Below are 57,671 nucleotides of genomic sequence, written 5' to 3' on the forward strand. Positions count from 1 at the left end.
ACATATAGGAGTCTTTTTCTTTTCATGAACAACGTTTAAAAGGGCAAGAGCATATATAAAAGCTGGTGCTGCAATACGCATTGATGAGTGATTTATAGTCATAAACCAAAATCCTAGAGCCGCATAAAACAAATAATTACGTCTATTTTTAGAGCGATACACTAAAGGGTAAATAATAAGAATCGCTAGAATAATTAATCCTAAAACACCATGCTCTGAGAGCAATCTACCCACCTCATTATGTGAGGCTGCGCCAATTCCTGTTTCCTCTGCTCTTAGTTCTTTTGACTTACCTGCACCGACTCCTGTAATCGGGTTATCATAAAATGCACTTAATTCTGTTTCAAATAATTCTGCTCTCCCAGTAGTTATATCGCTTTTGAGTCGTCCAGCAGCGTCTCTATTGGTATAGCGTTTATTGATGAGTCCGTTGGTCTGAAAAGAACTATAAGCACTAGCAGCCACCAGAACGCCTCCTAATAGTATTAGGTAAGTCATCATTCTTCTACGGGCAACTCCCTTTGAACCTGCAAAATATATTACTAAGAAGGCAGCACTGCACACAAGTCCGGCAATAACACCTCCCCTTGAGAAGGTTATTATCCCTTTATAAAGCAAGAAACCTGTTAATGCAAGATGTATAAATAGAAATATTTTATCCTTACTATAAATAACAAGCTGGACAAGTGTTAGAAACATACCAAGTCCTAACACTGTAGAAACTTGATTAGGACCAAAACCACCTGTAGCGGCGTAGTTTGCTCCTGTACCACTTAACGACTCTCTTAAGTCTGGAGTTCCTAAAGTGATGTAGATGGACATCCCCACAATAGGCAATAATATCCATCTAGTCAAGTTAGAAAGTTGTTGATAGGTTAATTTTCTATCTATGCAATACAAAGCTGAAAGCCCTAAACAAACTGGACCACTAAGATTAAAGAAGATTGCGTTTCTAACATTAGCGCCTAAATTAAGGTTCATTGCACCTACCAATATACTGGGAAGTAATAAAAAAATATACAACCAGTAAATTCCGGACTTACGACTAGTACCACTTAAGAATAGCCCTATTAACATAAAAGCTATTACCGAATATTTACCTGCTTCATACACAGGTATAGCTTGGCTCATTCTAAAAAACACCTCAGCACCGACCATATAGGCTGCTCCCATAAGAGCCTCGTTATTCTTATTTCCAGTTCTAAATATTTGTACTAAAAAATAGAGAATACTACCCGCAAAATAGACTAGAGCAAGCGACCTTACGAGATACACCAATACTCCCATGATGACATGAATCATCATAAAAGTCAAGTACGTAGATTGTTTGGATATATTCACCGCTCTAAGATATCAATCCTTTATAAATTGGTAAGATTTCATTCATAAATGCCTTCTCACTATAATTAACCTCCAGACTTCTTTTAAAATTCTCTCCAATGTCTTTTAAATCCTTTGGTTTCATTGTAAATACTCGCTGTAATACCTGAAACATTTCTGCATTTACATCATCTATAATAAAACCATTGAGACCTACAATCTTAGCGCATTGTCCTACATTAGTGGTTATGACTGGAAGTGCTGCATTACCATACTCTAATAGTGATAATGGTAAACCCTCAGATTTTGACACCAATACTCCAACTGTAGATTGACTAAGAATGTTTGAGATATCTGATCTTGAACCATAACAAAAAACAATCTCTTCTAATTTTTCCGTTTTTATAAAATCGTCAATAAGTTTTGAATAATTATCATGAAAATCTTTTCCTACAAAATGTAAAGTCCAACCTGGATATTTCAGCAAGCTTTCTTTGAAAACTTTCATTAAGTTTATATGATTTTTGATAGGTCTAAGGTTTGCTAATAAAAGTATCCTCTTACCATTTTCACCTTTAAGCGTAGTTAAGTGACTAACACTAGAGGTAGAGAGCAAAGAAAAATTATTTATAAAAAAATTTTTCTTTGCATATAAATTATCCTCGGCCCATATCAATAGCTTTTGATTTACAGCAATACTAACATCTATAAATCTTGAAAAAATCTTTATTTTCGAGAGTGCAACACCTCTTATCTCTGTGCTTAATCCAAAATGATTATGCCACAAAATTTTTATTTTAGGATATTTGATTTTTGACAAAATTGCTAACTGAATAGAAGTAGAATGCGCGTGTATTATATCTATATTAGTATCCTTTAGATATTTGAAAAATAAATTTAAAGCTCTATAATCTAACCTATTTTTTTTATTTAAAATAAAACATTGGACATTTTTATTAATCATCTTCTCTAGAGCCCCACCTCTCACGGTACTACACAAATATGATTCTATTCCAGCCATTGCATTTGCGTTTGCGATGTTTACAGCCATGCGCTCTGCTCCTCCGGCATCTAAAGAATCTATAAGTTGGAGGACTCTCATTGTAATAGCTTTTTGACTTCTTGAGCAAAGGTATCCATTGTGTATTGTCTAGACCACTCCGCAGCATCTTTACTCATTTGTGCAAGAGCTTCTTTGTTAGTTAGCTGATTTCTTAAATATTCAATATCGATATCTTCTGGATTATTTACGAGTATTCCTCGCTCACCATTTGCAATCATCCATGGTACGCATGATACACTCGACACAATAGGCACTACTCCCCAAAACATTGCCTCTGCGACAACCTTAGGCCAACCTTCACTTTTGGATAGTAATATAAGAAGATCTGCATTTTTGTAGGCTTCTTTTACTACATGTCCAGGTTGGTTTCCTCGTATGACGATTTGATCTAAAAGCCCATTTTCTTTTCGATACCACTTGATGTCTTCTACCGCTGGTCCATCGCCATACATCTCAAGCGTAATATCTAATCCAGAGCTACGTAAAGATTTGATAAGAGCTACAGTTTCAAAAGGTCTTTTATTTACTCCCATAGTACCCACATACATGGCTTTCAGAGGGTGCTTAAAATCTCTTTTTATGATGGGCTCCTTTTCATTATTGTAATAACTTGCCGTAAAAAAGGATTTAATATTTTTAGCTTGGCTCTTCCATTCGCCGTAAACCAGCACTTGCATATTCTTAGTCAATGCGGTATTAGAAAGTATCCACTTCTGCATTTTATAAGCTAGTGGCTGCTTCGATGCAGGATCCCAATTCCCAGCATACTTAACCGTTTTACGCTTTCGCGGAAGCGTTACTTGTATCATACTAGCTAATAAAGCAAGATTACCTGGACATCTTAGATGAATATGATCTGCCTTGCGCATAGAATTCCACAACACTATGGCTTGGTATGGAATGGTAAGAAACGAGATTACTGCCGATAACGCAGAATGAAACTCGAGTCTTCGTAATGATTGAACTTTAAAATCTTGTCTTTGAAAAGCTTGAGTTAAAAGTTTTCGTCCATATTTAGTAGGACATACAAAAGAAACATCACGGGCATGTTGCATCCATATATCCATTTCCTTCACATAAGGTGCGTACGCTTCCCTTTTGTCAGAATTACTTAAGATAGGTGCGTCAGATATGATAAGTAATTTCATAAAATATAATCAGCAGAATCGTTATCACTTACTTTTATAGCCGGCACACCTACTACCGTAGTTCCCGCAACAACGTTTTTAACTACAAGACTATTTGCTCCTATCACCGCTTTATCTCCTACCATTATTTTCCCTGCTATGGTTGAATTTGCACCTATATAAACGTGATCACCTATTACTGGAATACCACGATGATCGCCGCGACCACTTACACCTATGGTTACTCCTTGAGAGATGTTGCAATTCTTACCTATGATAGCCTTTGCGTTGATAATGATCCCAGAATGATGACCTATGTAAAATCCTTCTCCTATGGTTGCGCTATATGGAATGGTTATCCCTGTTAAGATTTCTATGGCTTTTAATTTGAGAACTCCTATAGCCAATAGTGGCCATTTTAATACTTTTGGCAGTCTAGATGTATAAATCCAATTGAAAAAACGATACTGTAACAATGCCCATAACCCTTGTTGTGTAAGCAACATTACTAAAGCCGGCTTCCCGCTATAGTCAGTATATCTTTTGATGTCTTTTGAAAACTTCATTAATTAGGTTTATTAAAAGGTAAACTCAATATACCTACGGTTCTTCCCATCGCTTCTGTAAATGCTTCTTTACGTTCACTCGTAGTAAAGATATTGAGAAGTCTAATACCAGTAAGCAATACGGTGATTTGATACCATTTGAGTTTGTTCCTAAATGATGGTTTGGGATGTTTTACTCGCCATACATACCAGCCATTGCGCACGACCATCTTACCGTAAGTGTATTTATTAGGTCTTCCAGCTGCATCGTGATGGTGTTCTAATTGTGCTGCTGTATTCACATACAGATCTCCTACATGAGATAATCGCAATGTAAAATCTGCATCCTCGTAGAGACCATAACCTTCAAAATATTCAGAGAACTTATGTTCTTTTAAAACAGCAAGAGGAAAACTAGAAACACCTCCCATTAACTGTTCTACTTTATAAATCTTACCAGAAGGTGGCAAAAAACTTATAGATCTACCATGACCAAATTCAGGATAAATAGCTGGTTGTGTTGTTTGTGCCAGCCCTAATTTTCTTCTTAGTTTGTAGCGACTGCTCTCCTTTCTCCTATAACCATCGTAATAATAATGGTTTAAATCCTCAACTTTTCCCTGTTCTGTCTTCTCCCAAGAAACTTCGTTTGTGATATAACCACCTACACCTATTGCCGCAGGAAAGTGACTGTATGTAGCTAATAATTGCTCAAAGTAATCAGGATTAAGAATCGTGTCATCATCAAGAAATGCAACTATATCTATCTCATCATTGACTCTCGCTATTCCATAATTACGTTGCTTCGTAAGCCCGCGGTGTTCTTGTGGCACTTTATGATAGTGTATAATGTTGTTTCCGCTTTCGCGAAAGCGTGATCCTGTATCATCATCTATAGAACCATCAATGATTAAAATTTCATCAGGCACCTGGGTTTGCAACATCACAGACTCCAATAATCTTGTTAAGGGATCTGGTCGCATGTAGGTGCAAATGATAAGACTAAGTTTATACTGTTGCATCCTGAGCTAATTTTTGTGACCAGTAGAGACTTTTACTCCATGCCTTTTTAAAATATTTATAATAAGCAATAGGATTTTTTATTGAGTAGTCTTTATAAAACTTGATAAACAAAGTGACTTTGTATCCTATCAACTGTTTTGGAGTATAATTCTTAGTACGATGATACATGATTTGTGGGGATGGCTTAGGTAAGACAGCATCTTCTTGCCATGGAAAAACATGTAGTTTTCTAAATCCTCCTACAGGAGCCTTTAAATGCAATAATTGAATTTGAGGCGCATATATCACGTCATATCCGGCATTACGTATTTGCATCCCATAATCTACATCTTCACCGTAACCATGCTCAAGTGCCATATCAAATTTACATTTATTAATAATATCTCTATGAACAATAGAACATCCAGAACCGAAAGCTTCCCATTGCTTAAAATAGGTGTCATTTTCAATTTCTCCTTGCTGTAGATAGGCTAGATTTATAACTTTTGAATTAGTTGATTGAATTGCTTCTGAAACACGTTCTAGCACATCATTGTTAAAGCGATTATCATCATCAAATAATAAAACCCAATCTGAACTAGTCTTTGCTATAGCATTATTTCGAGCATTACAAGCACCTGTACGGTGAATAAAGTAATGATCTATTTCAAATGGCCACGATTGAATTAATAGGTAATCTAATTCCGTAACTGTATTAGGATTTTCATTTTGCTCAACAATTATTACTTTTTTCGCTAATAATGTTTGCTTAGCTAAATCTTCAAGAACATCTTTTAAATAACCAGCCCTTCCTATAGTAGGGATAATGACGTCGTATTCAAAATTTGACTTAGTCTGTACTTTTTTAAAGGTTTGCAATTCATGTATATCAATTTTCAACAAAGATTTTTTAATAAAAATTGTTCTCATTAATGAAATTACAGGAAAGCGTTTCTCATACCATAAATGACAGAGAAGTAAAATGAATACCCATCTAGTTCTATAATGTTGTTTTACAAACTTATAAAGTTCGTACGTTTCAAATTCTTCATTTTGAATGGTTGTAGGAATTTGATAGTTCAAGACACCTCGAGTTTGCGATAGTTTACCTAACGAATTTAACCAGTATAAATAATTCTTTTGACTAGAATGACTAAGAACACTTTCATTGATAAAGTTGGCATGCATACAAACTATCGCTGTTCCTTTTAACCAAGTGGGATATGTAACCTTTTTATTAATATTCAAAAAAGGACTATCCTCTACGTATCCTATGTCTGGATGTGAATTATTGTAATTAGAGAAAAAGTATGCACTATGGTTTAATACAGGTAGCGCGGCTTTAAATGCATCAACATCTGCTGTTTTCTCATAAACCAATAAGTAATTATCAGGGTTTTCTCGAGCACATTTATAAATAGCCTCAATTATTGGCAGTCCATTATAATTGCCAGTAATCGCAATACCTTTATGATGTACAAGGGAAATCATAAAGAACAAATATTTTTATAGTACGCTATATTTTGCTCCACAATAACTTCGGTAGAGAAATATTCCTTTACTCTTTTTCTTGCATTTTGTCCTAATAGAGATCTCAAGCTAGAATCATCAAGAAATTCTTTCATAAAATATGTCATATTTTTATGATCTAATGGATGTACCATAAAGCCTGTCTCTCCGTGAACCATCATTTCTTGCGCCCAACCTATACTTGATGTAACTAGCGCTTTTTCCATACTCATCGCTTCTAGCCAAGTCATAGGAAAGGCTTCAGCATAACTTGGTAGACATATTACGGTAGCATCATTTACATATTGCCTCACCTGATCATAGGGTACCTGACTAACAAAATGTACATTTTTTTGAAAAACTGTATCTATTTCCTTTTTAATGAGTGTAGATGTCAATTTTCCGGTAAGACTATCCTTTACATCTTTACCAAGGTAAATAAGTTCCACATTTGGAATCTGAGCAGCCAGTTCGTTAAATGCTTTAGCCAGAACTAGTACTCCTTTTTTTCTTATAATAGATCCAAAGTTTAAAATGTATCTATTATTTACAATTGATTCAAATGGTGCAAATCGATCTAAATCTATAATATTATGAATTACTCTTATTTCAGAGCTTAGTTCAAAAAGCTCTTTAGTTTTTTTCGACGTGTATTCACTTACGCTAATTATAAATTTAGCATTTTTTAGTGCCCACTTTTCAAACAAAAAATTTTTCTTTTTTTGAGGTCTATTTTCTAAGTGACAAAAATAAGTGTCACTCCCATGCAATCTAATTACTAATGGTTTTCTTAATTTCATAAAAGCCGTTACACCAGTCCAGTCCGGTGCTTCTATGATATCTATTTGCTCACTATGTTCATTAATGTATTCTTGCAAGTATTTTCTATAGAAATAAAAGCCGCCTAGTTTGTATTTTTTTTGATAGATCAGATGAAAATTAATCTTATTCTCTTGAAATCTCAAGTATTTTTCCTGACCATAAATAAATAAGGTGACTTGATGACCTTTCTCCACGAGTGCTGTAGCTAGATTTTTTATGCTCGTTCCTATTCCTGCGCTATTATTTACTTCCGGATGCGGATACTCTGGTGTTAAATAGGCTATATGCATTAATCAAGAATTTGATGTATACCTTCCCAAATACGCTCACTAGCTTTCTCAGGTTGTTCTGGTTTATTTACAATTCCAAACCACTTTTTAGTGACAGGCACTGGATTAAGACTACCATTAAGTAAGCCTTTAATTCCATCATAAATCTCTTCTTTATTCATTGCCCATGTGACACTTGTATCATAATCTGGCATAGATCGAAAGTGAACATACTTATAATTTTGCCCTATGTCACGTATTCCCTTTTTAAGTTGTGGCTGCTCATAGTTAGGGTAAATAGTAGGCTTATCGTGAGCCACAAAGTCAAACACCATGCTCGAGCATATGTTTACCACAAGCTCGCAGTGGTGACAGGTATTTACTAATAAAGCAAAATCTTCTTTGGTAGGCATCACTTGATTCCATTGTGAGCCCATAGGTTTCCACAAAGGATCTATAGATGTTATGACATCACTATAGTTAGCCAAAACCTCATCATACCTACCAGAAAAGTCAATAGGCACTTTTCTATATACAATGGCTATATCTTCACCTTCTTCTCTCAATTTACGTACAGCAATTGCTGTGTCTTCTAGATAATATTGATCCAATGGTGACGTGGTTTGATCATCCCCAGAAAAACAAATATATCGTGTCTCCTCGCTAAGGTTATGCTCTAGACAAAATTGCTTTCGCGAAAGCAAAATACTACTATCATAATGAGGCTCAAACTGCGGAGTTCCTGTAACAAATATCTGCTCTTCTCTCGTTTTTGGATAATACTGTAAGAGCTGCTCCTTCATCAACTCAGACCATACAAAATAGTAATCTGTCTCTACCGTAGTCATTCCCTTAGGCAGGTTATCCCAACTGTATATCCAGCACGCGGTTTTAATTCCTAAATCTTTTGCAGCCAGTATAGGAGCAATGGCCTGTGTAGCGCGCTGTGTGGTGCAAAAAACAATATCTGGACGGTGTTCTTCTAGTTGTGCTTTAAGCTCTTTGTAGCGAACAGTAGATCGTTCGGCGGTTTGCATTTGATTCATTATTCGTTGCCATCCCTTTGGTGTGGCACTAAACGTTTCATGATACTTAACAAAAGCACTTTTTAAGGCTTTCTTCAAACTATTCCACTGCAATGGAAAACGATAGGTACGATAGACATTATCCTTTTCACGCTTTCGCGAAAGCGCAAGTTCTATCCTTTTTCTTGCGTGACTAAGTGTAGGCGTTTTAGGGTGAATTCTTGTGTTTTCAATAACCACTTCTTTATAACCCAGTTCCTTTTCTAAAGAAAATATGGTGTTATTCCAGTAAGTGATATCAAATCCTTGTGCCTCTCCTACTTCTTTAAACTTAGTAAAAGCAAAGTTGCGCAGGCCTACACCGTCAGGGAAAAGAATGAAAACTTTATTTTTTTTAATCATATTTCATATACAGCGACTTACTGTAATAAGGTTTTTTTTGGTTGTATTGTTTTTTCTCTCTAACCAAAGGAGAAATCACATTATCAAGCTCACGTAAAAAGCTCAAAATACATTATTTACTCTTCTCTGCTTACTCTGATGAGATTTCTCGTCGCTTCGCTCTGTCGAAATGACGACTTCTGCTCTTCTCTTCTTACTCTGATGAGATTTTATTTTGCTCTAACCTTTTGTCATTTCGACGAAAGGAGAAATCACATTATCAAGCTCACGTAAAAAGCTCAGATACATTGCTTACTCCTCTCTGCTCACTCTGATGAGATTTCTCGTCGCTGCGCTCTGTCGAAATGACAAGTTCTGTTATACTTACCCTATAAAATTTCATTTTGCTCTAGCCTTTGTCATTTCGACGAAAGGAGAAATCACATTATCTAGCTCACGTAAGAAGCTCAAATACACTGCTTACTCTTCTCTGCTTACTCTGATGAGATTTCTCATCGCTTCACTCTGTCGAAATGACGACTTCTGCTCTTCTCTTCTTACTCTGATGAGATTTTATTTTGCTCTAACCTTTTGTCATTTCGACGAAAGGAGAAATCACATTATCAAGCTCACGTAAAAAGCTCAGATACACTGCTTACTCTTCTCTGCTTACTCTGATGAGATTTCTCGTCGCTTCACTCTGTCGAAATGACGGGTTCTGCTCTTCTCCACTCACGATGATGAGATTTCTCGTCGCTTCACTCTGTCGAAATGACTGCATCTACTTTTAGTAAGCAATCGCATATTAAACGAGCGCTTTCCTTTAATATCTTCTAAGCTTTTCTATACTTTAACTTATCTCGCTGTACTTGCTCAATAGGCAAGATATCTGTTGCTTTATAAGCGAGTGCTTGATACACCGCCTTTAAATCTCTAGAGAGCTTCCTCATTCCTGCTGGTTCCAGTGATGCACTGTGATCTGTACCTTTCCAAGTACGGTCTAGTGTATAGTGGCGTTCTACAATGTTTGCACCTAAGGTATAAGCAGCAACATCTACTGCAATACCTAGATGGTGACCAGAAAACCCTATGTGCTTTACACGATCGCCATACTTCTCTATGAGCGTTTTAATATCCAGCAAACAAACATCTGGAAATGGTACTGGATATCCAGATGTACAGTTATATAGAACCAGATCTTTCCCTCTTTTATGCTTTTCAAAAAACTGTACTAGCTCCTCGATCTCATCTCTAGTAGTCATACCAGTAGAGCAGTGAATCTCTCCTTTGTAATTCTCACATAACCATCCTAGCATTTCGTAATGGTTATTACAAGCACTTGGTATTTTTATAAATTCTGGATGAAGGCCTGCAATTTCCTTTGCACTCGTTGTATCCCAAACAGAAGTTGCATAGGTTATCCCTAGGTCCTCACAATACTTTTTAAGCTCTGCGTGCTGATTCACATCAAACTCAAGAAACTCTCTATGCGCTCCATAAGAGTCTCCATAAGAATTTACAGGATTAGGATGTGGTGCTTCATATTGTTCTTTAGTAAGAAGTTCTATATTATGTCGCTTCTGGAATTTTACAGCATCTACATTACAGAAGATTGCCGCTACTTTAATCATTTCCTTTGCGATTTCCATATCGCCTTTATGGTTTCCGCCTATTTCTGCTATCGTATAAGGCGCTTTGTAATTACTCATATCGGTTATTGTATTTTATAATAAAGTCACAGGCCTCGCGTATCGCTCCTTCTGCACTATTGTTTTGTAATATGATATCTGCATGGTTCTTAATAGGCATCGTCGCATTTGAAGGTGTAAGTGACCATCCTGCTGCACAAATGTTTGCAAGATCATTCACATCATCACCTATATATGCTATTTCAGAAAAATCAATCCCACGATCTGTAGCAATTCTAGAAAGCAGACTATACTTGTCCTTCACTCCTAGAAACACGTCTTTAATTTTTAATTTCTTCATTCGGCTGGCAACTATTTGGGAATCTTCAGACGTCATTACCATTACCTCAACATTATATTGTCTCAAAATCTCAAGTCCCATACCATCGCGCATATCAAACTTTTTCATCAGTTCGCCGTCTGCACCATAATAGATACAACCGTCTGTAAAAACGCCATCTACATCTAGGATAAGATATGAGATACGAGCGCTACCTTTTTTTGTCTTGAGTCTAGCCGCTAGCAATTCCTCCACGATTTTCCAGTCGGTCAGCGTGTCTATCTCTGTAAGACTATCCTCAGGCATGTGTACCGTAGCTATTTTACCGCTAATTCTATTTCCGCTTTTGCGAAAAGCGTCACGCGTGGTCACATAGCAAGCTCCATTCTCAATAAGTAACCCATCAAAATCTTGCCTACGAGGTCTGCTAAACACATCATAATTTTGAGGTGTGCCATCTGCATTCCAAGTAAATCGGTGTGTATTTACCACCGTAAGAGCCGAATCATTATCAGTACCTGACGCCACGGCATCTAAACAAGCATTAATATCTGCTGAAGTTGTAAAAGGTGATGTTGCTTGAAGTAAACAGAGCACATCAAAATCTTCTTTTAAATCAGCTACAAACTCCTGCATCCCCATTTCTGTAGATGCGGTATCAGTAGCACTCTCTTCACTACGTTTTACGGCTTTTACTTTATCTGTCCAGTGATATTCTTTTTCTACAAAAGCGATGATATCCTCATCATCTGTAAAGATATAAGTGGTAGCTAGCTGTGAAGCGATAGCTTCACCCAGCACCCAGCAAAATAGCGGGCGACCTAGGAGTTTCTTTTTATTTTTACCTGGAATGCCTTTTGAGCCTTTGCGCAGGGGTATAAAACCGATGCTTTTCATTGTAGTTGGGTTGTAGTCAAATTTAAGGATAAGAGCCGACAACTTGTTAAAATAATTAACGATTAATTACATTATAAGCTTTAACAACTTGCTTAGTAATTAAGTGACGACTAAGTGTAGGCAAAATATTCAACGTATTATATGCCATGCCACTTTTTAAGAGCTCTTGGTTATTAATCGCTTTCGAAATTAATTCTTGAATATGATGGACATCTTCACAATCTTCTATGAGAAAGCCATTCAATCCATCCTCTATAATTTCGGCGGTAGCGCCACCAGGATTAGATTGTATAGGAAATGCTCCTGCACAAATTGCTTCTAATAATGTATTAGGCATTCCATCACTGTTTGAATTACCAATATAGATAGCACTTTTACAGAATAACTCTATCAACTGCTTATGACTTATAAGTCCTTGAACAGTGATATTAGGAATCTTGCTTTCTTGAAATTTAACTACCTCAGTATTTTCAACGCCAAAAACTACTACTTCAAAATCTTTTAAATGGGCTGAAATTTGCTCAAGTGCCTTTAAAACAGGAATGGCTCTACCAGATCTATTTTGATTTCCTTTTACAGCAATAATCTTTCGAGTTTGAAAAGGTATTTTATATTTTTCAAATAGCTCTAAATCAAATCCTCCTCCTCCTGGAAAAACGCCTAAATGTTCTCCTGTAAAACCTAACTTATTAGCAATATTTTGATCGCGAGCACAGTCTGCAAACATATAATTTACACGAGGCAACACGGCTTGAATGCTTTTTAGGTACTCTGGTTTGTTTTTATAATAATATAAGTCACTTCCCCAAGATGAGTATATCCATGGGATTTTGTTATTAAGCATGACAGAAAGTATAGGTGATGCACTTATATACAATGCAAAACTATGAACAACATCTGGCTCAATTTCTCTCAGTGCTTTCGCAAAAGCATCCTCAGTAGAATGATCATATCTTCGAACTAGAATCTTATATAATTGAGGGAATTTATTTTTTATAAACGTACGCCCTCTTTTCTTAAAAAACCCTTTTTTCCATCCTGTGACTTGCGTCATCCAGCTCATGGATGGTGCATAACCTTGATCTAGTATATCAAACCAGTATACATCATGACCACTATCTCGCAACTGGTCTGACCAGCGACGAAAGTGTATAGAGTTCATGGAAACTAGCAGGATTTTCATTTTTTTCAATTATTTAAATCAAATAAGTGTTTCGGACTCTTTATTTCAGAGTCTGTAATACTATTATAATGTTTTGAATTATTTAAAAAATTCAAATAGAAAGCTTTAAAATCATTGTCATATTTATCCTTAAATACCACTTTTTTGAGATCAACATAGTCCTTGTAAAATTCTAAACCAATTTGATCTATAATTATACTTGGTACTCCTAATTGATATGCTTCAATAAGACATCCGGAAAAGTTAGTTATATGAATCTTTGATTCATATAAACTTTCTAACATCGATTTATTGTGAGCCATTTCTAGATGATAATTATTAACAGATATTTGTTCTTTCGTTAAAAAGGCCTCAATTTCTTCTATTTTAAATACAGATCTAGGATGAATTCTTATTTTCCATTCTATTGATGTTGAGCGCATCAAATCTAAGATTGATTCTGTAAAAAAATACTTGATATTGTGTGCATTTACTACTTGCAAAGAATACATAATATACTTTTTTGTCTTCTTGACTTTATTGGAAAGTGTATACTGTAGCCAAGTATTCCCTAGCGGTATTGCTCTATAGCCGCTATGCCATTTATTAATAGTATTACTAGACTTATCATCCCAGCACCAGTAATGGGTAGGCATTGTATTATAGCCATTTTCAGGTAATGAGGACCATGCTGCATATGCCATATGAACTTTAGTCTGTGGTCCATGTTGATAATCAGCTACCGGAATATTCAACTCCTTTGCTGCTAGAATAGCTGCTGCGGTATCTTCATAACCGTAATAGCTAGCAATTACGACACCTTTAACTTTGGCCTTGTTAAAATAGTTTATAAAAAAAATCTTTTTACTGCTTACCTTAATTACCCAATTTATCCAGTAATTAAGGTCCATTTTTAACTCTTTTGAATTCCAAGGCATACGAGATATTTCTTCATAAAACTCTTCAAACTCTAAAACATTAATTTGTGCTGTGGTGTTTTCTGATTTTCTGAACTTGCCCTTTACAGTTTTACATAATGAATATGATTGTAAAAGCTCAGGTAATGAGTAACTAATAGAGGTATTATTAATAGGCTGCACCAATTTATCTATCTCGAAATGCATAAATCTCAATTCCGTTTTATACGTGTCTATAATCGGATCAAAAAAGCGATTATACCATTTTCTTTCAAAGGAAACCCTATGCATCTTAAGTCCCATAAATAGATAATCTACATCTTTAAGAGTAGCTTTAAATTTGTAATATTTTAAAAGAGAACTAATTTGAATTAAACGTAATATAGATTTATTGAAAGGCTTTTTTTTATGAGTTGATTCTGCTTTCGAAACATTACTATTATTTTCTTCTTCTAAATGATTTAAAAGATGAAAGTAAAGCTTAAACCTTATGTTAGGCCATATATCTATACCATTGATATTCCATTTGGAGACTGGATATTTATTTTCAAAATTTAGTATAATAGACTTAATTGATTGATGTTTAATCATTTTAAGTTTATTTTTAAAAGAATAATTTGATCTTCAATTTTATAGCTATAGCTGGAGTTTCTTGAATTATTGATAATCCATTCTAAAACTAGATTATTTACATTTTCTAGTGGTAGAGTTTTAGGTAAATTATTTCTAATTAATTTTTTAATTATTTTCTTAAATGAAAATGTTGAATTACAATCTATCCTTAAAAGGTAATTACCTGATAATTCTGAGAATTGATATAGCAACGCTTTAAGTTCATTCTCAAGAGACAATACTGTAATAACTTTTAAATCAGATTTATTTAATTCAGCTGGAATTTTCCCCATCTCAAATTTCCTATTGCTCCTTATTCTATTTAATTTAATAGTTCGATTTAAATAAGAAGCATTGGTACGCTCTTGTAATGTATGATAAGGATATTTACTCTTGATACTACGATAAGCTTTTGGATGCCACTGGTGTTTGAAAAAAATATCGCTTTTGTGGAAGCGGACTTTATAACCTGCATTTTTCAAACGAACATGAACATCGGTATCCTCACTTCCCCAACCATGATAATACTCATCAAAACCATTGATGAATTTTAAATGTGCAGTAGGAAAAATAGAAATTCCTGTCGCTTCATTGTTTGTTTGGAATTTAACTTTATAATCTTCAAAAGTTTTATCCTGCTTACTTTCTTCTTGGGTTATCACACCTACTGTAAAATAAACTGACTCATTTAGTGAAAGCGGTTCTACTTCCTTTTTTACAAATTCAGGATGCCATAACATATCCATGTCAGAAACCATTAAATGAGTGGTCTTACAAGATTGGAGTACAATATTGATGCATCTCGACTTATTCCATAGTTGACCTTGTGTAGGACATTTAATAAGCTCTACTTGATCAAATGTTTTCAGTAACTGTTCCAGCTCTACTTGATAGGACAGTTCACTGCCGTAATCTACTACTACTAGATGCGTAGACTCATTAAGTTGTGGGATAATAGAATTCACGCTGCGTCGAACCGTTTTAAGGTCACGATTGCGATTAGGTATTACTATGGTAAGGCTATTAGACATATATTAAATACTTCTTATTATATCTGAATCTAATTACATAACATTGTGTCATATAGCTTAAGAAGTTTAATTCATTAATTAAATTTTTCTGGCTTATTAATGATAAAAGAAATAACATATATGTATCTCTTAACCGCATAAAATAAATCTACAAACATATTTTTTATAGCTCGGTAAAAATTCATTATTAGACCTTTAGAGGCAGACAGGAATGCTATATCCTCGTGCCATAATTGATAATTACCTATCACGTCGTTTTTAAACCTAAAGAACAATTGCGCCTTTGACCTTTTAATTTGATAGTTAAAGATAGAAGGAACAAAATCGATTTCATATCCTTTTTCAAGGACTCTTTTAGACCATTCCTTATCCTCAAAAGTGGCCACATCTGCTTTAAAAGGATGTTCTCTCCAGACCTTTTTATTAAAAGCAGATCCTGAAAATATTAAGCCTGACTTGTTAGGATCATCCTTTGCTTTTACTTGATTGATATAATTTTTGTAGTCATTTGAGTTGTGCAGGCATCGCAGTCCAGCGAGGTTATCATTTTCATCAAATTTCTTTTGAATCAACTGAAAAAAGTCGTGACTGACTGGGTAAGAATGTGCGCTAAAAATCACGACAATATCATGAGTTGCTTTTTGTGCAGCAAAATTAGCACTGCCACCATAACTAAATTTCTCAATGGTTTCAAAGCGTGCGTTATATTTGTTAGTGATTTCTTCACTTCTGTCTGTAGACAGGTTGTCTATAACTACAATCTCTGCTATATCATCATTGTAACGCTCTCTAAGGTTTTTAAGTAAAAACTCTAGTGCTACTTCTTGATTCTTATTACGTATGACTATAGATATCATATATTTAAAATTTTAAAACAGATCCAACCGGTTTATAGACAAACCCTTTGATGCAAAAATGAACTTTCTTAAGGTAGGAAAAGACATTATTTTCTTGAAAAGATAATTTTTTAAAAAGTTTAGAAATACTTTTTCTTTAAGAGGTTCACATACGTGAGATATTTTAGTTTTAGTAACACTTTTAAGGTTTTTAAAAGCATCTGTCATCCATTCTTCTTTAAAATTCCCCATATGAAATGCAAAATTATCCTCTGTGGATAATCTATAACCATCAAAATACAATGCAGGCTTATCTAGGTAATTACCTTCACTATCACCACCTAATTGAAATTTAGAATTTGCGTCTGGTATTTTTTTGAAAATACTTCTATTATACGTAACAACACTATGATTACACCCCACGACAGCTCTAACATTTGAGTTTGACGAAATGGTCAATATCACATCTTTCCAGTGATTATCTAGTCTAGGCCAGCCTATACTTTTTGCAAATAAGGTTAAGGCTTCTGGATTTTTCACCTTAGTGAATCGCATATTTTTTGAAAATAGGTAATCAAATAAAATATTTGAGGTATGGTGATTTTGAGTTCTAAATACAGGCATAGGACTTACGGCAGCTGCTTTGGGGAATTCCTTAAATACTTTGAGCACTTGGTTTTCCCAATCATTACTAAATAAAATATCAGCGTCGGAAACTGTTACGTATGGCTCAGTACAAGTTCTTAGAACTTTAAGAATACTGTTTAATTTACCTATACTGTCTCTTTCGATAATAAGTTCATTGATCTCTTTTAAGTGGTATAATTCTAGCAACCTTGTATTTACTATATCACAAGAACCATTGCTAATAACAGATATTTTAATATTAGAATTGGAAGTTATTCTTAAGGATTTGAGACACAGAAGGAAAACTTCATAGGCATCTTTATAATAATCCATTTCATGAGGCACATAAAGTGGTATTATAACTCTATGCATACAAGAACCTAAATCGATTAATTTCTCCTTTGACACGTTTTTACCTGCTCTCACTCTAATTTGAAATTAAAAATAAATTTCCAAGATTACCTTTTATAATAGATTTACCCAATAGTCTATAATTAACGGATTTTAAATATGTAACTATATCTGATTCAATATCCATCTCAATGGATACATCTGACTCAATGACGATAATCTTTGGTCTATATAAATCCCAGTCATTTGATTTTAAAACATCTAAGTCAAACCCTTCAACGTCTATATCAAAAAAATCTAGGCGATCTGAAGGAGAGATATGCTTGTCTAAGATTTCCTTCAGACTTAAAACGGGAACTTTTAACGTATTAACTATTTTAGCTTCTAGTCTGTTTTTTTGAATAAAATCAGAACTAAAGGTATTCATTGAGCTTTCTTGAAACATATAGTATTCAAGACTTTTTGAAGAACTTCCTACACCTGCGTTAATAAAAATATCTTTAGGCCGCATTGAATCATACAGCCTTATTAATTCTGGATTAGGGTCGATACAAATGCCTTTCCAATTTCTTAAATAAAAGTAATAAGTATTAGAAGCTAGTTTAGGATGCCAGGAACCGATATCCACATACACCCCTGGCGTACTTTTATTGATAAGCTTGATAAGCTGAATATCATCACCAGACCTAGCAAAACTTATATTCAACTTTTTCCCTATGATGTCATTCAGCTTCCCTTTTACTTTATTTTTAAAATCACCAGTCATGAATTATCTTTTAAATAAACTTTTTAAGGAATGATATATTTTAAAAATAAAGGTTCCTTTTACTTTTTGCACAAACTTCACTTGATTCACATAATCATCATAAAGTAAAATAAAATTAGGAAAATATTTATCATATAAATTTATATGCTTTTTGTAGACATAATCATATAGAGATTCATAAAATTGATTGTCTTGACGAAAGCGGTTTGATAATGAATCACTTTTATGTTTTCTATAATAATAGAGTACTTCATTAATTTCACAATGTGCACCACCATCCTTTAAGGCTCTTATCCAAAATTCCCAATCTTCAAAAGACTTCAAATTCTCATCATAACCTCCAACTCTTTCAAAAGTTGATTTTTTGAAAATAGAACAAGCTATAAAGCAGTTATTAATTAGCAACCTTTCAAAAGAGTATTTAGGTAGTTGCAATACATTATTTTTTGCTCCAAAATGCTGAACTCCTGTTGTTAAGACCTCTACATTTTGATTATTTTTTAAAACATCCATTGCCTTTTCTAGGAACTCCAAATGTAACCTATCATCAGAATCAAATGGTAAAATATAATCACAATTACTTAGTTCTATACCTTTATTCCTAGCGCTAGACAAACCACCATTTTCCTTAAAGACATAAGAGAATCTCGTATCTTTTCTAACCCATTTATTTGCAATAGCCTCAGTATCATCTGTGCTTCCATCATTAACAATGATACATTCCCAATATTTGAACGTTTGATTTAAGACTGACTCTAAAGCTTCATCTAAAAAGTTCGCTTGATTATAACAAGGAACAACAACCGTTATTTTTGGGCTTAACTTAGACATATTACGAGTTCAACTTATTTTTAAAATACTTTAATGGACTCAATATAAAATTCCCTAATACATACTCTTTACTGTTTTTTAATTTTACAATATTTTTCATTGATTCTTGATTCTTGAAAATCAATTGTGCATATACTCTATCGATGTACTCTAGGTAAACGTCTTTATGTTTATCATAGATTTTCATTTTCAATTCCTTATTATAAAGAGCTACAGCGATTTGATCACGAGACTTATCTTTAATTCTGTATTTAAAGAGTAACTCAGGAATTACATGCATTTCCCAGTCATTTTTCAAAATAGAAATCCAGAAATCCCAATCTTCATAACCTTTATCAAAACTTACATCATACCCATTTACTGCTTCCCAACAAGATTTTCTAAAAAGTGCCGATGCTACCCCATTATTTTGAACTAAGAAATTATGAACTTGGCCACCAAGCGGCTTTATCACAGCAGTAAGAGCACCATTTGTTCTAAAACCTTCATAATAACTACACACAACGCCTATTTTTTCTTGAGTAGAAATCACCTGATAAGCCTTTTCTATAAAAGTCTGTTCAAAATAATCGTCAGCATCTAGAGTAAGGATAAGGCTTGTTGTAGCTTCTTTTATAGCCCGGTTTCTTGCACCACAAACGCCTGTGTTTTCTTGATATATTATTTGAACGAGAGGCGATTGAATTTTTTTCAAAATCTGCAATGTATCTTCATCAGACCCATCATCAATGATTATAATTTTTTCCGGTAATAGACTTTGATGCAGTACAGAATTCACAGCGTCATTAATGTATATCCCATCATTATAACATGGAATGATTACGGTAATATCAACTGGAGCTGGTTCTTTCAAACTATAAGAGATTCTATTTTTCTTAGGAACGAATATACTTGATTAGTTGATAACCTTTACCTGTATCTTTACTCAATCGCATCGCTAGCGGATACAGGTATCCTTTCATACCAAAATACTTTACAAGTAATCTAGTAGCACCACTCATGTATTCTGGTGTTTTTTTAATTAAGGTTAATTTCTGATTAAGTTTCACATGACTGGATAACAGCCACTTCATTACATCATCGGGAGCAATATCTTCAATATATACTGCCGTGACATAATATAACTCTGCATTCATTTGATCAAATCTTACTAAGTCCTTTCTTGCTTTTACCACAAAACCATCATCATGAATTCTTCTATGAGAAAGAATTTGATTTATAAGAAAGCCATTTTGAGTTAATAACATGAGTTTGATATTATACTGGTATTCACTTGCTTGGTCTCTTATGCTTCCCCTAAATTCCAAGTGGTCTGCAAATTCACGTTTTACTAATAGATCATTGGTAATCCATCCGGTGGTAAATTGAGCAAAATTCATGGCCGATAAAACAGCCGTTTCTCTATCAATTTCATAGGGTCTATCCAGCAAACCGGTCGTGTCAAAATTTATACAGTCACCTACGACAAAGTCATACTTGCCTTCTAGCAAGACTTTCATGCTTATTTCCAGATGCTCTGGTAACATCACGTCATCACTGTCAAAAAACTTTACGTAATCGCCATTTGATAGTGTATATCCATAGTTTCTAGAATGATTTGCACCTTTAAGAACCGTATCAGGTCTTAGCACATAGGTGAATCGATCATCATTTTTTACAAATGCTGTTACGAGCTCGTCCGTATGATCTGTAGAGCCGTCATCTATGATGATACATTCAAAATCAGAATAGGTTTGATTTTTTATGGAAATAAGTGTTTCAATGATATATGCTGCTCGATTATAGGTAGCAATAATTATAGAAATCATAGAGGCTGTTTAATTGGACTTAAATATATTCTTAATTTTTTCTACGTTCGTAATTATCGCATGACTCCATTTAAAAGAAGTACTGTTTTTAATGCGCTTATTTTCTTTTACGAGTCTGTTATTTTCCTTGATGAACTCCTTAAAAAAATATTCCTGGTGCAGTTCATAATCCTCACGGTATTTGTGAAATAGTTGCATTCTTAATTTGATATTCTTTTCAGTAGCTACATCATTTCTAGATTGCTCGCTATCCACATAATTGAACAAGACTTCTCTCACGATTCCATACTGATAACCATTTTTTAATACTCTTATGTTTAGATCCCAGTCTTCATAGCCATCTTTCATAGAGGCGTCATACAGTCCTGCTTCTATTAAAGCTGCTTTTTTAAATAACAGACAGGCTAGTGCGCCATTGTTCAATAGGCATGATTTAAACGATATTTCATTAGGAATATAAGGCATGATTTTCTTACCATGCACCACACGTACATAACCGCACATTACAGCACCATAATTATTATCTTCTTCAAACTTTTTAAGTGCTTTTTCTACAAAGGTCGGTTCAAAAAAATCATCACTGTCTAGCGTGAGTATGTAAATTCCTAATGCTTTTTTAATTCCATTATTTCTAGCCACGCAAACTCCTTGATTCTTCTGATCTATTACGATTATCTGCTCGTAATCTTTATGCAGTTGGGTAATTACTTCTAAGGAATTATCAGTAGACCCATCATTTATGACTATAATCTCGTCTACAGAAACGCTTTGTTTCAGCACACTCTCTATAGCTCTTGCTACAGTAGATTGCGCATTAAAACATGGAATAATAGCAGATACAAGCATGAGGCAAAATTAAACTTTTAATGTTTAGTAATGTTAGTGATGGTTATTGTTTTGCTTTCGCGAAAGCAGAATACTACTATCCTTTTTCATCCTATCCATTATTTGATTTAAGACCTTTTCTTTTTTAAAATCCACGCCATAAAAGCGATAATTTTATTTAAGATTTTAAGCAAATACTGATTTGTGGTTACCAACTGTAACTGCGGATTCACTTGTCCAAATATGCGATCGTTTTCCTGACTTGTTAAAAGCAACGCATCAAAACTCGAGTTATAAAGTCCGTAATGTTCTAGGAGCACTTTTTTAATTTCAGCTTTATGTTTTGCTTTATTGTTTGCTGTGGTAGAGATGCCGCCTTCATAAAAGTTAGAGACGACTAGATCTATCTTTTTATAGGTTGCCTGTCCTACACAAATCACCTTTAAGAAGAACGCCCAGTCCGACACGATATGTAAGTCTGTTCGATAGTTGCCGTGCTTTTCAAACAATTCTTTCTTAATAAATGTAGCTGGATGACCTAAAGAAGTCTGTTTAAAAAAGGTGAAATCTAATGATTTAGGATAGGTGTGTTTAAAACTAGGCTGGTTTGTAGGTACCATATAAAGATCTCCATAAATAAGGTCGTGCTCACTTCTAAGGTGAGGCAACACTTTTTCTATGACCTCAGGATTAAATAAAGTATCTCCACTATTTAAAAACAATAAGTAATCTCCAGTAGCATTTTTAATTCCTTTGTTCATAGCATCATAAACGCCATGATCTGGCTCACTTGAATTATAACTAAAATGATGTGTGTACTTTGCTATAATTTCTTTACTACCATCTGTGCTATTACCATCAATAATGATGTACTCATAATCGCTTGCCGTTTGCTCTAGAACACTTTTTATAGTGCGCTCCAGTCCAATGACGTCGTTATAATTGATAGTAATTATGGAGAGTTTCATATTGTATTGTTTAATACACTATTAATTTAAAATATAACGATTGAGTTCTTTAGAAAAAATAATTTGGGTAGCAGGTTCATTTTCAATATGCTTTATTCTTTTTTTAATAAAATGAAAAGGCAACTCTTTTTTTTCTAATGAATTCATCAACCAATAGAGTAGTTTTAATATCAGAATATTCTTTTTTTGCTGCCATGTTTTGGTATAATTTGAAATAATGTCATCACATTCCTTAAGATATGCATTCATGTGAAGATCTGACAACTGTCCTTCTCTTTTGCGCCAAGCACCAATAGCTTTATGAGTTGTAAAAATCGTTTCATGCTGAAAAAAACGAAACCATAGCTCAAAGTCTCCTGCATATTTCAATGAGGTATTAATTCTACTTCCAGACTTTTCCCATAATGGTCTTCTCCAAAATGTAGACTCTTGCTGGATAAATTGGTAATCTCGATTTAAGTACTTTACAAAACTAAATTTTTTAGGCTCATTTTGACTTATTACCTTTCCATTAAGGTTTATAAAACTGTTTAATCCATGAATCCAATTTACCTGAGGTAAATCTGTAAATAATTCGCTCATATTTTTAAGAGCATTTGGAAGCAACATATCATCACTATTGATCCAAGTCATAATTTGTCCTGTAGATAATTGAAAGCCTTTATTTAAAGCATCATACATACCACTATCTGGCTCGCTTATCAAATGGGTAATATGAGCATCATATTTTTTAACAATATCCAAAGTTCCATCTATGCTACCACCATCTACAATAATATATTCAAGATTGAGGTAATCCTGATTAATTACAGAAAGGATGGTTTGCTCTATAAACTCCACTGAATTATAGCATGGAGTGATGATGGAAATTTTAGCATAGCCACGCGTACTCATCTTTCTATAATTTTAATAAGTACTTGCTTTAAAAACTAACTCCATAAAGTCCTTTGCAAAAGTTTTAACAACCGCACTATAATCGAGTATTTCTTTACTTTTAAAACCACGCTTATCCTGAATAATTATTTCGGCTAACTCATCGGCTTGTTCTGGGTTAAAAAAGGTTACATTATTTTTTACTTGTTCACGATGCACATCTATATCTGAAAGAATCAAAGAATTTCCTTGTGCCTTAGTATCCTCTACAACAGTACTCCAACCTTCAAACAAAGATGGCTGGATAATGGCTATGGCATTTCTTAATATTAAAAGTTGATCTTCTCTGGGTATAAATCCTAAGAAACATACATTATTTTCCAGTTTATATGAGGCTACCAGATTTTTAAGCTTTTCTACATGACCAGATGTTCTATTATCAAATTCTTTTCCTGAGAAAACAATTAATAGTTCAGGTCTTTTTTCGATAGCTATCTTAAGCGCCTCAATAATAACAATATGGTTTTTATGAGTCCAAAATTGATTAGGCGAAAAAAAATAGGGTCTATCCAACTTATATCTATACTGGATATTTTTAAAAGACAATTGTTCTATTGAAGGATGTGTAACTGCAAATTTGAGAACAAAAGTATGACAAGTTGCCTTGGGAAATAAGTTTTTAAAATCTTTTTGCGCATCCTCACTGCTGAATACGACATAGTCTGCATTTCTAGCTACATTTTGATGGCTTTTGTACCTGTTTTTTATTTCTTCACTTGAAAACAAATCTGGCAGATGGATTTCTTGAAAATCTGGAATCCAAGCAATATGTTTTATTTTATGAAAAAAATTGATATTTAAAGGACTAGGGTATAATACATCAACTGTAGCATTTTTCAAATTTGATGTATTGAAAATATTACGCTTGAATATTTTTTTTGAGACTCGATTACTAAAAGTTTGAAAACGATTTAATCGCAAATTAAAATTTTCAAACTTCAGGTAAGAATACTTAGTAATATGTTTTAATTCTTCAAATCGCTCCTGATTATCTGTGAAAATTGTAATCTCTGGCTTATCTTTTTCTTCTAAAGTTTGAAGTGCATGTATTAAATTTAAAATATAATAAGTACCACCTATCCAATTTTCGTCATAGGAATATATTAAGCCTACTTTTACTCTTTGAGCCATTCTGTGTATTTATGTAAGCCTTGAGATAAGGAAACTTGAGGTTGAAAACCCAAATCGGCTATTTTATTAATTTGAGCAACCCAGTTGATAGGGTCACCTATTCTATTTGTTCCTTTGAACTTTATCTTTCCTGTATAGTTTAATTCTTTATAAAAAGTAGTTACCACATCTTCAATAGAAGTTTCTATTCCTGTTCCTAGATTAAGTGATTCTCCATTAAAAGAATGTCCAGTAGCAATTAATTTCAAAGCATGGACTAAATCAGTAACATATATAAAATCTCTCGTTTCATTTCCTGTACCGAATAACTCTACTTCATCTTTATCTATTGATTTTTTATATAAATCCCAAAATAATTGCTTTTTTAAACCAGGACCGTAAGCAGAGAAAACACGAACTGAGCAAGTATTTAAATCATATAACTTATGAAATTCTCTACAAATATTTTCAGCCATATCTTTATGATAACCATATGGCGAAACTGGATTTAAATTTTGAGATTCTACCACTGGCAGCGATAAAGGATTGCCGTAAACCGCAGCACTACTTAAATTGATAAATTTACATGAAGGATTTAGCTGCCTTATAGCATCTAAAATTTTAAAGACGTTTAACACATTGAGATTAAAATCTCTTAAAGGTTGTTTTACAGAGTCCGGAACGCTAGCTGCACCAGAACAGTTGATACACAAATCATAGTTATGATTATCAAAACAAGATTTATAATCAGCATTTACAGTGTCGATTAAGAAGTAATTTGCATTATCATAGTCGGTAACAACATCACATTCAAAAACTTGAGCAAATGAAGAAAAATAGTCCACACAATGAGAACCTATAAAACCTTTTGAACCTATTATTAAGATTTTCATTGTTTTAATACTATATAACTATACATACGTCCAGGAATCTTTTCTTCATTTAAAGGATGGAAGTTAAACATCATTTTATAAATATGAAACATGAAACCAGTCGCTCCTATAAATCCTAACTTATCTGCTAGCTTTTTTCTTATACGTTTTTCTTCTTCTTCTACTTTTCTATCAAGTGACTGCTGTGTTTCTGGAAAATAATTAATTATACTATCGTAGTATTTTAATTCTTTTTCGATAATTCCTCCAGCTCGAGTCATGGCTGTTCTGTATTGCAAACTAGTGTAAGCATTCTCACCACCATAATATTTTTGCAAGGGATGAGATTTTAAAAACCATTTTTTGTCACTCTCATTGAAGATAACATGGTCTCTTATGGTAAACAACAAGCCACCAGGTTTGAGAACTCTTAAGCACTCACCTATGAATTTATTCAAATCATTGGAGTGATGTACCGCTTGTCTCACATAAACAATATCAAAACTGTTATCCTCAAATTTTATATCTTCTGCAAATGCCTCATAAACCTTGATATTATTGAGATTGAGTCGTGCTTTCATTGTTCTTATCGCTCCGGCACCTACGGTAGTGCTTGAATCTGGCTCTACGGCGGTGACTTGATATTCTTTTAAAGCAAAATTTATAGAGCTTATCCCATTACCGCAACCTATATCAAGAATGCTATTTGCATCCGGAGCATACTCTTTTATAATCGCTAGTGTTTCTTCAAACTCTTTGCTTTTACCAAAGTTATTTATGTTGAATTCTAAATCTTCATGAAAATAGGCTTTCGTCACGAGGTCTTGATACTCAGGCTTTGTCCTGATAAAAGCTATGGTTTCTTCCCAAGTCATTTTAAAAGGCACTTTTTTTAAACTTAATACAGCAAATACTTCTACAATGAGCAGCACCATCTGTACCTTTTCCTTTTCCTGTATGAGGATTATAAGATTTGTAATCTATTAGTTCTTCTTGGTTTGCAAAGCTCCAACCTGTTTTTTCGTATTTAAAATATTCATATTCGGCTTGACCTGATTTATGGAGAATCTCAGTTATCTTATCGAGCATTTCTTCATCAAATTGCTGAAAAAAACCATGGTTTTCAAATTTTCCATAAGGAAAAGTAATTAACAAAGTGCCATTAGGTTTTAAAACCCTTATCATTTCATCAATAACCTTTAAGTAGTCATAGGATTTTTGTTCTGATTTCTCATCGTCCACAATATCGTAACCATATATGGAATTATCCATACCTATGTGCTCGATGGTTGATTGAGATATGATACAATCAAAAAAGTTTTTTTTGAAAGGAATATCTCTTAAATCTCCATAAACATAAGAAACCCCTTTATTGGTAAATGAATAACTTTCAGGAGCGAAAGTATATATGTACAAATCATTAGAGTCAACAACACTATTGTCAACTAAAAATTTGAAATTCAGAGTAGAACCAGCGTCTAATATTTTACAATCATTAAAGTTTAGATTGGACCATATCCATAAATACTCAACGATTCTTTCATCCAACTTATAGCCATAACCACTAGGTAAACTTTTGAGCTGCATTTGCTCAATTAAGTCTTTGCTATTTATGGATTGGACTATTTGACTTTCTTTAAATTCAACATACCCTTCACTCCATGGAATCATTCCGTTTGATTTATAAACTTCGATAGGGTTGTAAGAATTTGGCGTACTGCTGTTGGAACTTATAATAGCTTTTGAAACTGATTTTAATTTATTAAAAAAACGTTTGACTATTTTATTCATGAAAGTTCTTTATTGTTAAACCTCTTGTAAAATTTAGGCTATTATATATGTTACGAATGATACTGTCATGTTCATTTCAATACCATTCACAATCCACCATGACGCAACCAAAATCTTTCCCAGCAAATTGACTTAAATCTGAGCCCGTTTCTTCAATATGAAATTCTACAGCATGTTCAGTATAATTGATCAAATGAACATTTGGCACGTGATAGCCTATATTTATATAATAAAAATTAGGTACTAGAAATTCTGAGGGTATCTTAACTGTTAAGCTATGCGTCCCTTTTTCAAATTCTGACAAACTCTTTTCTGAGCTGAAAATATTAACGTTTTTGAAATTAACAACGCGTATTCCAATAAAAGATTTCTTAAGGTTCTCTGTTATTGAAAACTCAATTTTTACATTTATTTCGTCATCGAAACCAAAGTTACAATTGGGTTTATCATTTTTTAAAACGGAAACCTTTAAAATATCGGCCTCTGTATTAGGCTGTGGATTTATGTAAATTGAATTTTGTTCAGATTCATTATTAATTGATAAATATTGGTCTATGGCTAAAGCTGTATTTCCATCAAATTTTACACTTCCATTTTCTAGAACAATACATCGTGTACAAAGGTCATTAATGGAAGCCATATTATGACTCACAAACAGCACCGTCCTACCACTAGTACTAGAAATATCCTGCATCTTACCAATAGCCTTTTTCTGAAACTCAGCATCACCTACAGCAAGCACCTCATCTACCACAAGAATATCTGGCTCTAAGAATGCCGCTACAGCAAATCCTAATCGTACACGCATACCGCTAGAGTACCTTTTTACTGGTGTATCAATATACATTTGACAACCTGAGAATTCTATAATCTCATCGATCTTACTAGAGATCTCTGTTTTATTCATTCCTAAAATTGCACCGTTCAAGTAAATATTTTCTCTACCGGTAAGTTCTGGATGCATTCCTGTTCCTACTTCTAGTAAACTGGCTATACGACCTTTAGTCTTTATACTACCCGTAGTAGGACTCGTTACTCTAGAAAGGATTTTTAATAGTGTAGATTTACCAGCGCCGTTTTTACCTATAATTCCAAGAATCTCTCCACGCTTCACTTCAAAATTAATGTCTTGCAATGCCCAGACATAATCTGAACTAGCATTAGCGCTACGATCATTTACAGCACCTATTTGTAAATAAGGATCTTCTTTACCTCGTATTTTATGCCAGAACCTATTTAAATCATGGGTTAAAGTTCCCGTACCTACTAAGCCTAGACGGTATTGTTTAGATATATTTTCAACCTTGAGGATGGTATGATTCATTTGTTATTCTCTTTAACAACTATTATACTTTCAAGTGACAAATTGTATTTAGAATTAAGAAAAAAAGTATAACTTCTATTGTACCAATGCTCCTTATTCCCAGTAAGTTCTTCGTAATCTAAAGTTTTTGATTTATATCTTTTCTTAAGAAGAATATTACTTTCATTAGTATGTTTCAAATTTTCAACTCTATTAATCAATCCAATTTCTTGTTTGTGAAAGGACGAATTTCTAAAATCTTCAAATAGATTTAAATAATTATCTGAAATTAAAACATTTAATATTAATGCCATTGAAATAACGAAATAAAGAATTTCAGTCTTTTTTAAAAAAAATGAAAAAGAATTCTTTTTCCTAATACACAAATTCAAAATATTAACAAAAAAAATCAATAGCAATAAAATCTGAATTAGGTTTCCTAGCCTCCCTTCGTTGTAAGATATACCCCCCATCGCGTAATTAGGCGTTAATATTATAAGAAATATTGCTCCAACACTAATCGAACCTAATTTAATGATATTAATAGATCTCATCAAATTATTGCTTCGATTAGAATACACGATAAGTATTGATAAAAATATAATCATTAGTAGAACTAAAATATCCCCAAGATTTAGGAATTGATTCATTATAAGAGAGACTGTATTCTTTAATGACAAAATAATAGACCCTAAGATATTGCCGCCATCTTCAAAATTACTTTGTCTACTTTTAGAACCAGGTCCTAGTATTACTAATAATCCAGATACTAGACTAACGATTTGAATTATAACTAACTTACCACTGAATTTACCGAACTTCAAATAAAAATGTGTAATAAAAACAAAAGTTATATAATTATTTAACAATATAAATATTTCATTATTTCCAATAGCTAATAGTGAAAATAGCGCCGCAATCAAAACAGCATTTTTCATATTTTGTTTGACACGTAATAAACCATAAATAAACAATAGAAAACAGAGTAAAGAGAATGAATAAACCGTCATTGATGAAATCCAGTAAAAAAACTCGACAGGTAATGGCAATTGTATTATCATTAAAAATGTCAATATAAGAGTAGAGATATTCAGCACTGAATTATCTACATCTATCTCACTCAAGATGAAAAAACGTTTTAATAAAATTCTAATTACAAAAGGAAGAGCTAGAAAATTAATTAATAAAATTACTTTGAACATATTTCCACCGTAAAGTGGCAGAATACTTAGCATACCGTTAATAAACCTTCCATTATGAGTAAAAAACCAATCAGAGTAGTTCAACGAAAAATCATTGATATCCATAACCGCTCTGGTAAAATCATCTCCAGACAATTCAGCGTATCTAATTATATATAAAAAAGGTGTTAATAGGATAATTAATCCTATTAACAAGAAATTTCTAGTAACCTTTGTCATTTGTAACATCTACTAATTTTATAAATATCCATTATCAACTTTGGGATTGTCCTTATGGTAATATTACTTGATCCAGAATTTGAAATTAGTTCAAGTAGTTCTACTTCTACGATATTAGATCGCTCAAAATTATCACTGTCTTTGAATCTCAATATTAGTTCAATATCAAATAACCAACTTGAGAGAAATTCGTCTTGGAATAAAAATGCTAACTGTGAATTGAACATTTTGCACCCACATTGTGTATCTCTTAAAGGAGTTTTAAACCCTACGATATTCTGAGCAATTTTTTTAACAACAAAACTTCCTGTTTTTCTTATCCAATTAACATTCGCCATTTTTTTTGGAGTTCGGTATGATAGTGCTAAACTATTGTCTGGAACCAATGCTAAATGAGACTGCAATGAAATTAATTGATTTAATGGTATTTCTAAGTCCGCATCAATAAAACTAAAATAACAATAAGATTGAAGGTTTATTGACTTCAAAACATATTGGATAACCCTACCTTTTCCAACATTACTAACCGATTTTAAAATCTGACAACCATGAAGTTCACCAAAATTATTTACAAGAAACTCATAAGTTCTATCAGAGCTACCATCATCCACAAAATAAAAATGAAAATCACTGTTGCCCAGTATAAATTGTTGATAAGAAATAACATCCAAACGCGCAGTTTCATTAAAACATGGCACTATTACTGCAATTTTCCCCATAATTCCCAGTGGTCTTTGAAATTTAATAGTTTGTGAATAATTAGTAATTTTAGGTGAAAACAGCTTATATATTGACAAAGAATTCATGTACCTACTAAACCTAGACGGTACTGTTTAGATATATTTGAGACTTTTAAAAAAAAATCATCGCTCATATCGCTGTGTTTTTAAAAGGACAAACAGCCAGTAAGCCTTGTTGTATATATTTAATTTTTGAGGCACTAGGTAAGGCGTCTATGTGATTTTTAATATAATTTATAGATTCATCTATAGCTTGCGCTTCATACAATTCCATAGCAGTGTAGGTGTTTAAACCTACAGATAAAAAATAATCGTGATACTTCACACCATCACCATGGATATTATTTGAAAAACGCACTTGTACCGCAGGTATTTGATAAGCGTGTGCCACAATAACTCCATGTAAAGAGGAAGATAGAATATTTTCACACGACAGTATTTCATCTGTTGTTTGCTCCACATCATTAGTTCTAAAGTGAATCACTTTTACTTGTTCAATGCTTTCGTACCATTCCTTAACCACTTCATAATCATTAATATGAGGCACTATTCCTAATTTGTATTTCTTCTCTATTTTTGGATTATAATACAAGGGTAATAGTAACGCTGGATCACCATAGACTGCTGGACAGTTGTAATGGAGTTCTTGAAGACGCTTTCGCGAAAGCGGACCTCTAACAGCTAAAAATGTGGCGCCAGCTACTTGGGCATCTCTAGATATAATACCACTGCCCCAAACCGTACAATGCGTACCAATGTGTTCTAGTATACTACCGATAGTTACATAAACAGGTTGCCACAAATTCTTTACATAAAACTTATTTGCACGCAGCCATTTTACTGGTTTTCCTGAAATTTTTTCTACAAGATATTTACCGAGTAAATCGCCATAGTTTTCTTTATCTCTTTTTTGAATAAAGATCTCGCTCCACCAATATAGTCTTAAGGCTTTTCCCATTACACCGTATCTATAAAAGTTTTCTCTGTGCGATTAAAGAAGATGAGACCTATAAAAAATAGAACAATTCCTAATCCAAATCCAACATAGAGTCCGGTCCAATGGATTTCTAGACTATTGAACCATAAAGTGCGGTAACTTTCTATAATATGAGCTATAGGATTCCACTCTACTGCCCAGTAATAATCTGTCAACTTATCCTTTGCCGCATCCATAGAATACATCACTGCACTGAGGTACATTAATAAATTTAAACCAAAACCAACGAGCAATGATAAGTCTCGATACTTTGTAGTAAAAGAGGATAAGACCATACCTATTCCCATAGCAAGTAAGATAATGTTCAATAGTATGATGATCACAAGTGGGAAATACACAGAAGGTCTTACTTCCATGCCGTTATATGCAAAATAAACGTAAAAAATAACCAAGATCAACAGCTGAATTGCATATTTGAGCAGTCCTGAGATTACCTTAGAGGCTGGTGATATAAACCTAGGAAAATACACTTTCCCAAAAATCCCTGCATTACTTTTAAAGGAATTACTAGTAGCGTTTAATGATTCTTTAAAATAAGACCATAGTGTCAATCCTGTAAGATTGAATAAAAAATTAGGGATTGCACCATTACTAATTCCTGCAACCTCGTTAAAAATAAGGGTAAAAACTACACTGGTAAATAAAGGTTGTATGATAAACCATAGAGGTCCTAGGATCGTTTGTTTATAAACAGTTACAATATCTCTTTTTACAAAAAGAACAAGCAAATCCCTATAGCGCCAAATTTCCTTAAGATTCAGGTCTATCAACTTACCCTTAGGTTTAATCTCGTAAAGCCAGTCTTCCTCCTCTTTCATTTTATCAACCATAAACCCCCTCTATTTACGACCTCTTATTAACCTTCCTAATTTACCTAATAAGCCACCTCTTCCTTCCTCTTCATGGTACCCATTATTATACGTGCCATAGCCGTATCCATAACCGTAACCTGCGCCATAACCATACCCGTACTTACGCTTTTGTTGGAAATAGTTGAGTACGAAGCTTACATGTTTTATTTGTCCTTTTTCATACTTATCTGTAACCAGACCGAGCATGTCTTTCTTTGTATATCCTTGACGCACCATATATAGCGAAGCATCTACATAAGGCATTAACTCAAATGCATCAGAAACAAGACCCAATGGAGGTGTATCAAAAACAATATAGTCATACTCTTCCTTAAGCTTATTAATAAATTCGTGCATCGCATCACTTATAATAAGTTCCGACGGGTTAGGTGGTATAGGTCCAGAAAGGATTACGTCTAGATGATCTATACCTGAAGGTTGTTTTACCTCGTCTAATGTTGCGTCTCCTATCAAGTAGTTAACTACTCCTTTATCATTCTCCAGCTCAAAATCATCAAATATTTTAGGCTTACGTAAATCGAGTCCTACAAGCACTGTTTTCTTTTCGCTTAAAGCGAAAACAGAAGCAAGATTCATAGATGTAAATGTTTTTCCCTCACCACTTACACTTGATGTTACTAATACAGTCTTTGCACCCGTAACTCCTTTCTTCTTGTACATAAACTGCAGTCCAGAACGCAAGCCTCTAAAAGCTTCTGCCATTGCAGATCGAGGATGATCACGTACTACAAGTCCAGACGTACGCTTACTTTTACCTATCACTCCAAGTACAGGAATGGAAGAGCGTTTCTTAACATCTTCAGGAGTGCCTATTTTTGTATCCAAAAAGAAGATAATCAGCACCAAGGCTAAAGGAATAGCAGTTCCAAAAGTGGCTGCCATCACCTTATTAAGTTGTGTATTTGGACCTATTGGTCCTCTACCCACGTCTTTTGCTTTGTCTATAAATAAGATATCTGAAACGTTTGAGGCTTTTATTATTTCTGCCTCACTGCGTTTTGTAGTATATAAATTATACGCTTCTTGACTTATGGTAAAACGACGTTGAATTTCTGCAAGTTCTTGTTCTTCTTTTGGAAATTGTCTAAGCTTCCTTTCGGCTTGACCTATTTCTCTATTTAAGTTTGAAATTTGCGAATTGATCTGAGATTTACTGGATCTTATATTTTCAAACAAGACAGCTTTCTCTGCATCTATACGTCTATCAAGATCTCTAAAAGCTGGGTTACCTTCCTTTGCTGTATATGCAAGATTACTACGTTGTAATGCAAGCTGGATAATACTTGACACCCCAGAAGTAATACTTCCTTCGTTAATAAGAGAGACAGAAGGTGCAGGCACGTTTGTATAATCTGTACGTGTTCTTAAATATTCTTCTAACTGTTTATAATAAACAAGTTGTCTCGCTAAGTCATCTTTTTCATTATCTATCGTTTGTAGTTCTTCACTTATTTGCTCCGCTCCTCCGGATAGTGTAATAGCACTATTTTTATTTTGGAACGAATTAAGATCATTAAGCGCCTTGTCTAAATCGACATTACTTGACTTAAGACTACTATCGATATACTTTATAGTTTTTGTAGCAAATAGATTCTTCTGGCGCAATTGCTCTTCTGTACGCACCTCAATACTCGCATTAAGGTAATCTATAAGTCGTTTCTTATTAGTCCCTACAAGGCTTAATTCTAAAGTAGAACTCCCTCGCGGAGTTTGGGTAACTCCCATCCCACGATATCTTCCTGCGGTTCCATTAAAATTACCCATACTCACAAAGTACTCCTGACCCGTGGTAGGATAAACATCTGTGGCTAGCAATTGCCCTTTCAAAAATGGAGTATCTATGGTGTCACCTAACTCAAAAACTTGATCAAAATCTGCAGATGGTGCAGGTACCGTTGACGGTTTAAGCGTGTTATAATTAAATAATGCAGCGTTACCTCCACTAAAAGGTATGGTAAGCCTCATACTACCATCTCCTTGGTCTACTACAGTGATTCTTTTTCCATATAACTGCGGAAACGAGTCATTAAGTTTTAATTGAAATGGAGTGTAACCATACACATCCTCAATGGCATATTTGCCTTGTTTTTGGTAATTAATGTAGTACTGTAAGTATTGAACAACACGCTCTGCATGTGTTCTAGATTTAAGCATGATAATGCTTGTCTGTACCTTATCTGTAGTACCACCCCAGTTAAAAACCAAACTTGTGTTCCCTCCAAACATCTGATTCTGATCATCTTTTATAGAGATCATACTCGTCTCTCTATAAATAGGCACTTTACGCACGTTAATATAATGCGCTATAGAGAAGGCAATAAGCAATGATATCACAAACAACCACCAGAAACTTAAGAGCCTAAACAAGAATCCCTTAAAATCAAAGAAACCTCCAGAGCTTTGTACGTCAAATTCTTCTTCCATCACTTATCGGGTTGCTAGTAATATTACAGAGGCTAGCGTCGTTACTAATCCTAAGATGGTAGTAAAAGCTTGCAAGCCCGTAGTTCCTATACCTATAGCTTTTTGAGGTAGCGGATTCACTGTTATAATATCATTAGGTTGTATGTAGTAGTAAGGTGATTGCATCACATCTATAGTTGTAAGATCCACATGATGTACACGTTGCCCTCCTGGATATTGTCGTATAATAAGTACATCTGTAAGATCACCCGTAAGTGGCACACCTCCAGCATTTGCTATTGCTTCTAGTATGGAGACTTTCTCTGCAAGCACATTTTGTGTTCCAGAGGTTCCTATTTCCCCAACGAGCGTATATCGTATTCCTGGTAGTTTAACGGTGACAAATAAATCGGCCTCGTCTTTTATATAATCGGCTAGGAGTCTTTTTTCGATGATTTCTCTTATCTCATCGGTTGTTCTTCCCAAGACATTAATTTCACCCAATTCTGGAACACGTATATTTCCATGAGTATCTATAGCAAAACCATCATAATAAAAGCCTTCGTCAAGGGATACGCCTCCATTGCTGGATGGATTAAAAAAGTCAACCAATTGTTGATCCAAAGCCTTTAAACGAATACTCAATATATCGCCTATTTGTACTCGGTATGGTGGTTGCTGTTGCTGTAGAGATACAATACTGTCTGTAGCACGCTCTGTCTCGCGCAAATAGGTGATGTCTCTAAGCGGCACACAAGATGCTGTACTCGCGATAATTACGAGTAACAGTAGTATGATTGGGTATCTCATTTATGTAAAGTTAGGCATCACAAATATAGCGTTTCATCGATAAAAATAAAACGTTCACAGATGGATGCTTAGTTATTAGCTTAAAATTATCAGAAATAAATTAAAATCTACGCTACGCAACGACTTAAAATCAAGTTATTTCTATTTGTAAGCGTTATTTTTGCTTTCGCGAAAGCGTAAACGCATACCCATAATACTAAAAACTGGTTGAGCACCTTGTGACCAACTAATCGTAAATGGTGCAACGTATTGCATCTACACTATTTCCTGATGAATTACCTCTCTGTAGAAAACGTATCAAAATCTTTTGGCGAACACCATCTTTTTAAAGACATCGCGTTCGGTATTAATAAAGATCAAAAAATAGGCTTTGTTGCCAAAAATGGAACAGGTAAAACCTCTCTCCTCAACATTATCGCTGGACTAGAAGCTCCAGATAGTGGTCAAGTGGTGAGTAGAAAGGGAATTGTAATTTCGTTTCTACCTCAGGAACCAGATCTAGATCCTAATCTTACGGTAGAGGAAACCATATTTGCTCACGATAACCCTATTCTTAAAACCATTGCAAATTACGAGAAGGCACTTCTCAATATGGAAGATGCAGATGCGTATCAAAAAGCATTTGACGCCATGGAGGTTGCACAAGCTTGGGATTTTGAAACTCAATATAAACAGATCCTTTTCAAGTTAAAACTTAACGATATGGATCGTAAAGTTGAGCTCCTTAGTGGTGGGCAAAAAAAGCGTCTTGCACTCGCTCAAATGATGCTTACTAAGCCAGATCTAGCCATACTAGATGAGCCTACTAACCACCTTGACCTGGAGATGATAGAGTGGCTGGAAGAATATTTCCGCTCAGAGAATATCACCTTATTCATGGTGACGCACGACCGTTACTTTCTAGAAAATGTATGTAATGAGATTGTAGAGCTTGAAGGTGGCGTTCTTTACAGCTATAAAGGAAATTATGCCTATTACCTAGAGAATAAAGATGCTCGCATTGCTGCATGGGAGACAGAGACTGGAAAAGCAAAGCAACTTTATAAAAAAGAACTAGAGTGGATGCGTCGCCAGCCTAAGGCTCGTACCACAAAGTCAAAGTCTCGTATAGATGACTTTGCAGAGATTAAATCTCGTGCACATGAGCGTCGCAATGACCACACCGTGCAACTTGAGATTAATATGGAACGCATGGGAAGTAAGATTCTTGAATTTCATAAAATCAGCAAATCTTTTGGAGATCTTAAACTACTTGACCAATTTGAGTATGTATTTAAAACTGGAGAGCGCGTAGGTATTATAGGTAAAAATGGAACTGGTAAAACTACCTTCCTTAATATGATTACTGGCGAGCTAGCTCCAGATTCTGGAAAAGTGATTGTAGGAGAGACTGTGAAGTTTGGCTACTACACACAGAAGGGAATTAATATCAAAGAAGGTCAAAAAGTAATTGATGTTATAAAAGAATACGGAGATCACATTCCCCTTAAAAAGGGAAGAACAATTTCTGCAGGGCAGTTGCTTGAACGTTTCCTTTTTGACCGTAAGAAGCAGTATGATTTTGTAGAGCGACTAAGTGGTGGAGAGCGCAAGCGCCTTTACTTATGTACCATTTTCATACAGAATCCTAACTTCTTAATTCTTGATGAACCTACAAATGATCTAGACGTTGTAACACTCAACGTACTTGAGCAATTTTTACTTGATTTCCCAGGTTGCATCGTGGTAGTTTCTCACGACCGTTACTTTATGGATAAGATTGTAGATCACCTTTTTGTTTTTAAAGGAGATGCCGTGGTAGAAGATTTTCCAGGTAATTACTCAGATTTTAGAGCTTACGAGGGAGGGATTAGTAACGCTTTCGCGAAAGCAGAAAAAGAACAATCTCAAATCGAGAACAAACAAAAATTTAATGCTTCCATAGGAGAAACCGCTACCGAAACTAAGTCTTGGAAAGAGGAACAGCATACAGGAACGATAAGCTTTAACGAGCAGAAAGAGCACGCAAAGTTAGAACGTGAGATTGCAAAACTAGAACGTGAGAAAGAAGACAAGCAAAAACTCTTCTTAAATCCTGATCTTACTCAAGATCAAATCACCGAAGAAAGTCTGAAATTGCAAAAGATCATAGATGCGATTGCCTTAAAAGAGGAACGATGGTTTGAATTATCGTCTAAGATGGAAGGATAAGCAATTATAAACGACAACCTTTATTATAACAAAGACCATACAATAGCTCACATTCTATAAAGTGAATCAGTATAAACACTCCATACTCGCTTACCTAAAATGGCTTCCTAAGACGTTCCACCTTCATGGGATACACTCTCCTTTTATTTTCAAACTAGAGAAGGAAGTATTGAGAGGAAAGTCGGATCCTGCTATTTCGCAAATGGTCAACACCTATAAGAAGGCTTTGTTGGATAACGAGACATCCATAGAGGTTATGGACTATGGTGCTGGCTCTAGAGTATTTAAATCTGCACAACGAGAAGTAAAAGATATTGCTAGGTATGCTGGCGCTACCCACAAAAGGGTGCTATTATTACAGCGACTTATGGCATATTTTCAGCCTAAAGAAGTATTAGAACTAGGCACCTCCCTTGGTGTTGCTACTGCGGCATTAGCGATTCAGAACAACGCGCATGTCACTACTATAGAAGGTTGCCCTAATACTGCTGCCATAGCACAAAAAGAGCTCGATACGGCAGGGATAACTAATGTTACACTTTGTGTAGGGGACTTTAATGATGAGATTGTAAAACATAATCACAAAAAATTTGAGTTCATCTATTTTGATGGAAACCACTCTAAGCAAGCCACGCTAGATTATGTGTCATCACTTCTTTCCACAACTACAGACGATACTGTCTGGATGTTTGATGACATTCACTGGTCACTAGAAATGACAGAGGCTTGGGAAACCATTAAAAAAAGACCGGAGATATCTGCGACCATAGACGCTTTTAATTTTGGGATGGCATTCTTTAGACCACAACAGGCTAAAGAAGACTTTTATATCAGATTATAATTACACAGAACAAAATAATCTTGAACTAGTTTTTACACGTACAGCGCTCAAACATCTCTCCTCGCTTTTCTTAAAAAATCATAGTTGCTACGTCCGAGATAAATTTTTACATAAATTGTGTAACATTTAGACGTTTACCTCTTCTAATAGCAAACCAAACACTCTATGGGCAACCTTATTAAAATTAGAAATATCATTCGTGACTTCCCATTAGGGACAGAGATTGTTCACGTACTCAAGGGTATAGACCTTGATATTGATAAGGGTGAGTATGTAGCTTTTATGGGACCTTCTGGTTCTGGAAAGTCTACGCTTATGAATCTTTTAGGCTGTCTTGATACTCCTACCGCTGGATCGTATGTTCTTAATGGACGTGACGTGAGCCAGATGACAGATGATGAGCTAGCCGAAGTACGTAACACAGAAATAGGTTTTGTCTTTCAAACCTTTAATTTACTTCCTAGAACTACTGCTCTTGACAACGTAGCATTACCTATGGTCTATGCCGGAATGTCAAAGTCTGCACGTAATGCTCGTGCCGAAGAGGTGCTTACAGATGTAGGTCTTGCAGATCGTATGGATCACAAACCTAACCAGCTCTCTGGAGGGCAACGACAGCGTGTTGCTGTAGGTCGTGCACTGGTTAATAAACCATCCATCATCCTTGCAGATGAGCCTACAGGTAATCTTGACTCAAAAACTGGTGTCGAGATCATGGCACTTTTTGACGCTATACATGCCGCAGGTAATACCGTAATTCTTGTTACACACGAGGAAGATATTGCAGAGCATGCACACCGTGTAATTAGATTGCGTGATGGAGTCATTGAGAGTGACACTAGAAATAAATAATTTACCTATTTCGTAAGTGAATTAATAATCATTTTTATTATCAACATAGGAGCTCCTTTACGAATTTGATAGTATTTTGGTGAAAAATTGCAACTATGAGTTTAATGAATGATGAGCTTAAACAAGCACTCAACAAAAATGAGTTATTAAGTCAAGAAAATGATCTTTTAAAATCGCAGCTTAAAGAGCAATCTTCATCAAATAAAAAAGTAATTTTTACAACTACACTCAAAGGTATTCATCTATGGGCTGGCGCTGACTTAAAGGAAAGTTTTGACCAAGTCTATCATGAGTTACCTAATGTTACAAAATCTTCATTTGCCCAACTCTCTGCTAGTCTTGTAAAACGCATCACTCGCATAGGTCTATTTACCTTACTATTTGCCGTGATACCTGTATTCTTAATCTTAATTCAAACAGGCATTTTATTTCAGCAGAATAAAAAATTGGATATTCAGAATGATAGAATACAGCAACAGGTGTATCTAGAAGAGGCTAGCAGAAGGAATAATCTTGTTTTTTTAATGGATAATGTGCTCGATCAAGTGCATGATGAATTACAAATTTCAGCATCCATATCGAAGCCTCTTATAGCTCGTACTCAAGCATTGCTTTATGGTTTTAGACCTTATCGCTTTCTTGAAGACGAAATCCTCACGAAACCGCTGAGTCCAGAAAAAGGGCAATTTCTACTAGCCATTATTAATAGCGGGATGAATACTAAGAGTATTCAAAATATTTTTGCAGCATCCTTTAGTAACGTGTATTTAAAAAGAGCAAATCTCTTTGGAGCGCAACTTGCTAATATTGATATGCCAGATGCAGATCTATCTTATGCAGATTTATGGAATGCAAATCTCACAGGAGCAAATCTCAAAAACAGTGATTTTACCGGCTCACAATTAAACAACGCCATTCTTACAAATGCAGACCTTAAAGGAGCACAACTTAATGGCGCTACACTTATAAAAGCAGTACTAGACGGTGCTTTTTTAGTAAAAACACAACTAGCTAATAGTGATATGAGAGGCGCCTCTCTAGTAAATGTTCATGTTGATAGTAAAAACTGGCTACAAGAATTAAAAGAGGTAAATGTCTTAGGAGCAGATGAGCTTATTGCAACCTATCAAGTTCAAGGACCCGAAAGTGATGAGGACAATAAACAGTACTTTGTCGTATCTTTAAAACAAAAATAAGTGTGAGTAGTTCATACCTGAACACTACCACTCTGAAACCACATGAATATGGATTTCTTTAATAACCTCTCCCCTACAACACAAATTATAGTGAGTATTATAGGAGTAGCACTCTTATTTCTTCTCGTATTTGCAAATAGCAAACGTAACACTACAAACCAACGAGGGAGAAGAACACGTAAATTTGGAGAAGGTCTCAGCAAGAAATTGAAGGAAAGAGAAAACAAATAACGCTTCTATTTTAGACTAGTAGATTTCGCAAGACCTTAATTATACAAATCAAAATTCAAGAACACTGATGAATCCTATTTATAAAGCAATGCTATTTGGAATACTTATGGCAATAAGTTACATCATCATGAACACCATAAAAAGGAAATCTCAATCTTAAACACCAGTATCACATACTGGCTCACAAAAAAAGATAATGAAAGTATATACAAAGACTGGAGATACAGGAACGACCGCTTTATTTGGCGGAACCCGTGTCCCAAAACATCATATTAGAATAGACAGTTACGGTACTGTAGACGAACTCAACTCATTTATAGGATTAGTACGCGATCAAGAAATCGATGCACGTAGCAAAGAAATACTCACACACATCCAGAATAAACTATTTACCGTAGGCGCTGTACTGGCAACAGATCCAGAAAAAATGGTACTTAAAAATGGAAAGGATAGGCTTAATATCCCAAAAATCAATGAAGAGGATATTGAGCTACTAGAAAAAGAAATAGACTGGATGGAAACATCACTACCTCAAATGACACATTTTGTACTCCCTGGAGGACATACTACCGTGTCATATTGTCACGTAGCACGCACTGTATGCAGACGCGCAGAACGCTTGGCGACAGCACTTTATGAATTAGAGCCTTTTGACGCACACACTCTTAAATATCTCAACCGTCTTTCTGACTACCTATTTGTGCTGGCACGGAAGTTGTCTAAAGACTTACAAGCAGATGAGGTTAAATGGATACCTACAAAGCTAGATTAAGAGTACCGATTACAGAAACATCAATATAAAGAGGATGGAAAATTTTCGCGAAAGCGTAAACCACCACTTTACAAGGTCTGAAAGCCACGTTCTTACATTTATTTTGAAATAATCACCAATTCACTTGCATTTCTGCCTAGAAAAATTATTTTTGCACAAATTAAAAACACAAATGCTATGTACTGGACACTTGAACTAGCTTCTTACCTAAGTGACGCGCCTTGGCCTGCTACTAAAGATGAGTTGATCGATTATGCGATTAGAACAGGAGCACCACTTGAGGTTGTAGAAAATTTACAAGCTATCGAGGATGAAGGTGACTCTTATGATTCTATCGAAGAGATCTGGCCAGACTATCCCTCAGACGAGGACTACCTCTGGAACGAAGACGAATATTAAAAAATATACCCGTTAAAACACTAAAAAGTCTCTCTATGAGGCTTTTTTTTTGATTAAATTTACGGGTTCAAGATTGACATAAAACAACACCATATTATGGGATTTTTAGATAATGTATTAAAGATTTTTGTAGGCGATAAGTCTAAACAAGATGTAGGAGCAATTACTCCTATTGTAGCCGAAATCAAAGCCCACGAAGCCGCTTTAGAAAAATTATCTCTAGATAGCTTACGCGAAAAAACGAACGAATTCAAAAGAACGCTAGCCGCTGCGCTTAAGGAAAATACAGACGCTGCCGAAGCGCTAAAAATAAAAGCAGAAGCTACTGATGATATTGATGAGCGTGAAGACGTTTATGCTGCAATTGACAAGCTAAAAGATGAAGCTTACGAAATATCTGAAAAAACACTTACCGAAATACTACCTGAGGCATTTGCCGTTGTAAAAGAAACTGCAAAACGTTTTACAAACAATACTTCACTTGAAGTTACTGCATCAGAATATGACCGTCTTCTTAGTGCAACAAAAGATTATGTAACACTTGATGGTGATAAAGCAATCTGGGCAAACAGCTGGGATGCCGCTGGTAAAGAAGTAACATGGGATATGATTCACTATGACGTACAGCTCATAGGTGGTATCGCAATGCACCAAGGAAAAATTGCAGAGATGCAAACGGGAGAAGGTAAAACACTTGTTGCGACCTTACCGGTATATCTTAATGCACTTACTGGAAATGGTATACACTTAGTAACTGTAAATGATTACCTAGCAAAACGTGATAGCGCGTGGATGGCTCCTATATTCCAGTTCCACGGGATGACGATAGACTGTATCGATTATCACAGACCTAATAGTCCAGAACGTCGTGCCGCTTATGCTGCAGATATTACATATGGTACTAACAATGAATTTGGTTTTGATTACCTACGTGATAACATGTCACATAAACCAGAAGATCTTGTACAAAGACCTCCTAACTATGCGATTGTAGATGAGGTAGATTCTGTACTTGTAGATGATGCTCGTACACCACTTATTATCTCTGGACCTGTACCTAAGGGAGATGTGCATGAATTTAATGCGCTAAAACCACAGATTGAGAAAATTGTAAACATACAGCGACAAGAGCTTGTAAAAGTACTTCCAGAAGCAAAGAGATTAATTGCTGCAGGAGATACAAAAGAAGGAGGAATACAATTACTACGTGTTTTTAGAGGATTACCTAAAAACAAAGCACTTATTAAGTATTTAAGTGAGGAAGGAATACGTCAGTTATTACAAAAAACGGAGAACTTCTACATGCAAGATAACAATCGTGAGATGCCAAAAATAGACGAGGCACTTTACTTCACGATTGATGAAAAGAACAACCAGATTGAGCTTACTGATAAGGGTATTGAGACGCTATCTGGAAAAGAAAATCCTGATTTCTTCACGATGCCAGAAATTGGTCTGGAGATAGGAAAAATAGAAGCAAAAGGATTATCGCCAGAAGAAGAAGCTGCAGAGAAAGAAGAACTCTTTAAAGATTTTGGGATTAAGTCTGAGCGCATACACACCATGAACCAATTACTAAAGGCATATACGCTGTTTGAAAAAGACACGGAGTATGTAGTAATGGATAACAAGGTAATGATTGTAGATGAGCAAACGGGTCGTATTATGGACGGGCGTCGTTACAGTGATGGACTACACCAAGCGATTGAAGCAAAGGAAAATGTAAAAATTGAAGATGCTACGCAAACATTTGCAACGGTAACACTTCAAAACTACTTCCGTATGTACCGCAAATTATCTGGTATGACGGGTACAGCCGTAACAGAGGCTGGCGAACTTTGGGAAATCTACAAACTTGATGTTGTTGAGATTCCTACTAACCGCCCTATTGCTAGAAAAGATAAAGATGATTTAGTTTATAAAACTAAACGCGAGAAGTATAATGCAGTAATTGATGAAGTAACAGAGCTTTCTAAAGCTGGAAGACCTGTATTAATAGGTACGACTTCTGTTGAAATTTCAGAATTACTTGGAAAAATGCTTACACTACGTAAGATTCCTCACAATGTACTGAATGCGAAACTTCACAAAAGAGAAGCAGATATTGTTGCAGAGGCTGGTAATCCAGGTGTGGTAACTATTGCTACAAACATGGCAGGTCGTGGTACAGATATTAAATTATCTGACGAAGTAAAAAAGGCCGGTGGTCTTGCCATTATAGGTACAGAGCGTCACGACTCTCGTCGTGTAGACAGACAGTTACGTGGTCGTTCTGGACGTCAAGGAGATCCGGGAAGCTCACAGTTTTATGTATCTCTAGAAGATAACTTGATGCGTCTATTCGGGTCTGAGCGTATTGCAAAGATGATGGATAGAATGGGTCTTAAGGAAGGTGAAGTGATCCAACACGGAATGATTTCAAAATCTATTGAGCGTGCACAGAAAAAAGTAGAAGAAAACAACTTTGGAGTTCGTAAGAACCTTCTTGAGTATGATGATGTGATGAATATGCAACGTGAAGTGGTATACAAGCGTCGTCGTCATGCACTTTATGGAGAACGTTTACGAGTAGATCTCGCAAACATGATTTATGATACTTCTGAAGTTATTGTAGAGGCAAACAAGCAAGCACAAGATTATAAGAACTTTGAATTTGAGCTCATCCGTTATTTCTCAATGACGAGCCCAGTGAGTGAAAGTGAATTTGCAAGCAAATCTGCAAAGGACCTTACAGATATTATTTACAAAGCTTCCTTTGAGCACTACAGAGAGAAGATGACTAAAAATGCAGATCTTGCGTTCCCTATCATCAAGCGAGTATATGAAGATCCTGCTGCAAAATTTGAGCGTATTGTGGTTCCTTTTTCTGATGGAACTAAAGAACTACGTGTAGTAACAAATCTTAAAGAAGCTTACGAAACTGATGGTAAGCAACTAGTAACAGATTTTGAAAAGAATATTACTCTTGCCATTATAGATGACGCTTGGAAAGATCACCTTCGTAAGATGGATGAACTTAAGCAGAGTGTTCGTCTTGCTGTTCACGAGCAAAAAGATCCTCTATTAATTTATAAGTTTGAAGCTTTTGAGCTTTTCAAAACGATGATTGATAAAGTAAACAAGGATGTAATTTCTTTCTTATTTAAAGGAGAGATTCCTCAAGGCAACCAGCAGCAAGTAAGTGATGCTTCTCAAGTGCGTGAAACTCGTGAGCAAACGCAGACGCAAAAGGAAGAAATTCCTAATCTTGATGAGCGTTCTACAGAAGCTAGAGCAGCTGGAAACACACAGCCACAACAGCAGCAAGTAACAGAAACAATTGTAAGGTCTCAACCTAAAATAGGTCGTAACGACCGCGTTACTATTAAAAATGTAATGAATGGTGAGACTAAGGAAGTAAAGTTCAAACAAGCAGAACCACTACTAGCTAAAGGACAGTGGGTAATTGTACAAAACTAATTTCCACTTTTGATTATCCAACAACGGCGAACTTTCTAAGTTCGCCGTTTTAGTTTCTTACATTATGGAAAACACTATAAAAATACTCTGTTCAGATATAGACGGCACTTTATTAAATAAAGAACGCTGGTTAAGTGATGAGACTGTTTACGCTTTCGCGAAAGCGAGATTACCCCTTATTCTAGCATCCTCACGACCGCCACAAGCTATGCGCTACTTACAAAAAGGTCTAGGCAACTTAGGTGAGTCTTTAATAGCTTATAATGGAGGGCTTATTATAGGTAAGAATAACGCGATTATAGAAAGCAACACCTTCCCCACTGCGCTACTCGAGAACTTAGCAAGTCATCACGCTAAACATACTTACAACCTTAGTATTTATAGTCATGAGTACTGGTTTACAGATAATGAAGATGAGTGGAGCTTGCGAGAAATAAACAATACGCGTGCAACTCCAGTATACCAAACAGCCTTAGAAAGTCTTGATTTTTTAAACAACGAGCATCTTGGAATCCATAAGCTCATGTGCATGGGAAATCCAGCGGAGCTTGATGAAATTATAAAACTTCTAACGCCAACTTATGGAAATCTCGTACATTTTTACCGCTCTAAGGATACGTATCTCGAGATCACTCCAAAAAACATAGACAAAGCAACCGCTTTGAGAAAACTTCTAGTAGCTGAATATGGTTACGAGATGAGCGAAGTAATGGCTTTTGGCGATAATCATAATGACGACGAACTCATAAAAAATGTAGGATTAGGTATTGCCGTAGCAAATGCTACAGACACCTTAAAGTCACTAGCAGATTATGTGAGTCCTTTTACAAATAAAGAGCACGCCGTTGCACAAGCCATTAATAAATTTTTAATAGCAGATTAGGGTCTGGGCAGTTTTTCTTGTAAAAATCTAAGGTATTGTGGCTCCCTACGCCGGCATAATCACCTTCCTTGCCTTCCATGTCTATTACAATTTGAAAATGTAGGTGCGGCGCATAATCACCATTCACATCAGGATTTCCTAAGGTTGCTATAACCTCACCTCCTCCTACCTTTTGCCCTACTTCCTTACCTTCAAGAGAAGCAAGACTAAGATGACCATACAAGGTGTGAAAAGTATGTTCCCCTATCTTATGTTTTAAGATTATGGTTGGCCCATAATCACCAAAGTTCTCATTACGCTTAAAACTATGTATCTCACCCTCTAGAGGACTTAATACTGCTGTACCTTCATCACACCATAAGTCTATCCCTAGGTGGATATTACGTTTGTCTTTTGGGTCTGTAGCTTGAAAATAATCTGATCGATCATAAAGTGGTCGCTGCTCTAAATAGCCACCATAAGCAACTTTGGCATTATTCTTTGCAAGATACGCTTGTAAAAACACATGGTGCTCATGCGGACGTGTGAGCATATCAATATCCAAGTCCCTATTAGCTGTAGACAAGTCTAATGGAAAGTAATCCTCCTTTTTAAAAGTAGGGTTTATGATGGGTGTAAATTGCTGTGTGAGCGAACTAAAAAAATTGTTATTCATAGAGAGTCTATTACACTATAAAAGTACTTAATCTAGTGTGAACAGAAAAAGCAGCCATAGCTGCAAAGTAATTAATTATATAATCTTTATCTACTGTAGTACTACGTCACTATACTTTGCATTAATAGTGATCGTATTTGCACTACTGCGATATTTATGAAAACCATTTACCATCTCTGTAGATCCGTTTTTCATAGACTTTGTTTCCAATTGTTTCGGAATAAAAAAGTCGTTATGATCTCCGCTATAATTGAAGTTAAATGCAGATTGTGGTAATCTTAACGTGAGATCACTATTCTCTAAAAAGATAGTCAGCGACCCAAAGTTATCACTTACCTGTGGTATAGATAGCTTACCAAAAGAGCCAGATATCATCCCAGCTCCATTAATCCGATTTATATTTACATTACTAGAGTTTGAAGTCACCTTAATATTATTTGCGGTTGATATATTACATTCTTTCACGTGATTCACATTAAGAGTTCCCTCATTCCAGTTTACAACAGCCACAGGACTATAAGAAACATCGAAGGAGGTTTGCCCTCCATCGATGTTTGTTGCTACAAGGCTTCCGTGTGAGATTGTAGCTTTTGCATTATAAGCATCTACCATTCTCACTTTACCATAACGTACATTTAAGTCTAGCTCAGCCTTTTTAGGCATCTTGATGATAATTATACGTTTTACATTTTTATTTGGCTTTTTGGATCCATTACTTTCGGAGTCCCAATTAAGGCTAAAGTGGCTACTCTTGTTTCCCTTTTCGTCCTTAGTATGTTTTTCTTCCCATTCTCCTTCGTGATCTTCTGCCCAGCGCTCCATTTTCTTTCCAAAGTTTTCACCCCACTTTTCCATGTCTTTCCCAAAAGATTCTCCCCACTTCTCCATAGACTTACCAAAGTTCTCTCCAAAAGATTCTCCCCATGCTTCCATAGACTCACCAAAGTTTTCTCCCCAGTCTTCCATCTTTTTTCCAAAATCTTCTCCCCAAGCCTCTACATCATCTAGCCATTTATCCACCTCACGCACACTTACTCTTGTGTTGTACTTTCGGTTTAGCTTGTTTACATATGCTTGTTTGTCTTTTTCATACTCATCACTATCAAAGGTCATATTACCTCCGCTTTTAAAAGGCCATCTAGGTATCCCAGAGCGGTCTATAAGGCGTTCACTCCAATCCTCAGAGTTGCGCTCAAATTCCTTCTCCCACTTCTCCATTTTTTCTTCAAATTCTGGGCCATAACTTTTATCCACTTGCTTCTCCCATCTATCTAGATAAGCTCTTCCTTCTCTCTTGTATGCTTCATGGTCAAATTTCATCTTTCCCATTTCCTCATAAAATTCATCTGGTAATCGCTGTCCAGATATTCCTTCTAATAGAGGCCCCACAAGGCCATTCATTACTGGCTCCACTAGGCTAAGGGATTGACCTATAATTTCTCCAAGGTCTAAATCGAGATCGAGATTTAGATTACCTATATCATTTCTATCATACACCTTTGCATCGCTATAACCACCTTTACTGGTGATACGCACATTATTACTATTACCTGATACATTCAAGTCCCACGATCTTAAAGCATCGCTAGCATCTTTACCTTCTACATAAGCCTCTACAGACACTTCATTTTTATTCCATGTTTCAAAAACTACATCTGCATAGCGTGTATCTACTGTAATAGACACATCTTTATTTACTGAGAATCGCTCGTTTAGTTTTTCTTTTTTGCTTTGTGCAAATACACTTCCAGAAGCCACAAAAAGCAGCGTTAGGAAGGTCCAAAATATGTTTGACTGTTTCATTTTATACGGTTTGAATTGCTGCTTCTTGTTGAGCAGCGTTTTTCATTTCTTTCAATTTTGACTTGAGCTTTATCATAAGCTCTACTCGTAATTTGAGATTCTCTATCATCGCACTTACCATTTCGTCACTTACTCCACTTTCGGTAATCTCACGATTGAGGCTCTTATACTCTTCATCTAGATCAGACAGTTGCTTCATAAAAGCATCTATAAGTTCTTTGTTATCATCTGTGATTTCTAATCTCGCAATCTCAAGATTTACACTTGCGAGGTAATAATCCTCCACTCGTTTAAATTCTGGTGAGATGGCGCTTAGTAATACTTCTGGTTCTGCATTTTGTTTTTCTCTTGTCTCTACCTCTACTAGTTGTTGATCTCCCGCTTTCGCGAAAGCGTTATTATACACCATAAATACAATTCCACCAGCCACAATAAGTACTGCTGCAATTTTCATCCATAGATAGATACCTCCTTTTGCCGAAGTTTTTTGCTCCTTAATAGGTAAGCGTTCTTCAAGTAAATTCTCAAAGCGACGTGTATGTCCCTCGCGCAGTGATTGCTTACTGTCGCTATCATTCTTCATGAGCTCTCTAATATCCTGTGCCATAATTAAGCGTCTTTAATTGTTCTTGAAGTTTTTTCTTCCCGCGGTGCACCAGCGTTCTAGAAGCCACTTCTGTAATCTGTAATATTTCTGAAATTTCCTGATGATCATAACCCTCTATTAAGAATAGCATAAGAGGAAATTTATACTTTTCAGGAAGTTCGCTGATAACGTTTTTCACATGTTCTATGGTAACGTCATCTCCTACATCCCAACCCTCCTCATCATCTACCTTGCCCATTACTTCCTCATTAAGAGGGATAATCACTGCTTTTTTTGCCTTGATCATATCTAGACTTTTATTAATCACAATACGCTTAAGCCAGGCTCCAAAGGTGACTTCTCCAGTAAACTGGTGCAACTTTGCAAAGGCGTTAATGAACCCCTCATGCATCGCTTCCTCTGCTTCAAATGAATCTTTCAAAAACCTAAAGGCGACGTGGTACATACCATCACAATACTTATTGTACAGCTGCAGCTGTGCCTTGCGATCATTAGTTTTACATTTTTCTATGATTTCAGTAACTAGCAAAATGGTTGGTTGGTTTTGATGGTTGTGATTGCTATTCTCTTTAAAGACGATTCTATTTTCTCAATGTTGCAAAAGAGCTAAAAAAATACGACATTAACAGAAAATTAAGATACTTTGCATTTTTTGAATAAACTATTCTTAAATATATTGGTATTAACAGTAAGTTAGTACACGTACGTTTAATCCTGAATTATATTTGACATCAACAACTAGCCCTATGAAGCACCTTGACTTATCGTACGAAAAATTAAATGATTTACTAGATGAATGCTTTTGGGCAGAACGACGTTATTTTAATGCCGCAGAAGATATCCAGATTACAGAATATAAACGCTTTCTGAGTCATGAAAGCGTTAATAGAAATCGCTTTTGCCATAAAATAGTAGAGCGTATGTCACAAGAAGGAATTGAACCTAGTAGATTAGACATCGTTAAAGGAAATTCTAACCGTGACTGGATCGAAGTAAAAGCTGCACTAGAAAATAGCAAACCTAAATATCTTATAGGAGAATGCATGGTACAAGATGAAATTGTACTTAACTTACTTAAAGATATTATAGATGATGGATGGCTTCCTGTAAATATCCTAGAGGTACTCGTACCTATGGAATTCCAGATGAAGCAATCACACATTGACCTCTTGAAGCTTAAAAAGAAAATGAAAAAAAAGAAGCAAAAAGCAAAAGAGAAAAAGCTTAAGAATAAAAAATCAGGGGTTATAGATTTTAAAAGAATGAACGCCTCAAAATAACATAAACCACCAAATGGTGGTTTTTTTTTGATGTAGATGTTTGTAGAAAGTAGTAATTTGGTATTACCATTGTGAGCGATAAAAACACACCCATAAACAAGAGTATTAATCCTGCATTTTACAAAAAAAGTAAGAAGCAAGGCACTATTGATGTATCACAACTAGCCCAGCGATTAATTACTGGTAATATTACCGCATTATCACAAGGAATCACTTTAATAGAAAGCTCGATTCAAGAGCATCAAGTAAAAGCACAGCAACTTATAGAACTGTGTTTACCTCATGCCAATACATCTGTTAGGCTAGGAATCACAGGTGTTCCTGGTGTAGGTAAAAGTACATTTATAGAAAGCTTAGGAAACTATCTTACAGATCAAGGAAAAAAAGTAGCCGTACTTGCAGTAGACCCTACCAGCTCTGTTTCTCATGGAAGTATCTTAGGTGATAAAACGAGGATGTATGAGCTATCTCAAAACCCTAACGCCTTTATAAGACCTAGCGCTTCTGGAGATTCTCTAGGCGGCGTAGCTCGTAAAACTAGAGAGGCCATCATACTCTGCGAGGCTGCAGGCTTTGACACTATTATTATTGAAACTGTAGGTGTAGGACAAAGTGAGACCGTAGTACACTCTATGGTTGATTTCTTTCTATTACTAAAACTTGCCGGAGCAGGAGACGAATTACAAGGAATTAAACGCGGGATTATAGAAATGGCAGACACCATTGTAATTAATAAGGCAGATGGTGGTAATGAAAAGGCAGCACGGCTGGCTAGGTCAGCTTTTGCAAAAGCATTGCACCTTTTTCCACCTAAGTCTAGCAATTGGACTCCTAAAGTTATTACGTGTAGCGCCTTAGAACATTCAGGGATTTCAGATTCTTGGGACTTAGTTTCAGATTACTGTAATCATACGCAAGCCTCTGGATATTTTGCTAAGAAAAGAGCAGAGCAGAACAAGTTTTGGCTATTACAGACCATAGAGAATACTCTTAAGGATACATTTTATAATAACAAGGACGTGAAGTCAACACTTCCCGAAATTCTTGAAAAAGTTGCTCGTGGTGAGGTATCGCCATTTAAAGCGGCGAAGTCACTAATCGCAACAGCCGATTCTTAAGCCCACTTTGCTACAGCCCACTGTTGCAGTCTATAGATTCCAAAGCCTATTATTGCTCCTATTACCCAACCTGTAAGGACATCACCTGGATAATGAACACCTACATAAATACGGCTATAGCCTACCATCGCCGACCAAAAAAGCAGTAGAAAGATTAGATTTCTATGTGTTGATTTTAAGGCAAGACCTGCAAAAACAGCAACTGCCATACTATTTCCCGCATGTGCGGAATAATAACCATAACGACCACATCGCTCTGCTACATATCGTATAATTCCTTTAAAGTCTTCTACTCTACAAGGACGTGGTCTTTCAAAACCATGCTTAAAAGCATTTGCTAGTTGGTCTACACACGTAATGAGTAACGCAACCGCAACCACTGTTATCAAGGTTCCTTTTACACCAAATTTTTTATAAATAAAAAAAAGTAGTACGGCATATAAAGGAATCGAGCTAAGCTTATTTGTAACAATAAGCCAGAATTGATCCCACGCAGGCGATCCTAATCCGTTGAGGAAAAGGAAAAACTCTTGATCGTATTGGATAAGTTGGTCCACTGTTTATTGCTCTTTGTCAAATTTTTCCATCTCTGCGTCATACCACTCGGTAGCATCTTTGATGGCATTTTCTGTTTCTGAGGCTAGCTCATCTTCGTCTTGACGGTCAAACTCTTCAAACCATTCTATCTCATCTATCGTAAGATCTATAATAAACCTTGGGAACTCGGTATGTATCACAAAGATGTGATCTGAAAAATCTGAATTATCGCCTAAAAGGAACTTAGGTACTTTCATAAATATCGTATTATTACTGTTGGTCTATTAATTTCTTGCTAAGGTAATTAAATCTAAAGTACAACATCACTGCAGAGGCCGTAAGCCCTGCTAGCAAACCTACCCAGACACCTTGTACTCCCATCTGCTCATCTTTACCCATGTACCACATTATAGGAAATCCTACTATCCAGTACGCTATAAAGCAGATTACAGTGGGAATATTTACATCTTGCAATCCTCGTAATGCTCCTAGTATAGTTACTTGTACACCATCACTTAGCTGGAATAAGGCTGCTACAATTAATAATTGAGCTGCTAGAAAAATCACTTCTGGATTATCTAGATAAAATGGAGGAAGCCAATCTTTGAGAAGTATAAACCCTACTGCAAAAACCGCTTCAATCAAGAAACATAATATAAATATAGAGAATGCTATTCGACGCAGATTAGGAAAATCGGCTTTACCTTTTTGATTTCCCACGCGTATGGTTGCTGTTACTCCAAGTCCTACCGCAATCATAAACGTCATCGATGCAAGGTTAAGCGCAATTTGATTTGCTGCTTGTGCATTTGTTCCTAGTATACCAGATAAGAATATAGCTGCTGTAAAAACGCCTACTTCAAAAAGCATCTGTAATGCTGTTGGAAATCCTAATTTAAACAAGGTTTTAAACTCAGCAAGCTGGATGTGCTCCTTACTTCCCCAGTGAAAATAGGGTTTGAATTTACGCTTTCGCGAAAGCATAAAAATTAACAGTGCCACCATAAAGAAACGAGAAATTAATGTTCCCCAGGCTGCACCTTCTACTTCTAATCTTGGGAATACCCAGATTCCATAAATCAAAACATAGTTAAATACGACGTTGACCACGTTTGCTACAATGGTAGCATACATTGCATATTTGGTTTGAGATAAACCATCTGCAAACTGCTTGAAACCCTGAAATATCATGAGTGGAATCATAGACAATGCTACAATCTCAAGGTATGGAATTGCCAGTTCTACCACCTCTGGCGGCTGATCAAGCATGTATAACAAAGGCTTTGCGATTAATAGCGTGATAAATAATAACACACCATTTATAGTACACATAATCACACCATGATGAAAGTGCAATCGACCCTTTGCTATATCTCCCTTCCCGTCTGCTTCTGCTACGAGTGGTGTGATTGCAAATGAAAATCCGATACCTATTGAAAGCGCAATAAACACCAAGCTATTGCCTAGGCTCACTGCTGCAAGTTGTGCTGCACCCAGCTGTCCCACCATCAAATTATCTGCCAGCGCTACAAGAATATGACCCAGCTGTCCTAGCATAATAGGATATGCTATTTTAAGATTGATGCCAAATTCCTTTGTGTAGTCTGAGAATCTCATTACTTAGATTTATAACGCTTTCGCGAAAGCGCAAAAATACTTCATCCCATAGAAAAAGCGTCTAGATTTCAACCTATTTACTATCTTGAAGCTTGTAATTAATAATGGAACTGCCTATGATCACAAATCCCATCGAAATAGACCTTGCACTTAGAGCAATTATAAAGCGACACGAGAAAAATCTACAGTTTCGAAAAGACGACAGTAGCGGCTTAGAAGCTGCCGGCACCATACCTACTATGCAAGGAAAACAGAAGGTAGATGGTTTTTATTTTGCTAGCACCATACCAAAGCCTAAAGATTGCAGATTGTACTTCTTCCCTATTTATACAGATGTAGCTGCATTTACAGACATAGATCCTGATTTGAGAAAATGCTTGAAAGGAAAAAGCTGTTTTCACATCAAAAAAATGGACGCCTCGCTAGAAGCATCCATTAGTGATATGATAGATAAAGGTATTGCCGTTTATCAAGAAAAGGGACTGCTGACATCCACTTAAGAGTTAGAATAAAACGTATTGCAGCTTAAATTCTAATAATGGATAAACAGTGGCATCCTCATCTGTAAATAAATATCCTAGTCCGAATTCGCATTCGTAATTTAAGTTTCTTGTGATGTTTCTGCGTAGACCATATTTTGCTCCTACAAGATAAGTAGTCAGATATCTTACATTACGCTCTTCTGTTGCCACGGTGAAATCAGGAATTACTTGAAACTCTGCAGCCCAAAAGTTTCCTGCGTTCTGGGTGAGCTTTTTTCCTTTTTCAAAGCGGCGTTCTCTGTTATAATAATAACGAGCACCTACAGATAGATTACCTGCAAAGGTTAAATCAACATCTTGATTACTGCCACCACTAACTCCTACAAGTTGATAAGAGGCATTGAAATGGGTAGTAAATTTATTACCAAGAACGCGCTCATAAGTTAATCCTGCACCAATAATATTGAAATTTGCGCTAAATAAATTTTCTAGTGGAGCAACCGTATCTTCTTGAGAATATACCGTGAGCGAACAGAACAACAATGTGATTGAGAGGTACGTGAGTTTCAAATTTCTTTTCATTTTAAGATTGATTGATGAATTAATTCTTAAAAGTATTTAAAACATTGGAGATAAATCAATTATCTACAAGTATAAATTAAGTTTTAATTATTGTATAATCGGCATCTGCATTATTTACCTGAAGGCTGTATATAGTTATCCATCAAATATAGTAGGCTAGTCATTGTGGCAGCGCCCAGTTCAAGTTCTCTTTTATTTACTGCGTCAAAGGTATCATTTGCTGCATGGTGATGGTCAAAATAACGTTGCGAGTCTGGACGCAGTCCTGCGAGCACAATACCATCATTTGTAGCTTTGAGCGGACCAATATCTGCGCCGCTCCCTCCTCTTGTAAAGTCGTGAATTAAGTAAGGCTCAAATAATGATTTCCAAGTAAGCACTTCATTGAAGTTACGATCATCACTATCAAAAGAAAAACCTCTTGGTGTAAATCCGCCAGAGTCACTTTCTAAAGCAAATACATGGTTTTCACCTTTTGCCTTTGCTTCTTGTGCATATTTATTACCTCCTCGAAGGCCATTTTCTTCATTCATGAATAATACTACACGAATACTATGCTTAGGCTTATAACCTATTGCCTTCATTAATCGTAGCGCTTCCATACTTTGTACTACTCCTGCTCCATCATCATGCGATCCGTCTCCTAGATCCCAAGAATCTAAGTGACCACCTACAACCATGTATTTATCTGGATATTCACTTCCTGTAATTTCAGCAATCACATTATGCGACTCTACATCTGCAAGATTCTTACAAGACATTTTATAAAAAAATTTGGTGTCAGGATTTAGCTTTAAAGAGGTACTTAAAAGCGCTGCTCCTTTGGTACTTATTGCAGCTGCAGGAATACGTTTTGAATTAGGCAAATCACCATAAGACATCGATCCTGTATGTGGGTAATCATCAAAGCTGTGTGTCACAGATCTTACAATCACACCTACCGCTCCTAGCTTTGCAGCTTCCATCGCTCCTGCATAACGCTGGTCTACACAACCACCATAAGCTTGAAAAGTTCTTATAAGCTCATCATCCATAGGTCTATTAAAAAAGACAATCTTTCCTTTTACCTCGTTTGGATCGAGTGCTTTTAATTCTTCTATTCCCATTACCTCCACTACATTGGCCTTAAGTCCAGTGGTTTTTGTCGCAACAGATCCTCCAAGTGCGCAAATAGGCACAGAGGTAGTGCTTGCATTATCTCCTTCTATAAATGCTCTTTCGGCTTCACCTCGTATCCATTTTGGCACCATCACTGGTTGTAACCATACCTTATCAAGACCCACTTTTTCTAGTTCGCTTTTTGTCCAGGTCACCGCTCTTTCGGCTCCTAAGCTTCCGCTTAGTCTCGATCCTATTTGATTAGACAAGTGATCAAGCCACTCGTAACTTTGTCCTTCTGTAAGCGCTGCCGAATATATTTTTCTCACAGTAATTGAATCATTTTGCGCTTTCGCGAAAGCGGAAACAACTACAAGTGCAGTCGCAAGGATATAATGTAAATTTTTATTCATTGCTTAGCTGTTCTTTATAATCGGCAAGATTTGCCTTTGTTTTATCGTCTAATTCTGGCTCTTGAATATCGTCATATTGCGACAGTGTCTCTAGTAATATGGTTGCTACTGCAAGACGTGCAGCAGGCTTATTATCTGCTGGAATCACATACCACGGAGCTTTCTCTGTAGAAGTACGATTTATGGCGTCCTCATAATATTCTTGATAAGTATCCCAGAGCTTGCGCTCCTTTAAATCTCCAGCCGAAAATTTCCAGTTCTTCTCTTTCTTATTAAGTCTGCGTAATAATCTATCTTTCTGCTCATCTTTAGATAAATGCATAAAGAATTTATAGATGATGGTTCCGTTCTCTGTAAGATGCTTTTCGAAGTTTTTGATTTGTTCAAATCGCTTATCCCAGAATGCGTCATTGACATCATCTATACTATGAACGTTAGGAAGTTTTTCTCCTAAAATATATTCTGGGTGCACTCGAGTTACAAGTACATTTTCATAATGCGTACGGTTATGGACACCAAATTTCCCACGCTCTGGCAGCGCAAGGTAATGACGCCATAAGTAGTCATGACTTAACTCTAGCTCTGTAGGCACTTTGAAGCTTTGTACCTCAACACCGCGTGCATTAAAATCCTTAAAGACTTCACGTATGAGACTATCCTTACCAGAAGTGTCCATCCCTTGAAGACAAACTAGCACGCTATATTTATCATGCGCGTACATGGTGTCTTGGAGTTTACCTAG

57 protein-coding genes (3 of these 57 only partly in view) are annotated in these 57,671 nt (G+C 35.5%); 12 read left to right on the top strand and 45 right to left on the bottom strand.

The annotated features are described in order from the left end of the window. Positions 1-26, bottom strand: partial view of a glycosyltransferase family 4 protein gene (locus DCS32_RS01405; protein ID WP_108876663.1) — the 5' portion only. 991 nt of this gene lie to the left of the window's left edge; the window shows 26 of its 1,017 coding nt (coding positions 1-26); it begins with the start codon at positions 24-26; the stop codon falls past the left edge of the window. Continuing rightward, positions 1-1,341, bottom strand: partial view of an O-antigen ligase family protein gene (locus tag DCS32_RS01410; protein ID WP_239057545.1) — the 5' portion only. Its footprint begins 21 nt before the window's first position; only the first 1,341 of its 1,362 coding nucleotides appear in the window; the start codon lies at positions 1,339-1,341; the stop codon falls past the left edge of the window. Before DCS32_RS01410 ends, DCS32_RS01405 begins: the two co-directional genes overlap by 47 nt. A 4-nt stretch (positions 1,342-1,345) precedes the next feature. Next, positions 1,346-2,341: a glycosyltransferase gene (locus DCS32_RS01415; RefSeq protein WP_239057546.1), complete on the bottom strand. Its 996-nt coding sequence runs from the start codon at positions 2,339-2,341 to the stop codon at positions 1,346-1,348. A 77-nt stretch (positions 2,342-2,418) separates the two neighbouring features. Further along, positions 2,419-3,531, bottom strand: a complete 1,113-nt coding sequence (locus tag DCS32_RS01420; RefSeq protein ID WP_108876666.1) for a glycosyltransferase family 4 protein — start codon at positions 3,529-3,531, stop codon at positions 2,419-2,421. Further along, positions 3,528-4,076 carry a serine O-acetyltransferase gene (locus DCS32_RS01425; RefSeq protein WP_108876667.1) on the bottom strand — a complete coding sequence of 183 codons (549 nt, stop codon included), beginning with the start codon at positions 4,074-4,076 and terminating at the stop codon, positions 3,528-3,530. The genes DCS32_RS01420 and DCS32_RS01425 overlap by 4 nt, the downstream gene beginning before the upstream one ends. Then, positions 4,076-5,077 carry a glycosyltransferase family 2 protein gene (locus DCS32_RS01430; protein ID WP_108876668.1) on the bottom strand — a complete coding sequence of 334 codons (1,002 nt, stop codon included), beginning with the start codon at positions 5,075-5,077 and terminating at the stop codon, positions 4,076-4,078. Before DCS32_RS01430 ends, DCS32_RS01425 begins: the two co-directional genes overlap by 1 nt. Continuing rightward, a complete protein-coding gene (locus tag DCS32_RS01435; protein WP_108876669.1) occupies positions 5,064-6,548 on the bottom strand; it encodes a glycosyltransferase family 2 protein in 1,485 nt (494 codons plus the stop codon). The genes DCS32_RS01430 and DCS32_RS01435 overlap by 14 nt, the downstream gene beginning before the upstream one ends. Beyond that, positions 6,545-7,678, bottom strand: a complete 1,134-nt coding sequence (locus DCS32_RS01440) for a glycosyltransferase family 4 protein (RefSeq protein WP_108876670.1) — start codon at positions 7,676-7,678, stop codon at positions 6,545-6,547. Before DCS32_RS01440 ends, DCS32_RS01435 begins: the two co-directional genes overlap by 4 nt. Beyond that, positions 7,678-9,084 carry a UDP-glycosyltransferase gene (locus DCS32_RS01445; protein ID WP_108876671.1) on the bottom strand — a complete coding sequence of 469 codons (1,407 nt, stop codon included), beginning with the start codon at positions 9,082-9,084 and terminating at the stop codon, positions 7,678-7,680. Before DCS32_RS01445 ends, DCS32_RS01440 begins: the two co-directional genes overlap by 1 nt. Positions 9,085-9,718: 634 nt before the next feature. Next, on the bottom strand, positions 9,719-9,844 hold the full coding sequence (locus DCS32_RS16260) for a hypothetical protein (RefSeq protein WP_262497453.1): 126 nt from the start codon (positions 9,842-9,844) through the stop codon (positions 9,719-9,721). A 52-nt stretch (positions 9,845-9,896) separates the two neighbouring features. After that, on the bottom strand, positions 9,897-10,772 hold the full coding sequence (locus DCS32_RS01450) for an N-acetylneuraminate synthase family protein (protein ID WP_108876672.1): 876 nt from the start codon (positions 10,770-10,772) through the stop codon (positions 9,897-9,899). After that, positions 10,765-11,928, bottom strand: a complete 1,164-nt coding sequence (locus tag DCS32_RS01455) for an acylneuraminate cytidylyltransferase (RefSeq protein WP_108876673.1) — start codon at positions 11,926-11,928, stop codon at positions 10,765-10,767. Before DCS32_RS01455 ends, DCS32_RS01450 begins: the two co-directional genes overlap by 8 nt. Before the next feature lie 55 nt (positions 11,929-11,983). Continuing rightward, positions 11,984-13,111 (bottom strand): glycosyltransferase family 4 protein, encoded by a 1,128-nt coding sequence (locus DCS32_RS01460; protein WP_108876674.1) that lies wholly within the window; start codon positions 13,109-13,111, stop codon positions 11,984-11,986. A gap of 5 nt (positions 13,112-13,116) precedes the next feature. Beyond that, on the bottom strand, positions 13,117-14,598 hold the full coding sequence (locus DCS32_RS01465) for a hypothetical protein (protein ID WP_108876675.1): 1,482 nt from the start codon (positions 14,596-14,598) through the stop codon (positions 13,117-13,119). Then, positions 14,595-15,650, bottom strand: a complete 1,056-nt coding sequence (locus DCS32_RS01470; RefSeq protein WP_108876676.1) for a glycosyltransferase family 2 protein — start codon at positions 15,648-15,650, stop codon at positions 14,595-14,597. Before DCS32_RS01470 ends, DCS32_RS01465 begins: the two co-directional genes overlap by 4 nt. Positions 15,651-15,724: 74 nt before the next feature. Further along, positions 15,725-16,507 carry a glycosyltransferase gene (locus DCS32_RS01475; RefSeq protein ID WP_108876677.1) on the bottom strand — a complete coding sequence of 261 codons (783 nt, stop codon included), beginning with the start codon at positions 16,505-16,507 and terminating at the stop codon, positions 15,725-15,727. A gap of 12 nt (positions 16,508-16,519) precedes the next feature. Then, positions 16,520-17,485, bottom strand: a complete 966-nt coding sequence (locus DCS32_RS01480; RefSeq protein WP_162533570.1) for a glycosyltransferase family A protein — start codon at positions 17,483-17,485, stop codon at positions 16,520-16,522. Positions 17,486-17,540: 55 nt separating this feature from the next. Continuing rightward, positions 17,541-18,230 (bottom strand): FkbM family methyltransferase, encoded by a 690-nt coding sequence (locus DCS32_RS01485; RefSeq protein WP_108876679.1) that lies wholly within the window; start codon positions 18,228-18,230, stop codon positions 17,541-17,543. Positions 18,231-18,233: 3 nt separating this feature from the next. Then, positions 18,234-19,061 carry a glycosyltransferase family 2 protein gene (locus DCS32_RS01490; protein WP_108876680.1) on the bottom strand — a complete coding sequence of 276 codons (828 nt, stop codon included), beginning with the start codon at positions 19,059-19,061 and terminating at the stop codon, positions 18,234-18,236. 1 nt (position 19,062) lies between these two features. Then, a complete protein-coding gene (locus DCS32_RS01495) occupies positions 19,063-19,914 on the bottom strand; it encodes a glycosyltransferase family 2 protein (protein ID WP_162533571.1) in 852 nt (283 codons plus the stop codon). Between the two features lie 22 nt (positions 19,915-19,936). Further along, positions 19,937-20,869, bottom strand: coding sequence for a glycosyltransferase family 2 protein (locus DCS32_RS01500; protein WP_108876682.1), 933 nt, complete (start codon positions 20,867-20,869; stop codon positions 19,937-19,939). A 9-nt stretch (positions 20,870-20,878) separates the two neighbouring features. After that, positions 20,879-21,715 (bottom strand): glycosyltransferase family 2 protein, encoded by an 837-nt coding sequence (locus DCS32_RS01505; RefSeq protein WP_108876683.1) that lies wholly within the window; start codon positions 21,713-21,715, stop codon positions 20,879-20,881. Between the two features lie 107 nt (positions 21,716-21,822). Continuing rightward, complete coding sequence (locus DCS32_RS01510; RefSeq protein ID WP_108876684.1) at positions 21,823-22,662, bottom strand: glycosyltransferase family 2 protein; 840 nt, start codon at positions 22,660-22,662, stop codon at positions 21,823-21,825. Positions 22,663-22,683: 21 nt separating this feature from the next. Next, the gene (locus DCS32_RS01515; RefSeq protein WP_108876685.1) at positions 22,684-23,556 is read right to left on the bottom strand and encodes a glycosyltransferase family 2 protein; all 873 of its coding nucleotides are present in this window, start codon (positions 23,554-23,556) and stop codon (positions 22,684-22,686) included. Positions 23,557-23,568: 12 nt separating this feature from the next. After that, a complete protein-coding gene (locus DCS32_RS01520) occupies positions 23,569-24,726 on the bottom strand; it encodes a glycosyltransferase family 4 protein (protein WP_108876686.1) in 1,158 nt (385 codons plus the stop codon). Then, positions 24,711-25,598, bottom strand: a complete 888-nt coding sequence (locus tag DCS32_RS01525; protein WP_108876687.1) for an NAD-dependent epimerase/dehydratase family protein — start codon at positions 25,596-25,598, stop codon at positions 24,711-24,713. Before DCS32_RS01525 ends, DCS32_RS01520 begins: the two co-directional genes overlap by 16 nt. Further along, on the bottom strand, positions 25,595-26,512 hold the full coding sequence (locus tag DCS32_RS01530; RefSeq protein WP_108876688.1) for a class I SAM-dependent methyltransferase: 918 nt from the start codon (positions 26,510-26,512) through the stop codon (positions 25,595-25,597). Before DCS32_RS01530 ends, DCS32_RS01525 begins: the two co-directional genes overlap by 4 nt. Beyond that, positions 26,454-27,368 (bottom strand): methyltransferase domain-containing protein, encoded by a 915-nt coding sequence (locus DCS32_RS01535; RefSeq protein ID WP_108876689.1) that lies wholly within the window; start codon positions 27,366-27,368, stop codon positions 26,454-26,456. Before DCS32_RS01535 ends, DCS32_RS01530 begins: the two co-directional genes overlap by 59 nt. Before the next feature lie 76 nt (positions 27,369-27,444). Beyond that, complete coding sequence (locus DCS32_RS01540; protein WP_108876690.1) at positions 27,445-28,692, bottom strand: polysaccharide ABC transporter ATP-binding protein; 1,248 nt, start codon at positions 28,690-28,692, stop codon at positions 27,445-27,447. Next, positions 28,689-30,101, bottom strand: a complete 1,413-nt coding sequence (locus DCS32_RS01545; protein WP_108876691.1) for a hypothetical protein — start codon at positions 30,099-30,101, stop codon at positions 28,689-28,691. The genes DCS32_RS01540 and DCS32_RS01545 overlap by 4 nt, the downstream gene beginning before the upstream one ends. After that, on the bottom strand, positions 30,089-30,811 hold the full coding sequence (locus tag DCS32_RS01550; protein ID WP_162533572.1) for a glycosyltransferase: 723 nt from the start codon (positions 30,809-30,811) through the stop codon (positions 30,089-30,091). Before DCS32_RS01550 ends, DCS32_RS01545 begins: the two co-directional genes overlap by 13 nt. Before the next feature lie 151 nt (positions 30,812-30,962). Further along, positions 30,963-31,790, bottom strand: coding sequence for a polysaccharide pyruvyl transferase family protein (locus tag DCS32_RS01555; protein WP_108876693.1), 828 nt, complete (start codon positions 31,788-31,790; stop codon positions 30,963-30,965). Then, positions 31,790-32,659, bottom strand: coding sequence for an ABC transporter permease (locus tag DCS32_RS01560; protein ID WP_108876694.1), 870 nt, complete (start codon positions 32,657-32,659; stop codon positions 31,790-31,792). The genes DCS32_RS01555 and DCS32_RS01560 overlap by 1 nt, the downstream gene beginning before the upstream one ends. Positions 32,660-32,668: 9 nt before the next feature. Then, complete coding sequence (locus tag DCS32_RS01565; protein WP_108876695.1) at positions 32,669-35,125, bottom strand: exopolysaccharide transport family protein; 2,457 nt, start codon at positions 35,123-35,125, stop codon at positions 32,669-32,671. A gap of 3 nt (positions 35,126-35,128) precedes the next feature. Continuing rightward, positions 35,129-35,914 carry a polysaccharide biosynthesis/export family protein gene (locus DCS32_RS01570; RefSeq protein WP_108876696.1) on the bottom strand — a complete coding sequence of 262 codons (786 nt, stop codon included), beginning with the start codon at positions 35,912-35,914 and terminating at the stop codon, positions 35,129-35,131. 270 nt (positions 35,915-36,184) lie between these two features. Between DCS32_RS01570 and DCS32_RS01575 the strand changes: the two genes are divergently transcribed. From DCS32_RS01575 to DCS32_RS01615, 9 genes are all read left to right on the top strand, one after another. Next, complete coding sequence (locus DCS32_RS01575; protein WP_108876697.1) at positions 36,185-38,104, top strand: ABC-F family ATP-binding cassette domain-containing protein; 1,920 nt, start codon at positions 36,185-36,187, stop codon at positions 38,102-38,104. Positions 38,105-38,165: 61 nt separating this feature from the next. After that, positions 38,166-38,945: an O-methyltransferase gene (locus DCS32_RS01580; protein WP_108876698.1), complete on the top strand. Its 780-nt coding sequence runs from the start codon at positions 38,166-38,168 to the stop codon at positions 38,943-38,945. A 165-nt stretch (positions 38,946-39,110) separates the two neighbouring features. Further along, complete coding sequence (locus tag DCS32_RS01585; RefSeq protein WP_108876699.1) at positions 39,111-39,797, top strand: ABC transporter ATP-binding protein; 687 nt, start codon at positions 39,111-39,113, stop codon at positions 39,795-39,797. A gap of 95 nt (positions 39,798-39,892) precedes the next feature. Next, the gene (locus DCS32_RS01590; RefSeq protein WP_108876700.1) at positions 39,893-40,993 is read left to right on the top strand and encodes a pentapeptide repeat-containing protein; all 1,101 of its coding nucleotides are present in this window, start codon (positions 39,893-39,895) and stop codon (positions 40,991-40,993) included. Positions 40,994-41,041: 48 nt separating this feature from the next. Continuing rightward, complete coding sequence (locus tag DCS32_RS01595; protein WP_108876701.1) at positions 41,042-41,224, top strand: hypothetical protein; 183 nt, start codon at positions 41,042-41,044, stop codon at positions 41,222-41,224. A gap of 196 nt (positions 41,225-41,420) precedes the next feature. Beyond that, entirely contained in the window at positions 41,421-41,996 is a 576-nt protein-coding gene (locus DCS32_RS01600; RefSeq protein ID WP_108876702.1) for a cob(I)yrinic acid a,c-diamide adenosyltransferase, read from the top strand. Positions 41,997-42,173: 177 nt separating this feature from the next. Beyond that, entirely contained in the window at positions 42,174-42,395 is a 222-nt protein-coding gene (locus tag DCS32_RS01605) for a DUF2795 domain-containing protein (protein WP_013751528.1), read from the top strand. A gap of 96 nt (positions 42,396-42,491) precedes the next feature. After that, on the top strand, positions 42,492-45,854 hold the full coding sequence (secA, locus tag DCS32_RS01610) for a preprotein translocase subunit SecA (RefSeq protein WP_108876703.1): 3,363 nt from the start codon (positions 42,492-42,494) through the stop codon (positions 45,852-45,854). 64 nt (positions 45,855-45,918) lie between these two features. After that, a complete protein-coding gene (locus tag DCS32_RS01615) occupies positions 45,919-46,737 on the top strand; it encodes a Cof-type HAD-IIB family hydrolase (RefSeq protein ID WP_108876704.1) in 819 nt (272 codons plus the stop codon). Here DCS32_RS01615 and DCS32_RS01620 read toward each other — a convergent pair. The 4 genes from DCS32_RS01620 to DCS32_RS01635 form a co-directional block, all read right to left on the bottom strand. Continuing rightward, entirely contained in the window at positions 46,712-47,392 is a 681-nt protein-coding gene (locus DCS32_RS01620) for a peptidoglycan DD-metalloendopeptidase family protein (protein ID WP_108876705.1), read from the bottom strand. The two genes, DCS32_RS01615 and DCS32_RS01620, sit on opposite strands and share 26 nt — an antisense overlap. Before the next feature lie 90 nt (positions 47,393-47,482). Then, positions 47,483-49,195: a hypothetical protein gene (locus DCS32_RS01625; protein ID WP_108876706.1), complete on the bottom strand. Its 1,713-nt coding sequence runs from the start codon at positions 49,193-49,195 to the stop codon at positions 47,483-47,485. Position 49,196: 1 nt separating this feature from the next. Continuing rightward, positions 49,197-49,802, bottom strand: a complete 606-nt coding sequence (locus DCS32_RS01630) for a hypothetical protein (RefSeq protein WP_108876707.1) — start codon at positions 49,800-49,802, stop codon at positions 49,197-49,199. Continuing rightward, a complete protein-coding gene (locus tag DCS32_RS01635) occupies positions 49,786-50,331 on the bottom strand; it encodes an RNA polymerase sigma factor (RefSeq protein ID WP_108876708.1) in 546 nt (181 codons plus the stop codon). The genes DCS32_RS01630 and DCS32_RS01635 overlap by 17 nt, the downstream gene beginning before the upstream one ends. 217 nt (positions 50,332-50,548) lie before the next feature. Here DCS32_RS01635 and DCS32_RS01640 point away from each other — a divergent pair, with 217 nt between their 5' ends. Both DCS32_RS01640 and meaB read left to right on the top strand, forming a co-directional pair. Further along, on the top strand, positions 50,549-51,082 hold the full coding sequence (locus DCS32_RS01640; protein WP_108876709.1) for a DUF2383 domain-containing protein: 534 nt from the start codon (positions 50,549-50,551) through the stop codon (positions 51,080-51,082). Positions 51,083-51,153: 71 nt separating this feature from the next. After that, positions 51,154-52,200, top strand: coding sequence for a methylmalonyl Co-A mutase-associated GTPase MeaB (gene meaB, locus DCS32_RS01645; RefSeq protein ID WP_108876710.1), 1,047 nt, complete (start codon positions 51,154-51,156; stop codon positions 52,198-52,200). Here meaB and DCS32_RS01650 read toward each other — a convergent pair. From DCS32_RS01650 to DCS32_RS01660, 3 genes are read right to left on the bottom strand one after another with little or no spacing between them, the layout of a single operon-like run. Next, positions 52,197-52,757: a phosphatase PAP2 family protein gene (locus DCS32_RS01650; protein ID WP_108876711.1), complete on the bottom strand. Its 561-nt coding sequence runs from the start codon at positions 52,755-52,757 to the stop codon at positions 52,197-52,199. The genes meaB and DCS32_RS01650 overlap by 4 nt on opposite strands. A gap of 3 nt (positions 52,758-52,760) precedes the next feature. Beyond that, entirely contained in the window at positions 52,761-52,994 is a 234-nt protein-coding gene (locus DCS32_RS01655) for a hypothetical protein (protein ID WP_013751518.1), read from the bottom strand. A gap of 13 nt (positions 52,995-53,007) precedes the next feature. Beyond that, complete coding sequence (locus DCS32_RS01660) at positions 53,008-54,354, bottom strand: MATE family efflux transporter (RefSeq protein WP_108876712.1); 1,347 nt, start codon at positions 54,352-54,354, stop codon at positions 53,008-53,010. Positions 54,355-54,458: 104 nt separating this feature from the next. Here DCS32_RS01660 and DCS32_RS01665 point away from each other — a divergent pair, with 104 nt between their 5' ends. Further along, entirely contained in the window at positions 54,459-54,854 is a 396-nt protein-coding gene (locus DCS32_RS01665) for a hypothetical protein (protein WP_162533573.1), read from the top strand. 3 nt (positions 54,855-54,857) lie between these two features. On the opposite strand, the gene DCS32_RS01670 is transcribed toward DCS32_RS01665, so the two are convergent. From DCS32_RS01670 to DCS32_RS01680, 3 genes are all read right to left on the bottom strand, one after another. Beyond that, the gene (locus DCS32_RS01670) at positions 54,858-55,418 is read right to left on the bottom strand and encodes a DUF3575 domain-containing protein (protein WP_108876714.1); all 561 of its coding nucleotides are present in this window, start codon (positions 55,416-55,418) and stop codon (positions 54,858-54,860) included. Positions 55,419-55,528: 110 nt separating this feature from the next. Next, positions 55,529-56,929 (bottom strand): M20/M25/M40 family metallo-hydrolase, encoded by a 1,401-nt coding sequence (locus DCS32_RS01675; protein WP_108876715.1) that lies wholly within the window; start codon positions 56,927-56,929, stop codon positions 55,529-55,531. Then, a protein-coding gene (locus DCS32_RS01680) for a PPK2 family polyphosphate kinase (protein ID WP_108876716.1) crosses the window boundary here: on the bottom strand, positions 56,922-57,671 show its 3' portion. The gene runs 129 nt beyond the window's last position; only the last 750 of its 879 coding nucleotides appear in the window; its start codon lies beyond the right edge, outside the window; it ends in the stop codon at positions 56,922-56,924. The genes DCS32_RS01675 and DCS32_RS01680 overlap by 8 nt, the downstream gene beginning before the upstream one ends.

The organism is Dokdonia sp. Dokd-P16, assembly GCF_003095655.1.
In the GTDB taxonomy this organism is placed as follows: domain Bacteria; phylum Bacteroidota; class Bacteroidia; order Flavobacteriales; family Flavobacteriaceae; genus Dokdonia.

Bases quoted from the DNA above. Each gene is read 5' to 3' on its own strand.
- DCS32_RS01415 (WP_239057546.1), bottom strand. From the start codon at position 2,341: ATGGCTGGAATAGAATCATATTTGTGTAGTACCGTGAGAGGTGGGGCT.
- DCS32_RS01420 (WP_108876666.1), bottom strand. From the start codon at position 3,531: ATGAAATTACTTATCATATCTGACGCACCTATCTTAAGTAATTCTGAC.
- DCS32_RS01425 (WP_108876667.1), bottom strand. From the start codon at position 4,076: ATGAAGTTTTCAAAAGACATCAAAAGATATACTGACTATAGCGGGAAG.
- DCS32_RS01430 (WP_108876668.1), bottom strand. From the start codon at position 5,077: ATGCAACAGTATAAACTTAGTCTTATCATTTGCACCTACATGCGACCA.
- DCS32_RS01435 (WP_108876669.1), bottom strand. From the start codon at position 6,548: ATGATTTCCCTTGTACATCATAAAGGTATTGCGATTACTGGCAATTAT.
- DCS32_RS01440 (WP_108876670.1), bottom strand. From the start codon at position 7,678: ATGCATATAGCCTATTTAACACCAGAGTATCCGCATCCGGAAGTAAAT.
- DCS32_RS01445 (WP_108876671.1), bottom strand. From the start codon at position 9,084: ATGATTAAAAAAAATAAAGTTTTCATTCTTTTCCCTGACGGTGTAGGC.
- DCS32_RS16260 (WP_262497453.1), bottom strand. From the start codon at position 9,844: ATGCAGTCATTTCGACAGAGTGAAGCGACGAGAAATCTCATCATCGTG.
- DCS32_RS01450 (WP_108876672.1), bottom strand. From the start codon at position 10,772: ATGAGTAATTACAAAGCGCCTTATACGATAGCAGAAATAGGCGGAAAC.
- DCS32_RS01455 (WP_108876673.1), bottom strand. From the start codon at position 11,928: ATGAAAAGCATCGGTTTTATACCCCTGCGCAAAGGCTCAAAAGGCATT.
- DCS32_RS01460 (WP_108876674.1), bottom strand. From the start codon at position 13,111: ATGAAAATCCTGCTAGTTTCCATGAACTCTATACACTTTCGTCGCTGG.
- DCS32_RS01465 (WP_108876675.1), bottom strand. From the start codon at position 14,598: ATGATTAAACATCAATCAATTAAGTCTATTATACTAAATTTTGAAAAT.
- DCS32_RS01470 (WP_108876676.1), bottom strand. From the start codon at position 15,650: ATGTCTAATAGCCTTACCATAGTAATACCTAATCGCAATCGTGACCTT.
- DCS32_RS01475 (WP_108876677.1), bottom strand. From the start codon at position 16,507: ATGATATCTATAGTCATACGTAATAAGAATCAAGAAGTAGCACTAGAG.
- DCS32_RS01480 (WP_162533570.1), bottom strand. From the start codon at position 17,485: ATGCATAGAGTTATAATACCACTTTATGTGCCTCATGAAATGGATTAT.
- DCS32_RS01485 (WP_108876679.1), bottom strand. From the start codon at position 18,230: ATGACTGGTGATTTTAAAAATAAAGTAAAAGGGAAGCTGAATGACATC.
- DCS32_RS01490 (WP_108876680.1), bottom strand. From the start codon at position 19,061: ATGTCTAAGTTAAGCCCAAAAATAACGGTTGTTGTTCCTTGTTATAAT.
- DCS32_RS01500 (WP_108876682.1), bottom strand. From the start codon at position 20,869: ATGATTTCTATAATTATTGCTACCTATAATCGAGCAGCATATATCATT.
- DCS32_RS01505 (WP_108876683.1), bottom strand. From the start codon at position 21,715: ATGCTTGTATCTGCTATTATTCCATGTTTTAATGCGCAATCTACTGTA.
- DCS32_RS01510 (WP_108876684.1), bottom strand. From the start codon at position 22,662: ATGAAACTCTCCATAATTACTATCAATTATAACGACGTCATTGGACTG.
- DCS32_RS01515 (WP_108876685.1), bottom strand. From the start codon at position 23,556: ATGAGTACGCGTGGCTATGCTAAAATTTCCATCATCACTCCATGCTAT.
- DCS32_RS01520 (WP_108876686.1), bottom strand. From the start codon at position 24,726: ATGGCTCAAAGAGTAAAAGTAGGCTTAATATATTCCTATGACGAAAAT.
- DCS32_RS01525 (WP_108876687.1), bottom strand. From the start codon at position 25,598: ATGAAAATCTTAATAATAGGTTCAAAAGGTTTTATAGGTTCTCATTGT.
- DCS32_RS01530 (WP_108876688.1), bottom strand. From the start codon at position 26,512: ATGGTGCTGCTCATTGTAGAAGTATTTGCTGTATTAAGTTTAAAAAAA.
- DCS32_RS01535 (WP_108876689.1), bottom strand. From the start codon at position 27,368: ATGAATAAAATAGTCAAACGTTTTTTTAATAAATTAAAATCAGTTTCA.
- DCS32_RS01540 (WP_108876690.1), bottom strand. From the start codon at position 28,692: ATGAATCATACCATCCTCAAGGTTGAAAATATATCTAAACAATACCGT.
- DCS32_RS01545 (WP_108876691.1), bottom strand. From the start codon at position 30,101: ATGTTACAAATGACAAAGGTTACTAGAAATTTCTTGTTAATAGGATTA.
- DCS32_RS01550 (WP_162533572.1), bottom strand. From the start codon at position 30,811: ATGGGGAAAATTGCAGTAATAGTGCCATGTTTTAATGAAACTGCGCGT.
- DCS32_RS01555 (WP_108876693.1), bottom strand. From the start codon at position 31,790: ATGGGAAAAGCCTTAAGACTATATTGGTGGAGCGAGATCTTTATTCAA.
- DCS32_RS01560 (WP_108876694.1), bottom strand. From the start codon at position 32,659: ATGGTTGATAAAATGAAAGAGGAGGAAGACTGGCTTTACGAGATTAAA.
- DCS32_RS01565 (WP_108876695.1), bottom strand. From the start codon at position 35,125: ATGGAAGAAGAATTTGACGTACAAAGCTCTGGAGGTTTCTTTGATTTT.
- DCS32_RS01570 (WP_108876696.1), bottom strand. From the start codon at position 35,914: ATGAGATACCCAATCATACTACTGTTACTCGTAATTATCGCGAGTACA.
- DCS32_RS01575 (WP_108876697.1), top strand. From the start codon at position 36,185: ATGAATTACCTCTCTGTAGAAAACGTATCAAAATCTTTTGGCGAACAC.
- DCS32_RS01585 (WP_108876699.1), top strand. From the start codon at position 39,111: ATGGGCAACCTTATTAAAATTAGAAATATCATTCGTGACTTCCCATTA.
- DCS32_RS01590 (WP_108876700.1), top strand. From the start codon at position 39,893: ATGAGTTTAATGAATGATGAGCTTAAACAAGCACTCAACAAAAATGAG.
- DCS32_RS01595 (WP_108876701.1), top strand. From the start codon at position 41,042: ATGGATTTCTTTAATAACCTCTCCCCTACAACACAAATTATAGTGAGT.
- DCS32_RS01600 (WP_108876702.1), top strand. From the start codon at position 41,421: ATGAAAGTATATACAAAGACTGGAGATACAGGAACGACCGCTTTATTT.
- DCS32_RS01605 (WP_013751528.1), top strand. From the start codon at position 42,174: ATGTACTGGACACTTGAACTAGCTTCTTACCTAAGTGACGCGCCTTGG.
- secA (WP_108876703.1), top strand. From the start codon at position 42,492: ATGGGATTTTTAGATAATGTATTAAAGATTTTTGTAGGCGATAAGTCT.
- DCS32_RS01615 (WP_108876704.1), top strand. From the start codon at position 45,919: ATGGAAAACACTATAAAAATACTCTGTTCAGATATAGACGGCACTTTA.
- DCS32_RS01620 (WP_108876705.1), bottom strand. From the start codon at position 47,392: ATGAATAACAATTTTTTTAGTTCGCTCACACAGCAATTTACACCCATC.
- DCS32_RS01625 (WP_108876706.1), bottom strand. From the start codon at position 49,195: ATGAAACAGTCAAACATATTTTGGACCTTCCTAACGCTGCTTTTTGTG.
- DCS32_RS01630 (WP_108876707.1), bottom strand. From the start codon at position 49,802: ATGGCACAGGATATTAGAGAGCTCATGAAGAATGATAGCGACAGTAAG.
- DCS32_RS01640 (WP_108876709.1), top strand. From the start codon at position 50,549: ATGAAGCACCTTGACTTATCGTACGAAAAATTAAATGATTTACTAGAT.
- DCS32_RS01655 (WP_013751518.1), bottom strand. From the start codon at position 52,994: ATGAAAGTACCTAAGTTCCTTTTAGGCGATAATTCAGATTTTTCAGAT.
- DCS32_RS01660 (WP_108876712.1), bottom strand. From the start codon at position 54,354: ATGAGATTCTCAGACTACACAAAGGAATTTGGCATCAATCTTAAAATA.
- DCS32_RS01665 (WP_162533573.1), top strand. From the start codon at position 54,459: ATGGAACTGCCTATGATCACAAATCCCATCGAAATAGACCTTGCACTT.
- DCS32_RS01670 (WP_108876714.1), bottom strand. From the start codon at position 55,418: ATGAAAAGAAATTTGAAACTCACGTACCTCTCAATCACATTGTTGTTC.
- DCS32_RS01675 (WP_108876715.1), bottom strand. From the start codon at position 56,929: ATGAATAAAAATTTACATTATATCCTTGCGACTGCACTTGTAGTTGTT.